General features: G+C 71.1%; 48 protein-coding genes and 1 pseudogene (2 of these 49 running past the window's edge). 20 read left to right on the top strand and 29 right to left on the bottom strand.

Going from position 1 to position 57,059, the window contains the following annotated elements:
* The 4 genes from ACSYGN_RS38065 to ACSYGN_RS38050 all read right to left on the bottom strand — a co-directional run.
* A protein-coding gene (locus tag ACSYGN_RS38065) for an MBL fold metallo-hydrolase (protein ID WP_460404855.1) crosses the window boundary here: on the bottom strand, nt 1-660 show its start. The gene continues 720 nt to the left of window position 1, outside the view; only the first 660 of its 1,380 coding nucleotides appear in the window; it begins with the start codon at nt 658-660; its stop codon lies beyond the left edge, outside the window.
* A gap of 111 nt (nt 661-771) precedes the next feature.
* Nucleotides 772-1,098 carry a rhodanese-like domain-containing protein gene (locus tag ACSYGN_RS38060; RefSeq protein ID WP_460404853.1) on the bottom strand — a complete coding sequence of 109 codons (327 nt, stop codon included), beginning with the start codon at nt 1,096-1,098 and terminating at the stop codon, nt 772-774.
* Between the two features lie 224 nt (nt 1,099-1,322).
* A complete protein-coding gene (locus ACSYGN_RS38055; protein WP_460404851.1) occupies nt 1,323-1,817 on the bottom strand; it encodes a PaaI family thioesterase in 495 nt (164 codons plus the stop codon).
* Between the two features lie 93 nt (nt 1,818-1,910).
* Nucleotides 1,911-2,876: an expansin EXLX1 family cellulose-binding protein gene (locus tag ACSYGN_RS38050; protein WP_460404849.1), complete on the bottom strand. Its 966-nt coding sequence runs from the start codon at nt 2,874-2,876 to the stop codon at nt 1,911-1,913.
* 171 nt (nt 2,877-3,047) lie between these two features.
* Here ACSYGN_RS38050 and ACSYGN_RS38045 point away from each other — a divergent pair, with 171 nt between their 5' ends.
* The gene (locus ACSYGN_RS38045) at nt 3,048-3,782 is read left to right on the top strand and encodes an HAD family hydrolase (RefSeq protein ID WP_460404847.1); all 735 of its coding nucleotides are present in this window, start codon (nt 3,048-3,050) and stop codon (nt 3,780-3,782) included.
* Nucleotides 3,783-3,824: 42 nt separating this feature from the next.
* On the opposite strand, the gene ACSYGN_RS38040 is transcribed toward ACSYGN_RS38045, so the two are convergent.
* A complete protein-coding gene (locus ACSYGN_RS38040) occupies nt 3,825-5,258 on the bottom strand; it encodes a hypothetical protein (protein WP_460404845.1) in 1,434 nt (477 codons plus the stop codon).
* A 196-nt stretch (nt 5,259-5,454) separates the two neighbouring features.
* Between ACSYGN_RS38040 and ACSYGN_RS38035 the strand changes: the two genes are divergently transcribed.
* Nucleotides 5,455-5,871, top strand: a complete 417-nt coding sequence (locus ACSYGN_RS38035; RefSeq protein ID WP_460404843.1) for an ATP-binding protein — start codon at nt 5,455-5,457, stop codon at nt 5,869-5,871.
* Nucleotides 5,872-6,108: 237 nt separating this feature from the next.
* On the opposite strand, the gene ACSYGN_RS38030 is transcribed toward ACSYGN_RS38035, so the two are convergent.
* The 4 genes from ACSYGN_RS38030 to ACSYGN_RS38015 form a co-directional block, all read right to left on the bottom strand.
* A complete protein-coding gene (locus ACSYGN_RS38030; protein ID WP_460404841.1) occupies nt 6,109-7,470 on the bottom strand; it encodes a hypothetical protein in 1,362 nt (453 codons plus the stop codon).
* 342 nt (nt 7,471-7,812) lie between these two features.
* A complete protein-coding gene (locus ACSYGN_RS38025; protein WP_460404839.1) occupies nt 7,813-8,226 on the bottom strand; it encodes a hypothetical protein in 414 nt (137 codons plus the stop codon).
* Nucleotides 8,227-8,553: 327 nt separating this feature from the next.
* Nucleotides 8,554-9,048 (bottom strand): hypothetical protein, encoded by a 495-nt coding sequence (locus tag ACSYGN_RS38020; protein WP_460404837.1) that lies wholly within the window; start codon nt 9,046-9,048, stop codon nt 8,554-8,556.
* 517 nt (nt 9,049-9,565) lie between these two features.
* Nucleotides 9,566-13,372: a family 78 glycoside hydrolase catalytic domain gene (locus tag ACSYGN_RS38015; protein ID WP_460404835.1), complete on the bottom strand. Its 3,807-nt coding sequence runs from the start codon at nt 13,370-13,372 to the stop codon at nt 9,566-9,568.
* Nucleotides 13,373-13,645: 273 nt separating this feature from the next.
* Between ACSYGN_RS38015 and ACSYGN_RS38010 the strand changes: the two genes are divergently transcribed.
* A complete protein-coding gene (locus ACSYGN_RS38010; protein WP_460404833.1) occupies nt 13,646-14,443 on the top strand; it encodes an SAM-dependent methyltransferase in 798 nt (265 codons plus the stop codon).
* Between the two features lie 22 nt (nt 14,444-14,465).
* Here the strand turns inward: ACSYGN_RS38010 and ACSYGN_RS38005 are convergent, their stop codons facing one another.
* Nucleotides 14,466-14,927 carry a cupredoxin domain-containing protein gene (locus tag ACSYGN_RS38005; RefSeq protein WP_460404831.1) on the bottom strand — a complete coding sequence of 154 codons (462 nt, stop codon included), beginning with the start codon at nt 14,925-14,927 and terminating at the stop codon, nt 14,466-14,468.
* A 122-nt stretch (nt 14,928-15,049) separates the two neighbouring features.
* Nucleotides 15,050-15,592 (bottom strand): heme-binding beta-barrel domain-containing protein, encoded by a 543-nt coding sequence (locus ACSYGN_RS38000; RefSeq protein WP_460404829.1) that lies wholly within the window; start codon nt 15,590-15,592, stop codon nt 15,050-15,052.
* A gap of 235 nt (nt 15,593-15,827) precedes the next feature.
* Here ACSYGN_RS38000 and ACSYGN_RS37995 point away from each other — a divergent pair.
* Nucleotides 15,828-16,819, top strand: a pseudogene (locus tag ACSYGN_RS37995) (IS5 family transposase).
* Nucleotides 16,820-16,912: 93 nt separating this feature from the next.
* On the opposite strand, the gene ACSYGN_RS37990 reads toward ACSYGN_RS37995, so the two are convergent.
* The 4 genes from ACSYGN_RS37990 to ACSYGN_RS37975 all read right to left on the bottom strand — a co-directional run bounded on the left by ACSYGN_RS37990 (nt 16,913) and on the right by ACSYGN_RS37975 (nt 21,897).
* Nucleotides 16,913-18,139, bottom strand: coding sequence for a serine hydrolase domain-containing protein (locus tag ACSYGN_RS37990; protein WP_460404827.1), 1,227 nt, complete (start codon nt 18,137-18,139; stop codon nt 16,913-16,915).
* A gap of 112 nt (nt 18,140-18,251) precedes the next feature.
* Entirely contained in the window at nt 18,252-18,677 is a 426-nt protein-coding gene (locus ACSYGN_RS37985) for an SsgA family sporulation/cell division regulator (RefSeq protein WP_460404825.1), read from the bottom strand.
* Nucleotides 18,678-18,940: 263 nt separating this feature from the next.
* Nucleotides 18,941-20,971, bottom strand: a complete 2,031-nt coding sequence (locus tag ACSYGN_RS37980) for an ATP-binding protein (protein WP_460404823.1) — start codon at nt 20,969-20,971, stop codon at nt 18,941-18,943.
* Between the two features lie 383 nt (nt 20,972-21,354).
* Nucleotides 21,355-21,897 (bottom strand): GNAT family N-acetyltransferase, encoded by a 543-nt coding sequence (locus ACSYGN_RS37975; protein ID WP_460404821.1) that lies wholly within the window; start codon nt 21,895-21,897, stop codon nt 21,355-21,357.
* Between ACSYGN_RS37975 and ACSYGN_RS37970 the strand changes: the two genes are divergently transcribed.
* The 8 genes from ACSYGN_RS37970 to ACSYGN_RS37935 all read left to right on the top strand — a co-directional run bounded on the left by ACSYGN_RS37970 (nt 21,896) and on the right by ACSYGN_RS37935 (nt 32,840).
* Nucleotides 21,896-22,498 carry a helix-turn-helix domain-containing protein gene (locus tag ACSYGN_RS37970; protein WP_460404819.1) on the top strand — a complete coding sequence of 201 codons (603 nt, stop codon included), beginning with the start codon at nt 21,896-21,898 and terminating at the stop codon, nt 22,496-22,498. The two genes, ACSYGN_RS37975 and ACSYGN_RS37970, sit on opposite strands and share 2 nt — an antisense overlap.
* On the top strand, nt 22,495-23,700 hold the full coding sequence (locus ACSYGN_RS37965; RefSeq protein WP_460404817.1) for an MFS transporter: 1,206 nt from the start codon (nt 22,495-22,497) through the stop codon (nt 23,698-23,700). Before ACSYGN_RS37970 ends, ACSYGN_RS37965 begins: the two co-directional genes overlap by 4 nt.
* A gap of 157 nt (nt 23,701-23,857) precedes the next feature.
* Nucleotides 23,858-25,033, top strand: coding sequence for an acyl-CoA dehydrogenase family protein (locus ACSYGN_RS37960; RefSeq protein WP_460404815.1), 1,176 nt, complete (start codon nt 23,858-23,860; stop codon nt 25,031-25,033).
* A 253-nt stretch (nt 25,034-25,286) separates the two neighbouring features.
* Nucleotides 25,287-25,805, top strand: coding sequence for a three-helix bundle dimerization domain-containing protein (locus tag ACSYGN_RS37955; protein ID WP_460404813.1), 519 nt, complete (start codon nt 25,287-25,289; stop codon nt 25,803-25,805).
* 22 nt (nt 25,806-25,827) lie between these two features.
* On the top strand, nt 25,828-26,781 hold the full coding sequence (locus ACSYGN_RS37950) for a polyphosphate kinase 2 family protein (RefSeq protein ID WP_460404811.1): 954 nt from the start codon (nt 25,828-25,830) through the stop codon (nt 26,779-26,781).
* Nucleotides 26,782-26,860: 79 nt separating this feature from the next.
* On the top strand, nt 26,861-29,599 hold the full coding sequence (locus ACSYGN_RS37945; protein ID WP_460404809.1) for a cation-translocating P-type ATPase: 2,739 nt from the start codon (nt 26,861-26,863) through the stop codon (nt 29,597-29,599).
* A gap of 182 nt (nt 29,600-29,781) precedes the next feature.
* Nucleotides 29,782-31,038 carry a serine hydrolase domain-containing protein gene (locus tag ACSYGN_RS37940; protein ID WP_460404807.1) on the top strand — a complete coding sequence of 419 codons (1,257 nt, stop codon included), beginning with the start codon at nt 29,782-29,784 and terminating at the stop codon, nt 31,036-31,038.
* 47 nt (nt 31,039-31,085) lie between these two features.
* Complete coding sequence (locus ACSYGN_RS37935) at nt 31,086-32,840, top strand: FAD-dependent monooxygenase (RefSeq protein WP_460404805.1); 1,755 nt, start codon at nt 31,086-31,088, stop codon at nt 32,838-32,840.
* A gap of 22 nt (nt 32,841-32,862) precedes the next feature.
* On the opposite strand, the gene ACSYGN_RS37930 is transcribed toward ACSYGN_RS37935, so the two are convergent.
* Complete coding sequence (locus ACSYGN_RS37930; RefSeq protein WP_460404803.1) at nt 32,863-33,642, bottom strand: SDR family NAD(P)-dependent oxidoreductase; 780 nt, start codon at nt 33,640-33,642, stop codon at nt 32,863-32,865.
* Between the two features lie 384 nt (nt 33,643-34,026).
* Between ACSYGN_RS37930 and ACSYGN_RS37925 the strand changes: the two genes are divergently transcribed.
* Nucleotides 34,027-34,989 (top strand): LysR family transcriptional regulator, encoded by a 963-nt coding sequence (locus tag ACSYGN_RS37925; RefSeq protein WP_460404801.1) that lies wholly within the window; start codon nt 34,027-34,029, stop codon nt 34,987-34,989.
* Nucleotides 34,990-35,237: 248 nt separating this feature from the next.
* Here the strand turns inward: ACSYGN_RS37925 and ACSYGN_RS37920 are convergent, their stop codons facing one another.
* From ACSYGN_RS37920 to ACSYGN_RS37890, 7 genes are all read right to left on the bottom strand, one after another.
* A complete protein-coding gene (locus tag ACSYGN_RS37920) occupies nt 35,238-36,455 on the bottom strand; it encodes a vWA domain-containing protein (protein WP_460404799.1) in 1,218 nt (405 codons plus the stop codon).
* Nucleotides 36,452-37,192 carry an SRPBCC family protein gene (locus ACSYGN_RS37915; RefSeq protein WP_460404797.1) on the bottom strand — a complete coding sequence of 247 codons (741 nt, stop codon included), beginning with the start codon at nt 37,190-37,192 and terminating at the stop codon, nt 36,452-36,454. Before ACSYGN_RS37915 ends, ACSYGN_RS37920 begins: the two co-directional genes overlap by 4 nt.
* Entirely contained in the window at nt 37,189-38,082 is an 894-nt protein-coding gene (locus ACSYGN_RS37910; protein WP_460404795.1) for an AAA family ATPase, read from the bottom strand. Before ACSYGN_RS37910 ends, ACSYGN_RS37915 begins: the two co-directional genes overlap by 4 nt.
* Complete coding sequence (locus ACSYGN_RS37905; protein ID WP_460404793.1) at nt 38,079-38,969, bottom strand: XdhC family protein; 891 nt, start codon at nt 38,967-38,969, stop codon at nt 38,079-38,081. The genes ACSYGN_RS37910 and ACSYGN_RS37905 overlap by 4 nt, the downstream gene beginning before the upstream one ends.
* Before the next feature lie 62 nt (nt 38,970-39,031).
* A complete protein-coding gene (locus tag ACSYGN_RS37900; RefSeq protein ID WP_460404791.1) occupies nt 39,032-41,428 on the bottom strand; it encodes an aerobic carbon-monoxide dehydrogenase large subunit in 2,397 nt (798 codons plus the stop codon).
* Nucleotides 41,425-41,976, bottom strand: coding sequence for a (2Fe-2S)-binding protein (locus ACSYGN_RS37895; RefSeq protein WP_460404789.1), 552 nt, complete (start codon nt 41,974-41,976; stop codon nt 41,425-41,427). The genes ACSYGN_RS37900 and ACSYGN_RS37895 overlap by 4 nt, the downstream gene beginning before the upstream one ends.
* Nucleotides 41,977-41,978: 2 nt before the next feature.
* The gene (locus ACSYGN_RS37890; protein WP_460404788.1) at nt 41,979-42,860 is read right to left on the bottom strand and encodes an FAD binding domain-containing protein; all 882 of its coding nucleotides are present in this window, start codon (nt 42,858-42,860) and stop codon (nt 41,979-41,981) included.
* A 259-nt stretch (nt 42,861-43,119) separates the two neighbouring features.
* Here ACSYGN_RS37890 and htpG point away from each other — a divergent pair, with 259 nt between their 5' ends.
* The 4 genes from htpG to ACSYGN_RS37870 all read left to right on the top strand — a co-directional run bounded on the left by htpG (nt 43,120) and on the right by ACSYGN_RS37870 (nt 48,276).
* Nucleotides 43,120-45,057, top strand: a complete 1,938-nt coding sequence (htpG, locus tag ACSYGN_RS37885; RefSeq protein WP_460404786.1) for a molecular chaperone HtpG — start codon at nt 43,120-43,122, stop codon at nt 45,055-45,057.
* A gap of 391 nt (nt 45,058-45,448) precedes the next feature.
* Nucleotides 45,449-45,835, top strand: a complete 387-nt coding sequence (locus ACSYGN_RS37880; protein WP_460404785.1) for a hypothetical protein — start codon at nt 45,449-45,451, stop codon at nt 45,833-45,835.
* 1 nt (nt 45,836) lies between these two features.
* Nucleotides 45,837-46,811, top strand: coding sequence for a tyrosinase family protein (locus ACSYGN_RS37875; RefSeq protein WP_460404784.1), 975 nt, complete (start codon nt 45,837-45,839; stop codon nt 46,809-46,811).
* Nucleotides 46,812-47,019: 208 nt separating this feature from the next.
* Nucleotides 47,020-48,276 carry an MFS transporter gene (locus ACSYGN_RS37870; protein ID WP_460404782.1) on the top strand — a complete coding sequence of 419 codons (1,257 nt, stop codon included), beginning with the start codon at nt 47,020-47,022 and terminating at the stop codon, nt 48,274-48,276.
* A gap of 30 nt (nt 48,277-48,306) precedes the next feature.
* Here ACSYGN_RS37870 and ACSYGN_RS37865 read toward each other — a convergent pair whose 3' ends face one another.
* Entirely contained in the window at nt 48,307-50,304 is a 1,998-nt protein-coding gene (locus ACSYGN_RS37865) for a heavy metal translocating P-type ATPase (protein ID WP_460404780.1), read from the bottom strand.
* Nucleotides 50,305-50,502: 198 nt separating this feature from the next.
* Between ACSYGN_RS37865 and ACSYGN_RS37860 the strand changes: the two genes are divergently transcribed.
* Nucleotides 50,503-50,883: an ArsR/SmtB family transcription factor gene (locus ACSYGN_RS37860; protein WP_460404778.1), complete on the top strand. Its 381-nt coding sequence runs from the start codon at nt 50,503-50,505 to the stop codon at nt 50,881-50,883.
* Nucleotides 50,884-51,145: 262 nt separating this feature from the next.
* Here ACSYGN_RS37860 and ACSYGN_RS37855 read toward each other — a convergent pair whose 3' ends face one another.
* The 3 genes from ACSYGN_RS37855 to ACSYGN_RS37845 are packed head-to-tail and all read right to left on the bottom strand — an operon-like array spanning nt 51,146 to nt 52,893.
* Complete coding sequence (locus ACSYGN_RS37855) at nt 51,146-51,928, bottom strand: Fpg/Nei family DNA glycosylase (protein WP_460404776.1); 783 nt, start codon at nt 51,926-51,928, stop codon at nt 51,146-51,148.
* Nucleotides 51,929-51,930: 2 nt separating this feature from the next.
* Complete coding sequence (locus tag ACSYGN_RS37850) at nt 51,931-52,671, bottom strand: UdgX family uracil-DNA binding protein (RefSeq protein WP_460404774.1); 741 nt, start codon at nt 52,669-52,671, stop codon at nt 51,931-51,933.
* A gap of 6 nt (nt 52,672-52,677) precedes the next feature.
* On the bottom strand, nt 52,678-52,893 hold the full coding sequence (locus tag ACSYGN_RS37845) for a CBS domain-containing protein (RefSeq protein ID WP_460404772.1): 216 nt from the start codon (nt 52,891-52,893) through the stop codon (nt 52,678-52,680).
* Nucleotides 52,894-53,206: 313 nt separating this feature from the next.
* On the opposite strand from ACSYGN_RS37845, the gene ACSYGN_RS37840 reads away from it, so the two are divergent.
* Entirely contained in the window at nt 53,207-54,235 is a 1,029-nt protein-coding gene (locus tag ACSYGN_RS37840; protein WP_460404770.1) for a cation diffusion facilitator family transporter, read from the top strand.
* Nucleotides 54,236-54,590: 355 nt separating this feature from the next.
* Here the strand turns inward: ACSYGN_RS37840 and ACSYGN_RS37835 are convergent, their stop codons facing one another.
* Nucleotides 54,591-55,022 (bottom strand): MarR family winged helix-turn-helix transcriptional regulator, encoded by a 432-nt coding sequence (locus tag ACSYGN_RS37835; protein ID WP_460404768.1) that lies wholly within the window; start codon nt 55,020-55,022, stop codon nt 54,591-54,593.
* Nucleotides 55,023-55,240: 218 nt separating this feature from the next.
* Between ACSYGN_RS37835 and ACSYGN_RS37830 the strand changes: the two genes are divergently transcribed.
* Nucleotides 55,241-56,659 carry a DHA2 family efflux MFS transporter permease subunit gene (locus tag ACSYGN_RS37830; protein ID WP_460404766.1) on the top strand — a complete coding sequence of 473 codons (1,419 nt, stop codon included), beginning with the start codon at nt 55,241-55,243 and terminating at the stop codon, nt 56,657-56,659.
* A gap of 93 nt (nt 56,660-56,752) precedes the next feature.
* Here ACSYGN_RS37830 and ACSYGN_RS37825 read toward each other — a convergent pair whose 3' ends face one another.
* On the bottom strand, nt 56,753-57,059 hold the final stretch of the coding sequence (locus ACSYGN_RS37825) for a hypothetical protein (RefSeq protein WP_460404764.1). It continues 449 nt past the right edge of the window; the window shows 307 of its 756 coding nt (coding positions 450-756); the start codon falls outside the window, past its right edge; the stop codon is at nt 56,753-56,755.

The following is a 57,059-nucleotide window of genomic DNA, read 5'->3' as shown; positions in this document are numbered from 1 at the left end:
CTCCTCCTCGCCCATCGGCCGGCAGGCGTAGTTGGTGGCGCGCTGTTCGCCGATGGTGGACTGCCGCCGGGTGGAGAGGTTCTTGCCGCAGGCCGAGCCCGCGCCGTGCGCAGGGAAGACCCGGACCGCGTCGGGCAGGCCCATCAGCTTGTGCTGGACGGTGTCGTGGAGCATCCGGCCGAGCTCGTCGGCCGTGACGCCTATAGAGGCGAGCAGATCGGGGCGGCCCACGTCGCCGATGAACAGGGCGTCACCGGTCAGCACGCCGTAGGGCAGGGTGTCGTCGGCGTGCTCGTACACCACGACGCTGATCGACTCCGGGGTGTGGCCCGGCGTCTCCAGGATCTCCAGCTGTACGTCACCGAGGCTGAAGCGCTCGCCGTCGGCCAGCTTGCGGATGGGGTACTCGGCCTCGGCCCGGCGGCCGTAGCCGATCCAGGCGCCGGTGCGGCTCGCCATCTCCAGATGACCGGCGAGGAAGTCGGCGTGGAAGTGGGTGTTGAGCACGGCCTCGATGGTGAAACCGTGCGCCTCGGCGTCCCCGAGGTACTCGGAGACATCACGACGCGGGTCCACCACGACGGCCCTGCCGGTGGTCTCGTCGGCGATCAGGTACGACGCCTGCGAGAGGCAGTCGAGGTAGTACTGGGCGAAGTACATCGGGGCGGGTCCTCCGCGTCTGGTGTGCGGGTGCGGGTGCGGGTGCGGGTGCGGGTGCGGGTGCGGGGGTGGGGGTCGTGCACGCCGTCGGGCAGGACGGACGGCTGGGGCTCAGGCCGCGCTCTCGTGCGCACCGGCGGCGGTCGGACGGCCGCCCGGGATCCAGCCGAGGGTGCCGCCCCTGACGGAGTAGGCGTCGATCCCACGGGAGCCGAGCCAGTCGGTGGCGGCCTTGCTGCGGTTGCCGCCGGCGCAGATCACATAGACCGGCCGGTCGGTGGGCAGTTCACCGGCGCGCGCGAGCACGGAGCGCAGCGGCATCAGCCGGGCGCCGGGCACATGCCCCGCGACGTACTCGTCCGCCTCCCGGACATCGACCACCGGAGCGCCGTCGGCCCAGGCGGCCGCGAACGCCTCCAGTCCCACTTCACGAGCCATGAGGTTGCCTCTCTTGTGTACCCCCGTATACCCCGGGGGGTTTCTGTCTAGCGAGAGTACGGCGGTGCCGCGGGCAGGGTCAAATACCCCAGGGGGTATTTGACCGAGGGGCAAGAGGGCGGCGTACATGGCGCAGATGGCGGACATGGCGGACATGGCGGACAAGACGAGGGCAACGTGCGAACGGAGCCCCCGTGATGTGAAGGCGAAGGTGAAGGTGAAGATCAGGGTGAGAGTTCAACGGTCCCGGCATCGGCCGCGGATGGCGTGCGCCGCACGCTCCACTCGAAGGAGCCCCGGCACACCACCGTGCCCGCAGCGTCGGTGATCTCGGCGAGCGTGACTAGCCGGGCGCGGTCGCTCTCGCCCGCCCACAGCGGCCGCAGCGCCTGGCGGGCCTCGTCGGACAGCTCGCACACGGCCGTCAGCCGCCCCCGTGCCGGGGCGAGGAACTCCACGGACGCGGCCGAGCCCAGCGGTACGACGCCGTCGAGGTCGGCGGTGCGGGGCGCGTCGGAGACGAGAGCGCCGAGCCCGGCCGCGTCGAGTAGGGCGACGAGCCCGCTGGAGTGCAGCGACCCGATGACGTTGGTCAGCTCCGGCGGGGTGTCCGCGGTGAGCTCGGCGCGACCGTCGGCGGCCCGCCGCACCGTGACCCCGGCGGTGCGATGGGCCGGGATCGGTTCGAGCAGGGCGCGGGCCAGGGCCGTCATGTCCATCGCCTCAGCGTCGCACGGTCGGCTTGCGGCCGAGTGGCCCGCGGGGGACGGCACGGACAACGCCGGGGGCGGGGCGGCACCCGGTCGCGCCGTTCAGTGCCGGGCGAACTGGACGCCGGTGGCTTGTACGACGTTCGGGCGCACCGCGATCGCGCCGACGGTGAGGCGTTCGCCGTAGATATCGGTGATCCGCACCGAACCGCCGCAGCCGCCGCCGTCCTCGGCGAGGAAGTAGTTGTAGTCGGCGCGAGGCAGCACTCGCCAACCCCCACTGCTGGTAAGGAGTTCGAGCCGGGCCACCGGATTGCGGTGCCCGATCACCTGGAGCCCGCACCAGTAGCGGCTGGAGCCGGTCTTGTACCGAAGCGAGACGGTCTGCGAGGTGTCGGGGCTCAGCAGCCGCCAGGTGATCGGGATACGCCCGGCCGACGGGGCGGCGAGCTTCGCGAACGCCTGTGCGCTGAGATCGATCTGGCCGGGGGCGCAGTCACCCGGGCACTCATTGGTGATGCGCACGGTGATGGACGCCCCGTTCGCCGCGCGGACGAGCACATACGCCCCGCACGCCTTGGAGGACTCGTAGTCGGCGGTGTTCATCGCGCCGGTCATGACATCGCTGCTCGCGTCATAGAGACAGGCACCGGTGCCGTCGGTGCCGTAGAAGGTGGCGACGCCCGAGTAGGTGGTGCCGGGCCGGATGCGTCCCGCCAGCGGGGCGGATCCGGAAGCGGCGCGCGAGGTGCCTCCGCCCGCCGTGCGGGCCGAGGCCTTGGAGGCGGTGTGGGGCGGGGTCGGGGAAGGCGACTTTGCCGGCTTCTTCTTGGAGCCGACGGTCGGGGTGGGGGAGGCCGTCGCGCTCGGGGTGCCGCTGGCGGCGGCCGAGGGAGTGCCCGGGGCGCCCTCGACCGCCGTGGCCGCGGTGTACCCGGCGTCGTCCTTGTGGCCGCCGCCCGGCAGCAACGCCACCACCAGGCAGGCGAGCACGCCCGTGGCCACCATAGCCAGGGCGGCCGCCAGCCCGCGCCTCGGTCTGCGTGCTGCCCGTCTCGCTGCGCTCATGCGTCGGTTCCGTTCGGGTGAGGTCGAGTCGATGATGCACCAAGGCAGTTGCCGCCGGAGGCGAAAACGTTGCCGCAGATTCGCGCACCGGGAGGGCGGCGGCGCATCATGATCGGCTGCCGTCCCGTAGTGCCTCTGTGCGCTCCAGTTGGTGACCACTACCCTGACCCCATGGCCTACGACCTGGATGCGCCCGCCGCCGACCACGCACCGGCCCTTGTCCTCTGGGACGTTGACCACACCCTCGTGAGTATCGGGGGCGGTGTGAGCCGCACCATCTATGCCCAGGCCTTCGAGCGCGTAACTGGTCGGCCGCTGGGTTCACTCGCCGATATGAACGGCCGCACCGAGCAAGCCATCATGGTGGAGACGCTTCGGCTCAACGGGGTCGAGCAGCCGGAAGCGCTGTACGACCACTTCTACGCGGCCCTCGCCGAAGCTGCCCACGAGCTTGCCGGGCGTATGCGCGAGGTCGGCGAAGACCTGCCCGGCGCACGTGAAGCCATCCAGGCATTCGCAAAACGGGGCGTCGTGCAGTCGGCCGTCACTGGCAACATCCGTACCATCGCTGAGACCAAGCTGGCCGCACTCGACCTGGCCGAGCATCTGGACTTTGCAGTAGGCGGCTACGGCGATGACGGCAGTGACCGGGCCGACCTCGTACGTCAAGCACGTGCTCGGGCGACCGCTAAGTACGGCCACCCCTTCCCGGACGGGCACGTCATCGTGATCGGGGACACGCCGCACGATATTCGTGGCGCGCATGACGCCGATGCTGTGGCGGTGGGCGTGGCTACGGGGCGCAGCTCTGCCGAGGAACTGGCGGGTGCCGGGGCGGACATCGTGCTCCGTTCGCTCACGGAGTACAGCGCCATAGATCGGCTGCTAGCCCATGTCGGAGCCTAGTTCTCCCTGCTCCTGCGTACCGTCATATCGAATGCCTGCTCTTCAGCTGCGTATACCGGCAGCTACGGTCCCCTCGGCCGTCACCAGGCGGTACAGCTCCCGGAACTCCTGGACATAGGGCAACCGGCGGAACGGGCTCAGCGCGTCGTTCAGCTCGCCGAGGCGGTCGGTAATGCGCGCGGAGCCAATCGTCTGGCTGAGCGCCAGGGCGTCGTGTCCGACTTGGCAGGCCCGCTCGACTTCACCGTCAAGCAGGTGGCATTTGGCCAGGCGTGACATGTAATGCACCCGGTCACGGGCACGGTTCGGGGCGTTGGTGCCCAGCAGGGCGAGCGCCTCGGTCAGTGCGCCCGTTGCTTCCTCCGTCATCCCCATGTCGAGGTAGCAGGCTCCACGTTGGGCGGCGACCTCCACAGCGTCGACGTACGACACGTACAGCGGTTCTTGCTCCTGGCCTGCCCGCGCGAAGTCCGCTTCCATGGCCTCCAGGACGCGCAAGCATTCTTCGTCGCCGAATTTGGCGTGAGCTCGGGCCAGCCGCGCCCCCGTAGCGGCACGGGTGAGCGGCGTCAGTTGGTCAGAGGTTGCGGCGAAGGCCATCTGCGCCAGCGAGCGAGCCGGGACGGATCGACCGCGGTACGTTTCCTGCAAGCTCATGTAGCCGAGCGCACTGGCGACCAACCCGGCGTCGGCGACCTCGTGCCCGATCTCAACGGCCGTTGCCAGAAAGCGCTTGGCGTGAGCGTGCTTGTTGGCGTCGAGGGCCAGCCAGCCGACCATCTGGTTGAGCTGCCCGAAGGCCGCCAGGCCGTCCCGAGGGTTCGCGCGGACGCTGACCGCCATGCGGGCCACGTATTTGGTGAGCGGTAGGTACAGACTGTCGCCGCCAAGCTCGTCGTCCAGGTGCAGGAAGGTGCGCAGCAGATGTTCGCCGCTTTCCTGCAAACTCATGCCATTGAAACCGGAGACGCCGTACTCCGGTGCGTCATTGGAGAGCGGCAGCCAATTGCCACCAGGCGCGACCATGTCGAGGAGGACCTTGCGTGCGGGCCGTTCTTCGGCTGCATGCGGCTCAGGAATGCTCGGCCGGCGGTGCAACCGAAACCACAGTAGGGGTTCGGGGATCGCCAGGGTATGCGCCCAACTCATAAGCTTGGCGAGGTCTTGCGGCGGATTTCCGTTCTCGATGCGACTCAGTTGGGCCTGGGCCAACCCCAGCCAGCCAGCGAGGGTTTCTTGGGAGACAGGCTGTTGGTGCCATGGGTGCGTCCGGTAGGCGTAGAACACGTGGCCCATGTGCCAGGCGTCTAATGCCTCGCGCATCCGTTCGGCTTCCCAAAACTCTTGCGGGACGTGCGGCGGGTTGGCGACGGCCGCCACGGCCGCTTTCCGCTGGCATGTGGCACAGCGTTCGCCGTGGTTGTCTCGTGCCAGCCGTGTGCCACAGGCGCAGTAACGCACCTGATGCTGTGCCATATGCCGTACTCCGTAAGGCTGCCGCCGGTATACAAGGCCAAGCTTACGGACTTTGGGCTGCCTACGGGGCCTTGTGTCTATGCGTGCCATACATACCCGGTTATGCCGCCCCGCCATGCACACCAGGGGCTGCCAGCCCACAGGCTCTTATCCGAGCTGGCGTCGCCCCCGGACGCCGCCCGGTAGAGGAGCCACCATGCCGAACGAGCGGATCACAAGCCGCCTCGAACTGGCCGCCCAAGCCGATGCCGTGCGTTGGGCACGGCGACACACCCGCGACGTGCTGAGCGCCTGGCGTGTCAATCAAGAGCAGATCGACAATGCGCAATTGGCGGTTTCCGAACTCGTCACCAATGCGGTCCGGCACAGCGCCGACCAGTCGCTCGAAACGCTGCCGACCCGGCTGACGCTGACATTGCAGCGTGAAGAAACCCGCATCCTCGTCCTGGTCGCCGACCCGAATAACCAGCCCCCGGTCCGGAGCGGCCTTCCGGATCTCGGTGCCGAAAACGGCCGTGGATTGCTCCTCGTGCAAACGCTCGCGAAAGAGTGGAGCTATTACTTCCTGCCGACCGGCGGCAAAGTCGTCTGGTGCAGCATCGAGCTTACCTGAGCGCGCCTGCGTCGGCCGTGGTATTCCCTCACCCTTCCATTGTCAGCTGCACGCTGCGGCCTGCGTCGCCGATCGCCTCGGGACCGGTGCTCTGGGCCGTCAGTCTCTGCCGTGATTGTGGAGGAAGGGTGCCAGAAGGGCTCGTTCTCCTTCCTACAGAACCTTCCACGCCGTAGGGAACCGCATCCCGGACTGCGTGAACGCCGCCCGCCTGGCCTATCCGCCCGGTGTCCTTGGTTACCGCCTCAAGACGGAGCTGAAGGGCGCGTCAGGGGCCTTCGTGAAGACGGCGAAGGCCTCGCGCGCGCGGCCTTGCCGGATGAGGAGGTCGCCCAGCTCGTACGCCTCCAGACTCTCGGTTGAGGCGGCTAGGACCGCTATGGCCTCATCGGGGCGACCTTGGTCTTCCAAGACGCCTGCCAGCATCTCCCGGCGGAGGTAGAACTCGTCGTCGGTGAGGCCCTCGAGTACGGCGATGGCTTCGTCGGCCCGTCCGGTTTCGGAGAGCAGCCATATCCGGAGGCGGGCCAGCTTTTCTTCCCATTCCGCCAGGTACATGCGGCCGTCCTCGTCGTCGGTGACTCGAGGCGCCAGGGAAGCGAGTTCAGCGAGGAGGTCGTAGGCGGTGTCGGGGTGGCCATGTTCGACCAGCTTCATCAGCAGGCCCTGTTCGTAGCAGCCGCAATCCCGGTCGGCCAGTAGAGCGCGGGCGGCTTCCAGGACTTCGCCGGGCCGTCCGTGGCGCACCAGCAGGTCGGCGAGATGGGCCGGCCCGTGCATGGGGTGGTCCGTCGCGGCACGGCGAGCTGCGGCGAAGGCGGCGTCGGTGCGGCCGAGTTCCTCCAGCTTGCCTATCAGCGCCCCGACCGCGTATCGGCCGTAGGAGCGCGTGGTGAGTTCCTCCAGTTCCTGGAGCCGTTCGTGGCGGGCGAGTAGTTGGGCGAGCTCCTCGACGACGTTCACGCTGACGGAGTTGCCGTTATCGAGGTTTCGTTGCAGCGCCTGGACGGCCTCGTCCAGGCGGCCTTGCCGCTCCAGAACCTGCGCCAGCATGACCGTGGCCAGGAGGGGATGGCCGGTCTGCAATTCCTGCTCCACAAACGGAGCCATCAGGTCCACCACTTGTTCATCGCAGCCCGCGCCCTTGGTGGCATCCACGAGGCCCTGGAGGTAGTACCAGTCCTCCAGGTGCGGGCGCAGGAGGTCTACCCCCTCCTGGACTCTGCCAAGGACGACCAGGAGCCGGGCTTCGACCGGTGCGGCCAGCCTGTCTTGGCCCTCCTGAGTACGGACGAGTGCAAGTGCCTCCTCTGCACGGCCCCAGCTCTCCAGCAGTTCCGCCGCGGTCTCCACGGCCGCCCAATTGTGGGGCTGGGCATAGGGGACAAGGATCTGCCAGGCGGCATCCTGCTCCCCCCTGCGGCTCAGTTCTCTGGCTGCTCCTTCCGCGCAGTTCCATGCCCCCGGGCCTCCAGTGTGGATCGTCCCGGCGGCCTCGATGAGAAGGTCCAAGTGGCCGTGTTTGACGAGCACGGCGACGGTGCGCGCGCAGACATCGGCGAGAGCAGAGTCCGGCCGGGCAAGATCATCAAAGTTCATGACCGAAACCCTAAGGACCACCACTGACAACAGCGGGTGACGAGACCGATTGCGGGTCGTTCTCGCCAGGTTGAAACGCTACTCGCTCTGACACGAGGTGTGGACACAGGCGGCGGGCACACCCACTGTGCCCACCAACACGCCACTCAACATCTCCCCAGGTTAGGGGTATCCCTTGAGAAGAGCCGCACCCAACCACGTTGCAGGGACTCCCAGTGCCAGCGAGGGGGCGCAGGCGTGACCGGCAGGCTGGTGGGCTCACATGTTGCGGTGCCGCGTATTCTCTGCCGCCGAGAGCTCGGTCTCACCTTGAGTAGCGTGAGACCGAGCTGCGGGCGGCTCCTACTCCTCGTCGAGGAGGATTTTCGCGAGTTCTTCCACCTTCTCGGTGATGACCTGGAGCTTCTCAGCGTCCCGCGAGGTGTTCATTCGGCGAAGTGCAACCTCGGCCGCCTTGCTGCTGCCGTCGCGAAACACGGCGTCGACGACTGCGGCAGCAGGAGTGCCGCGCTTGTAGAGAGTGATGATGGCGTACTGCTCACCGGGGATATCGGCGGGCAGGTGGGCGAGTCCGAGACCGTCGAGGCGGCGACTGATGCTGGCACGGACATGAACGCCGAGGCGGCCGGCCTGCTCCAGGTCACGCAGAAGCCACATGACGACGCGAAGAACGCCGCCGGACTCTTCGACGGCATGCCGCAGCTCCTCCCAGCTCTCGACCTGGCCGCCAGCGTCGCCTGCGGTGAGGTCGAACACAGGTGTAGCCATAAGGATCCCCCCAATTTGAAGCCCAAGAAAAATTCTGACTTCAAATTATCCTTGCGGATTAGTTTCGTCCAGAGGCTCGTGCCGACCGGTCGATTGTTGGTGGTCGCCGGGGGCGTATCGGCTCCAGGTTCCTCCGGCTTCGGTGACCAGCCGTGTAGCGGTCTTAACGCGATAGCCGAGGGCCTTCGCGTGACGGGGGCCGGGGCCTGGAAGACGAGTTGCCGGATCGCAGAGGTCCTGAAGCGTGTCACCCGCTCGCTGATCGCGGTTGACCACTGACGGCATCCGGCGGACCGCAGGCAGGCTCACGCCGAGTCAGAGGACCTCGGTCTGCTGTGGGGTCACGCAGTGGGAGAACTCGCCAACCTGCACGATGTAGCCCTTTGGCGGCTCCAAAGACGTCGTCCACCAGATCCCGGCCACCTCCCCGACAGCCTCCGTCGGCGCGCCCGGTGTATCCGCCTCCAAGCGGATTCGGACGCGGGTTCCTTCGGGCAGGTCGCTGCGATAGCGGGGCGGCATGTCGGGATGAAGTCCTCCCCGGGAGACCAGGAACTCCGGCCGCAGCCTCCAGGGGCTGCCGTCCTCGGTCTCCACCGCGTAGAGCGGTCCGATGTGGCCATCACGCTCGTCCTGCTCGATGACACACGCGACGATCACACCGCGGCTGCCCACGATCTCCGGCCCAAGCCAGCCCAGTTTCGGAATCGGTGGGTGTGGCGTCGCCAGTTCCACTATCTCGCCGTAGACCAGCGTGGCCTGTTCAGGCCAGGGAGTCTCGTCCAACAGCCACCGATGCTTGACAGTCATGAGCCCCTCCTGTTCATGGCCTTGGCAGACCACCACACCATAACGACGAGGCGTCCGGACGGAGCGGCCTGGCCAGTTCTCCAACCGCACGCTCAGGGACTCCGGCCGGCCGGGCGGCGACCACCGTCACATCGGATCTACTCGTCTAGGGTGTTGGCTCCCGGCCTCGGGCCTCAGCAGAGCCCATGGTTCCGATGGTTACGCCATCCGACGGGGCATGTGAGGCGCCGGAAGACGGGCGCTGACCTGCCGCGAAGCCCTCCAAGATCAACGCGCTATTACAGCGTGATCACTGGCAAACGACGCCTGCTTCCGACGGCATCCGCCTGCAGAGTCCCCCGGCAGGATCGAATCTGCGCACACGGCTCCGGAGGCCCTGTGCTGGGCGTCCTCCACCCGCCTGGGCCACCATGGGGGTGGTGGTGTGGGCCGCCGTCCGGGGAGGGACTCCGTCGGCTTTTCGGCGGGGCTCCCGCCGTGCGGCCGGTCCCGGACCAGCCGCACGGCGGGATCGGTGTCAACTCGCCGCGGTGAAGATGTACTTGCCCGCGGGCACGAAGTACGTCGCCCTACCGCCCGGGACCGCCTGGGCCGGGGCGGTGACCGACTGTGGCCGTGAGGTCGGGACCATGACCGTGGCGTGGGTGCCTGCGGGTACGGTGATGTGCAGGGTCAACTGGCCGTCGGCGATGCTCCATTCGCTGCTCGCGGTGCCGTACGGCGTCTCGTAGGTGCTCCCGGCCGACGTGAGGCCGCCGCCGGGGCGGGGTGCGATGCGCAGGGCGGCGTAGCCGGGGCTCGCCGCGCCCAGTCCGCCGATGTAGCGGTACAGGAAGTCGCCGACCGAGCCGAGGCCGTAGTGGTTGAAGGAGTTCATGCCAGGGTCGTTGAACGAGCCGTCGGTGCGGATGCCGTCCCACCGCTCCCAGATCGTGGTGGCACCCTTCTCGATCATGTATCCCCAACCGGGGAAGCCGCGTTGCAGCAGGATGCGGTACGCGGTGTCCACATGCCCGTGCTCGGCCAGCACCGGCAGCAGGTTCTCCACGCCGAGGAAGCCGACGCTCAGATGCCCGTCCGCTGCGGCGACCTTAGCGGCTAGCTTGTCCGCCGCCGGCTGGACCAGTGAGTCCGGCAGCAACTCGAAGGCCAGGGCGAGGACATAGCCGGTCTGGGTGTTGCCGCTCACCGTGCCGTCGGGCGCGATGAAACGGGCCGTGAAGGCCGCCGCGACCCGGTCGGCCAGATCCCCGTAGGATGCGGCCTCGGCCGTCCGGCCAGTGGCCGCCGCCATTCGCGCGACGAGCCGGGCGGAACGGGCGAAGAACGCCGTGCAGACGATGTTCTGCGCGGTGTTGTCGTTGACGTTGAGCCAGTCGCCGTACGTTGTCCGGTCGCGGATCAGGTCGGTGCCCGCGGTGGACCGCAGATAGCCGACCCAACTCGCCATCGCCGCGAAGTGCCGGTCCACGACGCCCACGTCGCCGTAGCGCTGCCACAGGGTGTACGGGACGATCGTGCCCGCGTCGCCCCAGCCCGCCGTGCCGGAGCCACCGATGACGGCGGGCGCTACATCCGTGAACGCGCCGTCGGACTGCTGGGCGTCGGTCAGGTCGTCGGCGAACTTGGCGAGGAACGCGTGGGTGTCGAGATTGAAGGTCGACGTGGCGCAGAACGCGGCGATGTCACCGGTCCAGCCCAGCCGTTCGTCCCGCTGGGGGCAGTCGGTCGGGATCGAGAGCATGTTGCTGCGCTCGCCCCACACGATGTTGTGCTGGAGCTGCCGGAGTAGAGGGTCGGAGGCGGTGAACTTGCCGGGCCGTGCCGCGTTCGTCCACACCGCGCGGCCGGTGACCGTGCTCGTGTCGGGGGTGAAACCGTCCGGCAGACCGGTGAGTTCGACATAGCGGTAGCCGTGCACGGTGAACGTGGGCTCGTACGTCTCGGTGCCGCCGGTGCCGGCGAGGGTGAAGCGGTCGGTGGCCTGGGCGGCGCGCAGATTCGTTGTGTAGAGCGTGCCGTCGGGGTTCAGGACCTCGCCGTGCCGGACGGTCACCGTCGTACCGGCGGGCCCGCGGACCGCGAGACGGTTCCAGCCGGTGAAGTTCTGCCCCAGGTCGAAGATCCAGACGCCGGGCTGGGGTTGGGTCACGGCCACGGGCCGGAACTCGTCCTGGACGGTGACACCGTTGTCAACCTGCGCGACGAGGCGGGGCGTGCTCGCACTGGACACGGCCGCGGCGTCCCATCCGCTGTCGTCGAAGCCGATGGAGTCCCAGCCGCTCATGTCCAGCCGCGCGTCGAAGGTCTCTCCGTTGTAGAGGTCGTCCGCCCTGATCCCGCCGTTGGCCACCTTCCAGGTGCCGTCCGTTGCGACGAGCTGGGTGCTGCCGTCCGTGAACGTGACCACCAGATACGCCGAGTACCAGGGCTGGGTGCCGTAGTGCTGGCTCCCGGCGAAGCCGAGGCTGCCGGAGTACCAGCCGTTGCCCAGCCGGGCGGCGAGCACATTGGCCCCCTGCCGGAGACGGTCGGTGACGTCGAAGACCTTGTACTGGAGACGCTTGGCGTAGTCGGTCCAGCCGGGCGCCAGCACGTCCGCGCCGACCTTGGCGCCGTTGAGCCGTGTCTCATGGAGCCCCAGCGCGGTGGCGAGCAGCCGGGCGGAGGCCACCTGGCCGCGTACGGTGAACCCCTTGCGCAGTAGCGGCCCGGGCTTCACCACCCGTACTTGGGACCCCCACGGTCCGCCGCCGTACGACGCGATCGCGCGGGCCGCGGGCCAGGCGCTGTCGTCGAACCCGCCGCTCTGCCAGCCCGGTTGCTCGTCCTGGCCCGCCTTCCACGATGTGTCGGTCACGAGGGTCGGGCCGCCGGTCGTCACCAGCCTGGCGATCACGGAGGCCGGGGACTGAGTGGTGTTTCGGCAGGTGATCGCGATCGTGTTGGTGCCTGTGGTGAGGCGGTCCGTGACATCGACGAGCGCTGCGCTCTTCCATGAGTCGGTCACCCGCGGCGACGTGCTCACCAGTACCCCGTTGACCCATACGTCCGCGGTGTCGTCCCCGGTGACCACCAGGTTCGCGGCGGAGGGCGAAGTGGTGAGCGTGAACGTCCGCCGGAAGTATCGGGTTCCGACCGGCACCCCCGAGGCCGGATCACCCTCCGGGTACCAGATCCACGACGCTCCCGTCAGATCCGGAGCCGCGGGCTGGCCGATGAACGCGCCCCGCCACTCCTCGTCGGCAGCCAACAGCCCGGTCTCGAACCATCGCGGCGCGCTCCACGCACTTGCCCGCCCCTGGGTGTCCCACACCCGCACTCGCCAGAAGTACCTCGTGAGACTGCGCAGTTGCCGTCCGCCGTACTCGACACCGAGTTGCCGCCCCGACGCGATCCGCCCGCTGTCCCACACCTCGCCGCCACCCGCACGGGAGGCGGAGACCCGGACCTGGTACGCACCCTGCTGCTGCCCTTGCGCCGAGGCCGAGGCCGAAGCCGACGATGTCGCCGATGCCGCGGAGTCGAGCCGCCAGCCGAACCGCGGCCGTGCCGCGTCCACACCGAGTGGCTCGGCACGCTGCTCGACCGTGCAACCGGTCACCCTCAGCGGCGCCTTGGCGCCGAGATCGGGGGCGGCGACCCGCGTGAACCAGGGCGCGATGCCGTAGGCGCCCAGCTCCCGGGCCGCGGACCAGCCGCCGGTGTCGAAAGCCGGCCGCTCCCACCCCTCGACCGCGTCCTTACCCGCCGACCAACTGCCGTCGGTGACCAGGTCGGTCGTCCCGCCGGCGCTGCGCACCCGCAGCCGCCCGATGACACCGGCGTGCCCGCCACCGCTGCGGCACGCCACGGCAAGGGCGTTGGTGCCGGGCCGTAGCGCGGAGCGCAGGTCGACGTACAGGGCCCGGCGCCAGGAACCGGCGGTTCTCGGTGACCCGGCCAGCGGCTGCCCGTTGAGCCACACGTCGACCGTCTCGTCACCGGTGACGACGAACTGAGCTTCCGTCACCTCTCCCTCGGCGACGGTGAAACTCCGGCGGAAGTACCGGTGTCCGGCGGGGGCATCACGGCCCGCGTCCGACTCCGGGTACCAGATCCAGCGGGCCCGGGACAGGGTGACGGGCTCGGCGGACGCGGTGGACCGGGCGTGGGCGACTCCAGGGAACGCGCCGACGGCTCCCGCGGCCAGCGTCCCGGCGGCGAGCGCGGAGGTGATGCCCAAGACGTGACGTCGGCTCAGCGGGCCTTGGTGGTCGGCGGGTTCGGGCTCCACGGGGCTGGAAGAGGAGCTGGGCTCGGGGGGCGGTGTCTGACTTGCCACGGATGTACTCCCTCACACGGTGCGGATGGAGCAGAGCGACTCGTACAGTGCGCAGCGACGGATGTGATTGAAACGTTTCAAATCGTCGGTGCGAGGGAAACGTACGAGAGCTGCGCGGGGCCGTCAAGAGGTGCGGCACATGGTTCAGGACGACACGCGCGGGACGGCTGTCCGTCGAGCAACCCCGTGTGATCGTAAGCAAGTTGAGGTAAGAAACAGGTCTGGCCACCCATGGGCAGGACTGCGGGCGCGGTCTGTCGAGAGGAGCGCAGTGTGACCCAGGACGGCTTCCAGGCCGAGGAGATCGACACCAGCAGGCCGCATCCCGCCCGGATCTACGACTACTTGCTCGGCGGCAAGGACAACTACGAGGTCGACCGCGCGGCCGGTGACGCGCTCGCCGCCGCGGCGCCCGAGGTGCGGATCAGCGTGCGCGCCAACCGTGCGTTCATGCGGCGCGCCGTCCGTCATGTCGTCGGCGGCGGGATCCGCCAGATCCTTGACCTCGGCACCGGGCTGCCCACCTCGCCGAACGTGCACGAGATAGCCCAGGAGGCCGCGCCCGATGTGTGCGTCGCCTACATCGACAACGATCCGATCGTCTACACGCACGGCAGCGCGCTGCTCGGCTCCCACGGATCCACCAGCATCGTCCTCGGCGACGTGCGAGACCCCCGGGGGATCCTGGACCACCCCGACGTCCTCAAGGTCATCGACTTCGATCAGCCGGTCGCCCTGCTCCTCGTCGCCCTCCTCCACTTCCTCACCGATGCGGAGAACCCCGGCCGGGTCGTCGCCACCCTGCGCGATGCGCTTCCGGCCGGCAGTTGTCTCGTCCTGTCCCACGCCACCGGCGACTTCGCCGACCGCACAGAGGCCCAGGCCGTCTACAACAACGCCACCGCCACCATGAACCTCCGCACTCGCGCCGAGGTCGAGGCGTACTTCGACGGCTTCGAACTGATCGAACCCGGAGTGACCCAGGTTCCGTTCTGGCGCCCGGAGGGCACGCCGCCGCCCCGGTCGGAGGAGATCGGCTTCTATGGCGGAGTGGCCTTCAAGGCCACCTGAGCCCGCCCGGCGCGCCCGCGCGTCAGGTGACCTGGATGGTCTGCATCATTCCCAGCTGCTTGTGCCCGTCGACGGGGCAGTACATCTTGTAGCTGCCCTTCTTGAACGTGACCGTCAGTGTGCCCGTCTGGCCGGCCTGGAGGTTGTTGGTCCTGACGTCCTCGACGCCGGGCCCGTCGAGTTCCAGGGCATGGGTGGCCGTGCCGGCGTTGTGGGCGGTGAAGGTGTACGTGCCCGGCGTGAAGGCGGACCGGGACAGCTTGAGGTGGTATTCGGTCTCGGTGACCGTCACCTGCGTTCCCGCGCCCGCCTTGGCCGTGGTGGGGCTGCTGCTGGCGTGGCTGCCGCCCCCACCCCCGCCGCCGCAGGCCGCCAGGGCGAGGGCGCCGGTGAAGGCCAGCGCCGAGATGCTGATGGCGGCGCGTCGTGAGCGCGCCATGGGGGCCGTGCGGGCCGTGTGGATCATGCCGTTCATGCGCTTCATGCGGTTCATCCCCTTCTCGGCCCGTTCGAGGGCCGCCGGGCTTGTACCTGTGTCGTACGAAAGGTCCTCTTCGGGGGATACGTGAAGGACAGCCGCATCGTTCAAGGCGCGCGACCGGTGCCCTACGCCGCGCGCCGCAGCCGTGCCGTCAGGTGCCGGTGGAGCGGGTGGCCGACCGCCGCCATGTCGTGGATGTACGTCAAGGTGTCGTCGTCCTCGAGGGTGTAGCGGCGGTGGTAGGCGTCGACTTCCTTGGCGGTGGGCGTGCGGACCACGTGGCCGGCCGTGAGCTCGACCGAGCCGTCCGCCGCGCGGCCGACGGCCAGTTCCGCGATGCCGGTGGGCTGGGTGATCAGCGCCTCGATGTGGCCGCCGGGCTGGAGCCGCCACCAGCCGCTTTCGCGGGCCGAGGGCCGCAGCGGGGTGCCGTCGGTGTCGAGCAGCCAGGCGCGGGCCTCGTAGCGGAGGAAGGGGCGGCCGTCGTGACTGAAGACGATCTCCTGCGCGTACGTGAAATCGCTCTCGACCGTCGGGTAGCCGCCCTGGCCCGTGCCGCGCCAGATGCCCAGCAGACCGAGCACGGGTGCGAGCAGCGCGTGCGGCGCGGGAGCCTCGCCGGGGCGGTGGCCGTCGGGGAAGGGGTTCTCCAGTACGGGCTCGGACACGGTGCGGCTCCTGGGGTCGGTGGGGTGCCGGGGGCGGGCCCGGGCCGCTGCCCCCGGCGCGGCGGTGTTAGGGCCTGTCTGGAGTTGTGATCTGGATCAGGGAGCGGGGCGTGGTGCGTGCGATCGCAAGGCGCCGGAAGGTCCTCGTAGCGGAGCTACTAGGGTGCGTATCGAGTCGTGATCAATCTGCGGGATGTGCCTTCGGGGCACGGCTCGGTCCGATAGACCGTCTGACGTGACACGAGTGCAACTGACCGACGCGGACTGGGAATTCATCGAGCCGTACCTGCCGATCGGCGAGTACGGCCCGTACCCCGAGCGGCTGCGGCAGCAGTTCGAGGGCGTGATCTGGCGGTTCAAGACGGGCGGGCAGTGGCGGGAGATGCCGACGGAGTTCGGCGCCTGGTCGACCGTCCACAACCGCTTCCGGCAGTGGCGTGACGCCGGGGTCTTCGAGGCCCTGTTGGAGGGTCTGATCGCGGAGGCCGCCAAGCGTGGTGAGGTGGACCTGTCCCTGGTCAGCATCGACTCCACCACCGCCCGGGCCCACCACGACGCAGCCGGGATGCACCTCGACGAGGACACCGTAACCGCCCTGGAGAAGGCCGCCGCAGAGGAAGAGAAGGCCAGGTCAAAGGGGGCGGCCTCGAAGAACAAAGCGGTCAAGATCCCGCGCGGGAAGAACGAAGACGCATCCGACGACGGCACAAACTCCGGCTGAAGGCCGCCCTCCTCGGACGCTCCAGAGGCGGGCAGACCAGCAAGGTCCACCTCGCTGCCGACCGCAAGTGCCGCCCACTGGCGTTCATCCTGACCGCGGGCCAGGCCGCGGACAGCCCGCAGTTCATCCCCGTACTGAACAAGGTGCGGGTGCGCGGGCCCGTCGGCCGTCCCCGCACCCGGCCGGACGCGGTCGCCGGAGACAAGGCGTATTCGTCCCGCGGCAACCGCGCCCACCTGCGCAAACGCCGTATCAAAGCGGTCATCCCGGAGAAGAAGGACCAGGCCGCCAACCGGAAGAAGAAGGGCTCCAGAGGCGGTCGGCCCGTCAGCCATGACGCCGACCTCTACAAGGACCGGAACACCGTCGAACGCCTGATCAACAGGCTCAAGGCATGGCGAGGCATCGCCACCCGATACGACAAGACCCCCGGCAGCTACCTCGCCAGCCTCCAACTGCGCGCCTCGATGATCTGGGTCAAAGACCTCACTCGGACTACCCAGTGATCACGACTCAATACGCGCCCTAGGGCCTTTCGGCAACGCGGCGAGCGTGCGTGCCACGCCCCGCGAGCCCAGATCACAACTCCAGACAGGCCCTTAGTCCGCGAGCGGGTGGTCGGGGTCCAGGAGGGCGGCGATGCGCTCGGTGATGGTCTGCGCGGTGTTGCCCGCTGGGGCGTTCGGGCCGACCGTCGTCGACACCGCGATGGACAGCCGGCTGTGCGGCTCGTAGGCCATGACGGCGGCGTAGCCGAAGAACGACGGGTTCTGCACCACCCAGCCGTTCTTGACGACGATACCGACGCCGAAGTGGAACTGCTCGGTCATGGGCAGACAGATGGTGGCCGGACAGGCGTCGGTGGGGTGGCCGAGGCCGACCGTACCGGGGTTGAGCTGGGTGCGGAAGGCGGCGGGCGAGAGCAGTTCGCCGCTGCCGATGGCCTGTCCGGAGCGGGCCAGGTCGCAGATGTCGGTGGTGAGTACGGCGCCGGGGGCGGTGGTCCACGACGGGTTGAAGTACGTGGACTCCTCGTAGAGGCCGCGCTCGGCGTCGTAGGCGTGCAGTACGGGCTGCGGGATCAGGGCCGTGTCGTTGTTCTGGGTGTTGCGCAGCCGCAGCGGTCCCATGATCCGCTGCTGCAGCAGCCGGTCGAGCGGGGTGCGCGTGATCTCCTCCAGGGCGCGGCCCAGGAGAACGAAGTTGGCGTGCGAGTAGCTCCAGTTGGTGCCGGGCTCGTACCACAGCGGGTGGCTCAGCGAGATCCCGACCAGTTCCTCCGGGGTCCAGTGCTGCCAGGGGTCGGCGTAGAGCTTCTTGATGAACACCGGGTCGGTGACATAGTCGTGCAGACCCGAGGTGGAGTCGCCGAGCATCCGCAGGGTGATCTGGTCGCCGTGCGGCAGATCGGGCAGCCAGCGGGAGACGGGGTCGTCCAGGCCGACCTTGTGCTCCTCCACCAACTGGAGCAGGACGGTGCCCATGTAGGCGATGGCGACGGAACCGGCGCGGAAGTGCATGGCGGGCGTCGCGGGCACATCGGTGAGGGATTCGCCGTCCGCCGTCGTGACCAGCTCGCGGCCGCCGACCGTGACCTTCACCAGGGCGGCCTTGAGATCCAGTTCCTTCCGGGCCTCGCGGACCAGGTCGATCACCTGACGGGCCTCGCCGCGCGGGCGGGCGGTGGCGGTGCAGGGCCGCCCGGGGCGGTCGGCGGCCGTGGCGCCGACCCCGGCGCTGCCCGTGGTCGCGGAGGCGGCGCCGGTCTGGATCGTGGTGCCGAGGAGGGCGACGGCGCACAGCAGCGCCGCGGTCGTACGCGTCATGCGTGCACTATGGGATGCCCGCCGTCGCCCGGCGGGGGACAACACTCCGGGTGCCGCCGCCGGGGACCCGTACGGCGGAGCCCGGAGCGCAGGTCCCTCAGTGCCTGTCCGCTCAGGCCGCGAGGATCTCGTCGAGCGCCTCGTCGATCCGGGCCGTGAAGTCCGAGTAATGGTGTTCCAGCCCCAGGGGCACCAGGGCGTGTGTGCGGTCCAGGAACGCCATGAGCGGGGCCGTGGCACACACGAACAGTGCGGCGGCGCCCCCCACCTGAAGCCTGATCAGTACGTCGTCGAAGCACCCCGGGCTCGCCGGGGCGATGTGCACGTCCCCCTCGCCGCACGGCTGCTGCACCCCTCCGACGAGCAGATCGCGGGCGAACCGCCAGGTCACGGAGGTCTCGTCGCCCGGGTTGAAGGTGATGTGCACGGCGAGCGGATCGCCGAGGTCGAAGCGCAGCTCCACGGGGACCCGGAGGGAGTCGTGGTCGGAGACCAGATAGGCCATGTCCATGATCGCGCACACGGAGTCGGGTCTCATCGGCTGGCTCCGCTGTGATGGAGGCGTACGCCGAGACAGGGGCGGGCAGGGCGGGAGAGGCGGGAGGCGGGCGCGTCGGCCGTGCGGACCGCGGCGGACGGCTGCCGGAGGACGCCGTGCTCCGGGGCCGTCTGTGGGCACAGAAGATTCACATCTTCTTCAACGATTATCCTCCCGCCGCGTCACGCTCAGAAGGACCAACTTCCCCAGGAAGAAGCGGAGTTCCCGGCTCCGCGTCAGTCAGGATCCACCCGCACGGTCCGTCAGAGGTCTTCCTGCGGAAGAGGCCCCAGCAGTTCCGCCAGCACCGCGTCGGGCTCCCGCAGCCGGGTCTGTGCGACCACGTCGTCGTAGCCCTCCTCACCGAGCAGAGTACGGGCGGTGTGCTCGTACCGGGCGCGTACCGGGCCGATTTCCGGAGTACCGCGCTGTGGGTGGCCGACCGCGCCCCAATAGCTCTCGCCGGCGGTGAACGCGGCGACCGCGCGTTCACCGGCACCCTCCGCCGCGAGCGCCGACGCCAGTACGTCGAGACCGAGGGCCACACCGAAGCTGTCGCCGATACGTCGCTTGCCCTCCAGCATGGACACGGCGTGCGCGGTCGCCCGCGCCGCACGGTCCTCGAACAGGGCGATGAGGGCGAGCTGGTAGTCGGCGGAGGAACGGGTCCACCACTCGCCGCGCGCCGCACTGCGCCGCCGCAGTTCCTCGGCCTCCAGCCGCGCCTGCTCCAGCAGGCCCTGCGCGGTGAGGGCGAACACCCGCACCAGACGGCACAGCACATGGGCCGCCGTCTCCTGCGGTGCGCTCTCGCCCTGCTGCAGACCGAGATCCACCACATGCTTGGCGGCCATGGGGCGCCAGCCGAGCAGATGGATCAGCCCGAGCAGGTACGACGAGCGCAGGACACCGTCGAGATCGCCCCGGCTCTCGGCCTCCTGACGGCACAGATCGGCGAGGGCGCGCCCCGTCGCGTGCTCGCCCCGCAGCACCCGGACCACGCCGAGCGCCCACAGCCCCCGGACACGGCCGGGACCGGGCTCGGCGGACGAGCCGAGGGCGTCCTCGAGATACTGCGTGGCCTCCGGCAGATGACCGCAGCAGCTCCAGAAGAAGCCGAGGACGGCGCTCAACTCCACAGCGTCGTACGGCCGTACGTCAAGAAGGTGGTCCAGCGCCGCGCACAGGTCGGCGTGCACCGCGTTGATCCACCGGTACCAGCGGGTCTGGTCGGGACCCAGCCAGCCCTCGTCGGCGCGGCGCGCCATCTCCAGGTAGTAACGGGCGTGCCGGCCCGCGAGTTCGGCGCTCTCGCCGAGCTCGGCGAGCCGGGTACGGCCGTACTCCCGGACGGTGTCGAGCATGTGGTAGAGGTCGCCGCGGCGGGTCAGCACCGACTTGCGCTCCAGCCCGGCGAGCGCCGACATGACGTCCTCGGGGGCCAGCGGCCCGCCGGCGCACACCGCCCGTACCGTGTAGGTGTCCACGACGCCGCGGAACACGGACAGCCGCGCCCACAGCAACCGCTCCTCGGGCAGGCACAGTTCATGGCTCCAGCCGATGGCGGTGTGCAGCGCCCTGTGCCGCGGCGCGCCGCCGCGCGGGTCGGCGGCGGCTAGGTCGAGCCGGGAGGCGAGGTCCTGGTCGATCCGGTCGAGGGTACGGTCGGGAAGCTGTCCGGCGATCAGTTCCACGGCGAGGGGGATGCCGTCGAGCCGCCGGCACAGCCGGGTCGCGACGATCATGTCCGGGGTGCCGGTGAGCGGTCGGCCGATCGCGGCGGCGAGCCGGCCGAGCAGATGCACGGCGTCTGTGCTGGCGGGCAACGGCTCGACGTCCACGCGGTGTTCGTCCGGCAGCCCGAGCGGCTCCCGGCTGGTCACCAGAACGGTCAGCTCGGGGCAGTGCCCCAGGAGATGCCCCACCAGGGCACGGCAACTGGGCAGCAGATGCTCGCCGGAGTCCAGCACGAGCAGCAGCCGCCGGTCGGACAGCCACTCGGTGAGCGCGTCCAGGGCCGCGCCCGGTGTGTGGTCGGCGAAGTCGAGCGCGTCGGCGACGGTGGCGACGAGCGTGCGGTCGTCGGCCGGTTTCCACAGATCCGCCCAGCGCACGGTCAGCCCGCTCGTCCTGCGCTCCGCGTCCGCGCAGTGCAGCGCGAGCCGTGTCTTGCCGACCCCGCCCGGCCCCGTCAGGGTGACCAGACGGTGCAGACGCAACATCCTGGAGACGTGGGCGACTTCGCCCAGGCGACCGATGAAATCGGCAGGGATCGCGGGCAGGTTGCTCAACACAGGGGGAGTCTCGCGTGTCCGATGCCTGCGCGTGCCCCGATTTGACTCTTACGTGTTCGTGTGAAGGGGAGCGTGGCGACATCGCGGGGCACGGGGCACGACGGGGTGAGCCGTGCGCCGGGTGGCGTACACCGTGGCCGCCCTCGACGGCTGACCTTCCGCGAACGGGCCGCCCACCACTCACCGGCCCGCCAGGCTGCGAAGCCGGAGCCTGCCTACCGCCCGTCGGCCACCCCCGGCCCGTCGGTCGCCCCCGGCCTGGCGGACACCACCCCCGGCCCGACGGACGCCGTGGCCCCGCACGGCACCGCCGCGGCCCGCCCGGCCACGGTCACGCACCCGCCCGGACGACCTCGGAGCCGTACCGGCGGTGGCGACTGCGCTCACGCACCGCCGTCCGACCCGTCCAGCGCCAGCCGCAGCAGCGTCAGATCCAGCCAGCGGCCGAACTTCACCCCGACCTCCCGCACCGTCCCCACCTGCTCGAACCCGAACCGCTCGTGCAGCCGGACCGACGCGCTGTTGCCGGCCTCGATGCCCGCGATCATCACATGGTGCCCGGCGTCACGGGCCGCGCCGACGATCGTGCCCAGCAGTGCCGTGCCCACCCCGAGCCCGTGCCGGTCCTCGCGGACGTAGACCGAGTTCTCCACGGTGTGGCGGTAGCCGTCGAGCTGACGCCAGGGGCCGTAGGCCGCGAAACCGGCGACCTCGCCCGGCGCGCCGGGCAGCTCCGCCACGAACGCCGAGCCGCGCGCGAGGTGATCGGCGAGCCAGGCGGCGCCGTCGGCGGGGGACAGCGGGGTGTCCGTCCACAGCGCCGTCGAGTGCTTGATGGCGTGGTTGCGTATGGCGCGGACGGCCTCCGCGTCACCGGCGTGCGCGGGCCGCACCACCACCCGCTGCTTCTCGTATAGTGGATACATGTCCAACATAGTAGATCCTCTGGTCGGGCAGATCGCCGCCCGCGTGCGCACCGAACGCGAACGCCGCAGGTGGACCCTGGCGCAGCTTGCGGAGGCCTCCGGGGTCTCCCAGGCCATGATCAGCAGGATCGAGCGCGGCGAGAGCAGCCCCACCGCCGTCGTCCTCGGCAAACTGTCCGCCGCGTTCCGGCTCAGCGTGGCCTCCCTGCTCGCGCTGGCCGAGGGGACACCCGACGGGGATGACGGGGATCCGGCCGCCACCGCGGACGTAAGGCGCGGAGCCGGAGCCGCCGAGTGGACCGACCCCGCCACCGGCTACCGGCGCCGCCAGATCACCCGTCCCGGCTTCCCCGCGGAGATCGCCGAGATCCGCCTGCCCGCCGGGGCCCGGGTGCCGTATCCGGCCGCTGCCTTCGCCTTCGTACGGCAGATCGTGTGGGTGCTGGAGGGACGGCTCACCTTCCACGACGGCGTCACCGTGCACGAACTCGACGCGGGCGACACCATCGAACTCGGCGAACCCGCGCCCCGCACCTTCGCCAACACCGGTGACACGGAATGCCGTTACGCCGTCGTCCTGACCCGGGACCGGCGGCCGTGACCCCGCCGCCGGAACGCAGCCGTACCCTCCTGCTCGCCGTCGTCGCTGCCGTGGCGATCGCCAACAACTACGCGATCCAGCCCGCGCTCACCGAGGTCGCCTACGGGCTGCACGTCCGGACCTCCGTGATCGGCCTGGTGCCGACCGCCGCGCTCACCGGCTGCACCGCCGGATTCGCCCTGCTGCTCCCGCTCGTCGACCGGCTGCCCCCGCACCGGCTGGTCACCGGACAGCTCGCCGTCCTGGCCGCCGCCCTCGTCCTCGCTGCCAGTGCACCCCAGGTCGGAGTCCTGCTGGCCGCCTATCTGGCCGTCGGCGCGACCGCCGGAGTCGCCGCCCAGGCCAGCAGCATTGCGGGCCGCCATGCCCCGCCCGGCCGCCGCGCCACCGCCGTCGCCACCGTGGCCGCCGGTCTGTCCGCCGGGATCCTGCTCGGCCGGCTCGCCGGGGGAGCCCTCGCCGACGCCCTCGGCTGGCGGCGGATGCTGCTCGTCTTCGCCGCGCTCGTCCTGCTGTGCGCCCTCGCCGCCGTACGGCTCCTGCCCCGGCAGCGGCCGTCGTACCGGGGCGGCTATCTGGCCACCGTCGCCTCGCTGCCCCGGCTGCTGCGGCAGCACGTGGCACTGCGCCGGGCGGTGACGTGCGGGGGCCTGTGGTACTTCGCCTTCAACCTCGTCTGGGTGGCCCTCACCCTCGCCCTCGGCCGCCCGCCCCACTCCCTCTCTCCCGCCGCCATCGGCCTCTACGGCCTCGCGGGCCTCCTCGGCTTCGCCGCGCTCCCGCTCACCGGACGCCTCACCGACCGCCTCGCCCCCGGCACCGTCATCGCCGCGACCATGCTGACCGCCGCCGCGGGCACCGCCCTGCTCGCCACCGGGCTCGGCTCCCCACCCGTCACCGCGCTCGGGCTCGCCCTGTTCGACGCGGGCTGTTTCGCCGCCCAGGCCGCCAACCAGAGCCGTGTCATCGGCATCGACCCGGCCCGCGGCGGCAGCCTCAGCGGGGTCTATCTGGTGCTCTACTTCGTCGTCGGCGCCCTCGGCACCGCGGCCGCCGCGCCCCTTCTCGACCGGACCGGCTGGCAGGGCACCGCCCTCGTCGCCACCGCGGCCCTGCTCGCCGCCGGGTTCCTCGGCCGCGCCGGAGGGACCGTCACTGACGGTGCGCCCGCCGCGCACAAAGATGCGCCGGTACGTCGTTGACCGATGATCCGCCGCCGGGCCAGGGTGAGGGGGCCGCGCCGGACCAGGGCCGACCGGCGCCGAGCACCCCTGCCGCCTGCCCACACCCGACCCGGACCCGGACGGACCCGGCCCCCCCCGCAGCCCAGCCCCCCGCCGCCCACCCTCAGGAGCCCCGATGAGCCGCCCGCCCATGAAGGACCCCCTCGACCTGCTCGACCTCGCCGCCACCCTCTCCGACGAGGAACGCGCGATCCAGGCAACCGTCGCCAAGTTCCTCGCCGAACGGGTGCGCCCGCACCTCGGCGAGTGGTTCGAGAACGCCCACTTCGCCCGCGAACTCGCCCCGGAACTCGGCAAACTGGGCGTCCTCGGCATGCATCTGGAGGGCTACGGCTGTGCGGGCACCAACGCGGTCTCCTACGGCCTCGCCTGCCTGGAACTGGAGGCCGCAGACTCCGGCTTCCGCAGCTTCGTCTCCGTCCAGGGCTCCCTGTCCATGTACTCCATCTGGAAATGGGGCTCGGAGGAGCAGAAGCGCGAGTGGCTGCCCCGGCTGGCAGCGGGCGACGCCATCGGCTGCTTCGGCCTCACCGAACCCGACTTCGGCAGCAACCCCGGCGGGATGCGCACCCGGGCCGTCCGCGACGGCGGCGACTGGATCCTCGACGGCACCAAGATGTGGATCACCAACGGCGGCATCGCCGACGTGGCCACCGTCTGGGCGCAGACCGACGACGGCGTCCGCGGCTTCCTCGTCCCGCGCGGCACCCCCGGCTTCACCACCCGGGACATCGAGCGCAAGATGTCGCTGCGCGCCTCCGTCACCTCGGAACTGCACCTCGACGGCGTCCGCCTCCCCGACTCCGCGCGGCTCCCGCTCGCCGAGGGCCTGCGCGGACCGCTCTCCTGCCTCAACGAGGCCCGCTTCGGCATCCTGTTCGGCGCGGTCGGCGCCGCCCGCGACTCGCTCCAGGCGGCCGTCGACTACGCCGACGCACGCGTCCAGTTCGACAGGCCGATCAGCGCCTTCCAGCTCACCCAGAAGAAGCTCGCCGACATGGCCGTCTCGCTAGGCACCTCGGCGCTGCTCGCCGTCCATCTGGGCCGCCTCAAGGACCAGCACCGGCTGCGCCCCGAACAGATCAGCGTCGGCAAGCTCAACAACGTCCGCGAGGCCATCGCCATCGCCCGGGAGTGCCGTACGATCCTGGGCGCGAACGGCGTCTCCCTGGAGTACTCGCCGCTGCGCCACGCCAACAACCTGGAGTCCGTGCTGACCTACGAGGGCACGGCTGAAATGCACACCCTCGTCATCGGCCAGGCGATCACCGGGCACGCGGCGTTCCGCTGACGTCCGGGGCAGGCGTGGGCTCCTCGGGCGACGGCGCCCGAGGCAGCCTCCCGCATCCCGCGAACCACCGCACGCACGGCGGGCGAGATCCGGACGGACCGGGCGCGGCCCGACCGGAGCCTCCCTCAGGCCGTCGGGGACCACCCCGGTTCCCCGAAGAGCGATCTTGCCGGGGCGGCCGGACAATGGGCCTCATATGGCCCACGCCGGGTGACGAACCGCGCCGGGTGCCCAGGTCGGGAGGTCGTGCGGCATGCTTTCCGTGACGTTCCGCAATGTACTGCCGGTCCGCGCCGCCGAGGGACTCGCGCGCGCCGCACCCGGCTCCGGCAAGCCGGGCGGCGCGGCTCCCACCGGTGGTGGCCAAGGCAAGCCGGGCCGCGCGGTCCCTACCGACGACGGCTCCGGCAAACCGGGCGGCGCAGCTCCTACTGGTGGCGGCCCCGGACTGAGTCTCGAAGAACGGCCGCGGTCTCGGAGCGGCGGCGCCCGCTCCGCGGGCCGGCCGGGCGGGACGCACGCGATCGTGCCGCGGCGTGACGAGGACGACGCCGTGGAGGAGGTGCTCGGACGCCTCAGCCGTGCCTACGACTCGCTCGACGGCGCTACCGTCGAAGTCGCCGTCAAGGACGCCTGCCAGGCCTTCCGTCAGGCCAGGATCCGGGCCTTCGTACCGATCCTTGTCGAACGCCGCGCCCGCGCCGCCCTCGACGCCGCGGTCCGCAGGCGCAGCTCGGCACCGGAGGAGGGCAATCCGCTGTCCGCACCGTGAGCGCAGAGAGGGACTGGCCGGTATGGCACCACCCAGCAGAGCCGAACGGATCGCGGAGCTCATCGAGCCGCTGCGCGTGCGACCGGGCTCCCGTGTGGACCTGGACGAGGACTTCGACCCCCGCTACAAGGGGCAGGTCAGGAAGAAGCACAGCGCCGAACTCCTCAAAGTCGGCGTGTCGCTGCTCGCCGAGTACCAGGAGCGGCTGGCCGCGCAGGACACCTACGGCGTGCTGCTCTGCCTCCAGGGCCTCGACGCGGGCGGCAAGGACGGCACCATCCGGCATGTGATGAGCGGGGTGAACCCACAGGGCGTGAAGGTCAGCAGCTTCAAGGTGCCCTCCGCCGAGGAACTCGACCACGACTACCTGTGGCGCTACGCCCGGCGGCTGCCGGGCCGCGGCGAGATAGGGATCTTCAACCGTTCGCACTACGAGGAGGTCCTCGTCGTACGGGTGCACCCCGAGGTCCTGGAGCGGCAGAAGCTGCCGGCCAGCGCCCGCACCGAGAAGATCTGGGAGCGCCGCTACCGGCAGATCAACGACTGGGAGCGGTATCTGAGCGAGAACGGCTTCCGGATCGTGAAGATCTTCCTGAACCTTTCCAAGGAGGAGCAGCGCACCCGCTTCATGAAGCGCCTCGATGTGCCGGAGAAGAACTGGAAGTTCTCCGCCGCCGACATCCATGAGCGCCGCTACTGGGACGACTACCGGGTGGCCTTCTCCGAGATGCTGTCCGCCACCAGCACCCGCTGGGCGCCCTGGTACGTCGTACCGGCGGACCGGAAGTGGTTCGCGCGGCTGTGCACGGCGGCGGTGCTCGCCCACACGCTGATGGACATCGACCCCCAGTACCCCACGGTCCCGGAGGAGGCGTTGAAGGACCTGCTCGCCGCCAAGGCGGGCCTGGAGGCCGAGGCACCGGAGGGGGAACCCGGCGATCCGTACGCGGCCCGGCACCGGGTGCCCGGCGGCTGACGGCCGTCCCGGCCCGCACGGCACGGGATTTCGCGTGGGAGGAACGACCGATCCCGATCGGAGAATCGGAGACACGACCATGGCGGCGTTGCAGCCGAGCCCGGCAGGACCACGGCCGAAACCCCGGACGGACTGGTACGCGCGCCCCGCCGCGGATGTGACCGCGTACCTCGCGGTGGACCCCGCGACCGGGCTGACAGCGGCGAAGGCGGCCGAACTGCTGGCCGCCAACGGCCCGAACGCGCTGCCCGAGGAGAAACCGCGGCCGATGTTGCTGCGTTTCCTCGACCAGTACCGCAGCTATATGCAGCTCGTGCTGCTGGGCGCCACCGTCGTCTCCCTGGCGATCGCCGAGTGGAGCACGGCGATCCTGCTGTTCCTGCTGACCCTGTTGAACGCGGTGGGCGGGCTGCGGCAGGAGGGCAAGGCGGAGAGCGCGATGAACGCGCTGAAGTCGATGATGAAGGCCACCGCCCGGGTGCGCAGGGACGGCACCGAGTCGGAGATACCGGCCGAGGAACTCGTGGTCGGCGACATCGTGCTGCTCGCGGCGGGTGACCAGGTGCCCGCCGACGGACGGATCATCGAGGCCAGCTCCCTCCAGATCGACGAGTCCGCGCTCACCGGGGAGAGCGTCCCCGCCGCCAAGGACACGGAGGTGCCGGAGGCGGTGTCCTCCGGCGGCGCCCTCGGTCCCGGCGACCAGACGGACATGGCGTTCATGAACACCCCGGTGACGCACGGCAGCGGACTGCTCGTCGTCACCGGCACCGGCTCGGACACGGAACTCGGCAGGATCGCCGGGATGCTGTCCGCCACCGCGCGCGAGGTGCCGCCGCTGACCCGGCAGCTCAACACCCTCACGGTGTGGATCACGGCGGCGGCCGGACTGACCATGGTCGTGATGTTCGCCATGGGACGCGCCCGCGGCCAGGCCTGGGACACGCTGTTCGTCAGCGCGGTCTCCCTGGCCATCGCCGCCATCCCCGAGGCACTGCCGACCGTGACCCAGGCGATCCTCTCGGTCGGCAGCGTCAACCTCGCGCGACGCAACGCCATCGTCAAGGAACTGCCCTCGGTCGAGACCCTCGCCTTCACCTCGGCGATCAACTCGGACAAGACCGGCACCCTCACGATGAACCAGATGACCGTCGTGGAGGTGCTCAGCGCCACCGACCGCTTCACCGTCTCGGGCACGGGCTACGACCTCACGGGCAAGGTCCACCACGCGGCCGGACGCTCGGCGGGCATCGAGGAGGCGATCCTGCCCTACGTCGTCGCGAGCGACGCACGGCTGGTGGACGGCGAGGTGGTGGGCGACCCCACCGAGGGCGCGTTCCTCGTCCTCGGGCACAAGGCGGGCCTGGACGCCGAGGCCACCCAGGACCGCCTCCCACGCCTCGCCACCCTGCCGTTCGACCCGACCTACAAGCTGATGGCGACCTTCAACTCCGCCGTCGACGACTCGGGCCGTCCCGTCGTGCGGTGCTTCGTCAAGGGGGCCGGTCCCGCCGTGACGGCGCGGGTGAGCGGCGCGCTCGCCGAGGGCGGGACCGTGCCGTGGGACGCCGCCCTCAGCGGGCGTCTGGAGGCGGAGACCGACCGGATGGGCCGCGAGGGGCACCGGGTGATGGCCGCCGCCGTACGCGACCTCGACCCGGCCGGCTTCGACCCCGACGGCGATCTGCTCGCCCTGGTCACCGGCCTCACCCTGACCAGCCTGGTCGCCATGGTGGACCCGCCGCGTGAGGAGTCCAAGGCGGCGGTGGCGAACGCGCAGGCCGCGCACATCACGGTCCGCATGGTGACCGGGGACGACGTCACCACCGGCGCCGCCATCGCCCGCCGCCTCGGCATCCCCGGCGAGGCCGTCCTCGGCGCCGAGTTCGCGGCGCTGCCGGAGACGGACCAGCTCGACCGGATCGACGCGATCGGCGTCGTCGGACGGGTCGCCCCGGAGCACAAGGTGCTGCTGGCCCAGCTGCTCAAGAAGAAGGACAACGTCGTCGCGATGACGGGCGACGGCGTCAACGACGCCCCGGCCATCAAGGCCGCCGACATCGGCATCGCCATGGGCAGCGGCACCGACGTCGCCAAGAACGCCGGACGCATGATCCTCTCCGACGACAACTTCGCCACCATCGTCTACGCCGTGGAGCAGGGCCGGAAGATCTACGACAACCTCAGCAAGTACATCCGGTTCGTGCTCCTGCTGCTGGTGACCTTCGTGCTGACCTTCCTCGGGGCGACCCTCTTCAACATCGCGGGCGGGGAGCCGTTCACCCCGGCGCAGGTGCTGTGGATCCACTTCGTGGTCAACGCCTCGTTCGGCTTCGCGCTCGGCTTCGACCAGGAGAGCCCGGGACTGATGCGGCGCCAGCCGCGCCCCCGGGGTGAGTCGGTGCTCACCCGGTCCGTGATCACGACGACAGGCCTCGGCGGACTGGCCCTCACCGTGATCTTGCTCGCGCTGATCAAACTGGGCGAGGCCCGCTACGACAGCACCGCCGTCGGCAACTCGATGGCATTCACGGCGTTCGCGCTCTGTCTGGTGGTGGCCGCGTTCGAGTGCCGAAGCGAGACCGACTCGGTCCTGACCCCGGCCACCTTCGACAGCAAGCAGATGAACAGGGTGGCCGTGGTCCAGATCGTCCTTGCCGCCTTCGCGACCCAGGTCGACGGGTTCCGGCGCATGCTCCACACCACGCAGATCGATGGGCGGCAGTTCGGCTGGGCCCTGCTGTCTGCGGTCGTCCTGCTCGGCCTGTGGGAGCTGGGCAAGCTCCTGGCCCGCCGGCCGGCGGGCACGGCGACGTGACAGCGCGGTGGCATGGCGGCATGGGGGAGAGGGGGCAGAGGGGCTGGCGGGAGAAGGGTGACGCCCGTCAACAGGCGGGACAGCTGAGGCGCTTCTATGCTGGCGGTGATGGGCCGCACGCGGCCCGCCCTCTGGTGCGGCTGTGGTCTGCGGCATGGATCCCCTCACCCGGGAGCAAGCCCATGACACACCCGTCCATACGACTGCGCAGGGGGACCGTCGCGATCGCGGCGGTGGGGGTGCTGGTGGTGTCGGCCGCGGGCGGGACCGCGGTGGCACTGCCGTCCACCGCCCCGTCCACGGCCCCCGCAGCCGCCGCGCCCACCCCGTCACCGGTCGGCGGCGATGCCGTCCGCGACCTCACCCCGGCCGTACAGCGGGCACTCGACGCGGCCGTCCGACGGATCATGGGGCAGGCCGGAGTTCCCGGTGTGACCGTCGGCATCTGGACCGCGGACAAGGGCACGTACGTCAAATCCTTCGGCGTCGCCGACAAGAACACCGGCCGCGCGATGCAACCGGACCTCTACATGCGCATCGGCAGCGAGACCAAGACGTTCACCGTCACCGCGCTGCTGCAACTCGTCGACCAGGGCAGGATCGGCCTCGACGACACCATCGGCAAGTACATCAGCGGTGTGCCGAACGGCAACAAGATCACGCTGCGTCAACTGGCAGGGATGCGCAGCGGGTTGTTCAACTACTCGATGGACGACGACTTCTTCAAGGCGCTCACCGCGAACCCGAACCGGCCGTTCACCCCGCAGCAACTGCTCGGCTACGCCTTCAAGCACCCCGTGCTGTTCCCGCCCGGCGCGCAGTTCAACTACTGCAACACCAACCTGATCCTCCTCGGCCTGGTCGTCGAGAAGATCAGCGGCCAGTCCCTCGCGGGCTACATCCAGCAGCACGTCCTCGACCCGGCCGGTCTGAACCACACGTCCTTCCCGACCAGCAACGCGTTCCCTGACCCCCACGCGCAGGGCTACACCGACCAGACGGCCAGCGGCAAGGTCGAGGACTCGGCCAACTGGGACCCCTCCTGGGCCTGGGCCGCGGGCGCCATGATCTCCCAGCTCCAGGACATGCGGGTGTGGGCACGCACCGTGGCCACCGGCCAACTGCCCGACGGGAACCGGATGATCAGCACCGGCTTGCAGCGGCAGCGGCTGATCACACCCGCCACGCCCATCCCCAACACCGGCTATGGCCTTGGCATCTTCAATGTGCAGGGCTGGATCGGCCACAACGGCTCCCTGCCGGGCTACGAGTCCCTGACGGTCTACATGCCTGAGGCCCGGGCCACCCTCGTCGTCCTGCTCAACACCGACATCAACTACAAGGGCCAGGAGCCCAGCACCCTGTTCGGAAGCGCGATCACGCGGATCATCTCACCGGACCACGTCTTTGCGCTGCCCGCCCAACCCGCGGGCAGATGAGGCGTCTTGAGCCCACGACGTGCTGAACGGGGGCACCGGGAGGAACCGTGCCGCACACCCGAACGACCGACGTCCTGATCGTGGGTGCCGGCCCGGTCGGCCTCAGCGCGGCCGCCGGACTGCGCCGCCGCGGCGTGTCCTGCAGGCTGATCGACCGGCTGCCCGCCCGCCTGCCCTACGCCAAGGCCGTCGGCATCCAGCCGCGCACCCTGGAACTCTGGGACCGCATGGGCCTGGTGCGCGACGTCCTGGAGGCGGCCGTGCAACTGCGCGGACAGCTCGTCTACGTCAACGGCCGGGAACAGGCGCGCATCGACCTTCGGCTGCCGCCCGAAGTGCCGTACCGCTTCGCCGCGCTGCCGCAGTACGAGACCGAACGCCTCCTGGAGGAGTACGTCGCCCACCTGGGCACGGCCATAGAACGCGGCACCGAACTGCTGTCCTTCACCCAGGACCCGGACGGTGTCACCGCCCGGCTGCGCACCGCCTCCGGCACCGAGGAGGAACTGCGCACCGGCTATCTGGTCGGCTGCGACGGAGCGCACAGCACCGTCCGCAAGGGCCTCGGACTCCGCTACGAGGGAGCGGCGTTCGCCGATGAGTACATGCTCGGCGACGTCGAGGCCGACTGGGACCTGCCGCACGCGTACAGCGTGCGCTCCAGCCACCTCGCCGCCGACGGCTCCGTCGACGACATCCTGGTCTGCATCCCGCTGCCCGGCGACGGAGGCGGCCGGTACCGCATGTCGACGCTCGTCCCGCCCGAACTCTCCACCAGGGCGCATGCCGGGCAGCCCGTCCCGGCCGACGACGTGGCGCACGGCCTGGAGGGTGAGCGCACCCCGGAGCTGTCCCACCTCCAGGCCGTCCTCGACCGCCTGGCCCCCAGGCCCGCCGCGCTCTCCGGACTGCGCTGGTCCTCCGTGTTCCGGATCAGCCACCGAATCGTCGACCGCTACGCCGAGGGCCGTGTCTTCGTCGCGGGCGACGCCGCCCACATCCATCCCCCGACCGGCGCCCAGGGCATGAACACCGGCGTCCAGGACGCCTGCAACCTGGCTTGGAAACTCGCCCTCGTCGTACGCGGCGAGGCCGGTCCCGGACTGCTCGGCAGCTACGACGCCGAGCGCCGCCCCGTTGGTGAGGAGGTCGTGGGCCGTACCGTCCGGCACGCCACCCAGGGCATGGAGGCCGACCCCGAGACCCCGGACACCCTGATGCTCCGCGAGGCGCAACTCCTCGTCGACTACCGGGGCGGCCCGCTCGCACCCACCGGGACCGGCGCACCCGGCAGCACCGGGACGGCCGGCAGCGCCGGGAGGGATGACAGTGCCGGGAGGGAGGACAGCGTAGTGAGGGTCGACGCGCCCCGGCCCGGCGACCGGGCACCCGACTGCGCCGGGCTGACCAACCCGCCCGCCGCCTACCCACTGCGGCTCCTCGACGTGCTGCGCCATCGCACCGGGCACGTGGTGCTCCTGTACGGGACGGACCTCGCCGGCCTGACCGGGGCCGCGGAGGCGGTGGGGCGCGCACAGGCACCGCCGGCCGCCGACGGCCGTCCCCGCCCGCGTCTCCCCCTGGAGACCGTCGCCGTGCTCGCCCGGGACGCCGCTCCGGTCGGCGCCGACGCCCTGCCCGTGCCCGGATACCGCGACTCCGGCGGGGAGTTCGCCCGCCTCTACCGCCCCGACGGCCCGACCGGCTTCGTCGTACGCCCGGACGGCCACCTCGGGCCACGTTTCCCCCTCGCCGCCACCGCGACGGCCCTCGCGGACCACCTGGCGCGGCTGTGGCCGTGAGGCCGCGGCGGACCGCCTGAAGTCAGTGCACGGACAGGCCGCCGTCGACGAACACCGACTGCCCGGTGACATAGCCGGAGGACCGCCCGGCCAGGAACACGGCCGCACCGGCGAAGTCTTCCGCCAGGCCGTTGCGCCCGACCATGGTGCGCGCGGCCAGCGCCGACACCCGCTCCGGATCGGACGACAGCCGCGCGTTCAGCGGCGTCATGACGAACCCCGGCACCAGCGTGTTGCAGGTGACGCCGTACGGCGACCACGCCTCCGCCTGCGAGCGGGCCAGCGACTCCAGCGCCCCCTTGGAGACCCCGTAGGCCCCGCTCTGGACGAAGGCCCGGTGTGCCTGCTGGGAGCTGATGTGGATGATCCGCCCGAAGCCCCGGTCGGCCATCCCCGGCCCGAAACGGCGGCCCAGCAGATACGGCGCCTCCAGATTCACCGCCATCGTCGCGTCCCACACGTCCTCGCCCAGCTCGCCCATCGGCGGGCGCAGATTGATCCCGGCGCTGTTGACGAGGATGTCCGGCTCGCCGTACACCCCGGCCGCCCGCTCCGCCGCCTCGCGCACCGCCTCCCGGGTGCCCAGATCGGCGCTCACCCAGGCCGCCCGGCAGCCCTCGGCCGTCAGCTCCTCCACCGCGGCGGCCAGCTCGGCCTCCCGGCGTGCCACGATCACCACGCTCGCCCCCGCCCGCGCCAGCGCCCCGGCGACGGCCCGGCCGATACCGGAACTGCCCCCGGTCACGATCGCGGTCAGGCCGTCGAGGGAGAACAGTCCGGAGAGATAACCGCGCGAGTCCATGCCCGAACCCTAGGGCCTGCTTCCGCGGGCGTCGGGGACTGGACGACCGTGCGGGCCGCCGTCGGCGGGGCCCGGCGGCATCCGGGCTGGTGGCCGGGGTGTGGTGGCCCCGGGGTGGGGGCGGTAACCGGCCACGGCCCTGATGCTCGGTCGCGCAGAGGCTGCACGGCGGCTGTTGCTGTGGCACGGTGGAGGTGGGCCGGGTCCCGTCACTCTCCCCCGTCGTGACGGGCCCGGTCTCCTGCCGTGCACGGGGTGCCGGGCGTGCCGCCGGGACGGCGGACGGGACCGTCACGCGCTGTGGCCCCTGGGGAACCGATGAGCTAACTTGGCTTGCAGGTCACTGGTGATTTGGACACCCGTGGTGAGCGCGGGAGGTTCCGTTTGACCCCGGCACAGCTGCGAGCCTTCTCCGCGACCGTCCGGCTCGGATCCGTCAAGGCCGCCGCGGCCGATCTCGAGGTGAGCGAGGCAGCCGTCTCGACGCACATCGCCCATCTCCGCAGAGAGCTGGGCGACCGGCTGTTCACCAGGACCGCGAACGGACTCGCGTTCACCCCCGGAGGACTGCGGCTCGCCAGCCGCGCCGCGGAGCTGCTGGGCCTCCAGGACCGCACCATCCTCGAGGTCCGGGAAGCCGGAGCGGGCCGCCGGCTGCTGCGGATCGCCGGGACCACCCTGTTCGCCGAGCACGCCGCGCCCGGCCTCATCGAACTGTTCGCGGGCCGCGCCGACGACCTCGATGTCGAGCTGAGCGTGCACGAACCGCGGGACTTCGGCGCGCTGCTGCTCAGCCGGACCGTCGACGTGGCCATCGGACCCCGGCCCGCCGTTGTGGACGACGCGCTCTCCTGCACCCCCTTCCTCAACTACCAGGTGATCGCGGTCGTCGGCCGCGACCACCCGCTCGCGGCGGGCGGCGTCACCGCCGCCGAACTGCGCGACCAGACCTGGCTGCTGGGTCCCTCCGCGGTCGGCAGGACCGGCATGATCCCCTCCGTGCTGCGGCGCCTGGACGTCCCCGAGCACAACCAGCGCATCTTCCAGAGCCATGCCGCCGCCGTCGACGAGGCCAAGCACGGCAAGGGTGTGGCCCTGGCTGTGGCGTTCGCCGTCGCGAACGACCTCGGGGCGGGGGATCTGTGCAGGATCGCCGGGCCCTCGCTGCCGCTGCGCGGCTCCTGGAACCTGCTGGCCCTCAGGGACCGCGACATGTCGCCTGTCGCCGCTGAGCTTCGCCGCTTCGTCACTACGCCGCGGGCGATTCAGGCGATGCTGCGGGGCGCGGGCGTGACCGCTGGCCGCTTCAGGCCGGCGATTCATGTGACGCTGTGGAGTGGCACGTAGCCCTTGGCGGGCGGCGGGTGCGGTCTTTCGCCGTGGGCGGGTGCGGGTGCGTTGTGGTTGGTCGCGCAGTTCCCCGCGCTCCTGGGGGGTGTGGCTTGGGTCGGCTGGATGGTTGGCCCGCCTTGCCGGGTGCGTGCCCGGTTCCGCCGTGGGCGGGTGCGGGTGCGTTGTGGCTCGTCGCGCAGTTCCCCGCGCCCCTAGGGGAGTGTCGCTTGCGTCGGCTGGATAGGTCGAGCTGCCTTGCTGTCTCACCTTCGCGCGCTGCGCGCGATCTCGGCCGGTACCCGTAGCAGCGCGCCGAAGGTGTCCGCCGGTAGGTGTAGGTCCACGTACGGCAGTGCTGCGGCCAGGGTTGAGGTGCGGGGCTCGAAGTCGGGGGCGGCGGCTCTGGGGTTGAGCCAGATCACGCGGTGTGCGCGGAGCCGTAGCCGGGCCATTGCCGTGGCGAGTTGTTGTGGCGGGTCGCCGTCCCAGCCGTCGGAGCAGATCAGGACCACCGCGCCGCGCAGGGAGCCGCCGTGGTGCGAGGTGAGTAGCGTGCTCAGACAGTGCGCTATCCGGGTGCCGCCGAACCTGTCGGTGACCCGTTCCGTCGCCAGGTCCACCGCCGCCTCGGCGGAGCGGTGCGTGAGCACCGCGGTGAGCCGGGTCAGCGTCGTCGCGAACGCGAAGACCTCCGCGTCCGCCGTACGGGCGAGGGCGCGCATCAGATGCAGATACGCCACCGCGTGCGCCTGCATCGAGCGGCTGACGTCGCACAGCACGACGACCCTGCGCGGCCGGCGCTCGGGCCCGGCCCGCACCAGCCGCACCGGCTCCCAGCCCGTGCGCCGGGAGCGTGTCGTCGTCTCCCGGACGGCGATGCGCGGACCGCCCGTGCGCACGGCGTAGCGGCGGGTCCGGCGCGTCGGCCAGTCCCGCAATGCTGTCTCCAGCCAGCGGCCGATCAACTCCACGTCACGCGGGTCGAGTTGCGGGAACGGTGTCTCCACTTCGGCGGCGAGCACACTCGGCAGCCGCTGCGGCACGGTCAGCGGCTGTGCCTCCTCGCGCTCGGTGGCGGCTGCGGGCGGCAGGGTCACCCAGGGTAGCGCCGTCGCCTCGTCGGGGGCCGCGTGGTCGTGGGGGTCGGCGGGTGGCCGGTGACCTGCGGCGTCCTCGTCGGGGGAGACAGCGCCGGGTCCGGTGCGCCGGGCGTTCGGGTCCAGGGCGAGCACGGTGTCGCCGAAGAGGGAGTCGAAGACCCGGTCGAAGACCGCCAGGTCCGGCTGATCACGCACGAGGGTGACCCGGGCCGTCCAGTACAGGGCGGTGCGGGTGGCGGGCGCGGTGCGGGCAAGCGCCCGCGCGAAGTCCTGGGTGGCCGTGAGACCGGCGGGCAGACCGCACTCCCTGAGCCGTTCGGTGAGCGCCACGGCGAACGCGGCGCGGTCGACGGCGGGCAGCAGCGGGCCGCCGGATGTCATCGGACCAGCAGCCAGACGACCACGGCGACGACCATGGCGGCGACGACCGCCCCGACGGCCACCGGGATCACCCGCCTGGTGACGGACGCCCCGGCCAGCTTCATCAGGTCCAGCGGCTCGTCGTCGGCGGCGGGCCGAGGCCCAGGTACGGGCACGGACACGGGCACGGGCGTCGCGGTCTGCGGGGCCGCGGCGGCGGGTGCGGTGGCAGGGGCGACGGCGCCGGACGCTGCGGCGGCGGCCTCGGCGGGCACCACCGCGGCTTCCGACTCCGCCTCCGCCTCGCTCGTCGGCGCCGCCAGCAACCGCGTCTCCACGTTCGCCACGAACTGGGCGAACAGCTTCTCCGACACCTCCTTGATCATCCCGCTGCCGAACTGCGCCAGCCGCCCGCTGATGCTGAGGTCGGTGCTGACCGTCACCACGGTGCCCTCGCCCCGCTCCGTCAGCCGGGCGCGGACGGTCGCGGAGGCGTTGCCCGCGCCGCGGGTGTCCTTGCCGGTGGCCCTGATCACGGCGGTGCGGTTCGCCTCGTCCTTCTCCACGAACCGTGCGACACCGGTGAACTGGCTGACGACCGGGCCGACCTTGACCCGCACCCGGCCCTTGTAGTCCTCGCCCTCCACTCCCGTGAGCTGCGCCCCCGGCATACAGGGGGCCAGGGACTCCAGGTCGGTGAGGGCCTCCCAGGCCCGTTCGACGGGTACGGAAACGCCGAACTCGTGGTCGATCTTCAAGGCTTCCTCGCTTGTCCGGGGTATCCGAGTTCCTCCAGGGACTCGGTGATGGCGGTGCGGTCGTCGGGGCTCTTGGCGACCGCGCTGAGGGTTCTGACGATGTCGTCGCGGGCCAGCCGGGTCACCCGCAGGGCGGCGAGCGCGGAGAGCCAGTCGATGGCCTCCGCCATGCCGGGCGCCTTGTCGAGGTCGAGCCCGCGGACCGTGCCGATGAAGGCGGCGGCGGACGCGATCAGCGGCTCGCCCGCGGCCGGGACCGAGCGGCGCAGGATGAGGGCGGCGCGCTCGGGCGAGGGGAAGTCGATCCAGTGGTACAGGCAGCGGCGCCGCAGCGCGTCATGCAGTTCGCGGCTGCGGTTGGAGGTGAGGATCACGACCGGCGGACGCAGCGCGGCGAACGTGCCCAGTTCCGGGATGGTGATGGCGGACTCGCCGAGGAACTCGAAGAGCAGCGCCTCGAATTCGTCGTCGGCCCGGTCGATCTCGTCGATGAGCAGCACGGGCGGCAGCGGGCCGCGATGGCGCACCGCCCGCAGCAGCGGCCGGTCGAGCAGGAACTCCTCGGTGAACAGATCGGCGTCGGACAGATGGCTGCCGCGCGCCTCGGTGAGCCGTACGGCGAGCAGTTGGCGCTGGTAGTTCCACTCGTACAGCGCCTCGCCCGCCGACAGGCCCTCGTAGCACTGGAGCCGGATCAGCGGGGTGTCGAGTGCGGCGGCGAGCGCCTTCGCCGCGCTGGTCTTGCCCACCCCGGGCTCACCCTCCAGCAGCAGCGGGCGGCCCAGGACCGTGGCGAGGAAGAGGGCGGTGGCGGTGCCCTCGTCCACCAAGTAGCCCACTGTGTCCAGGCGTTGCCGTATCTCGTCGGCGTCCGTGAACAGCTCGCTCACCCTGCGGCCGCCGCTTCCCGGGCCATCCGGTCCCGGCAGCCCGGGCCGCAGAACCAGAACTCGCCGTCGGCGGTGGTGAGATGAGGAGTGTCCGGGCCCACGGTCACCGTCATCCCGCACACCGGGTCCACCACCTCCGCCGGCCGTTCGGCCATGGGCAGCGGCGGGCGTCCGGCCGTGCGTACGGCTTCGACGACCTCCGCCAGGATCGACAGGGCGACCTCCGGTGCCGTGCGCGCCTTGATGTCGAGCCCGGCGGGGGAGTGGATCCGGGCGCGCTCCGCCTCGTCCAGGCCGAGTTCGTCGAAGAGGGCAGCGCCGCGGCGGCGGCTGGCGACCAGTGCGATGTGCGGGACCCGGGCGTCCAGTGCGGCGCGCAGCGCGTCGCCGTCGCCGCGGCCCTGCCCGGCCACGATCACCGCGGCGGTCTGCTCGGCGGGCGGTCCGTCCGGCAGTGAGCGGGCGGTGGCGTAGCCGAGCACCTCGGCGAGCGCGACGAACGCCTCCGCGATCGGGGTCTGCCCGACCACCTCGATCAGCGGTGGCGGCAGCACGGGTTCGAGGAAGATCTCCAATGCGCCCCCCGACAGACACGGGTTGACGACGACCTGGGCGCCGGGCGTGTCCGGGAAGGCGGCGCCGTCCCCGGGCAGGACACGCAGCAGCAGCGGCCCGCCCTCGTGCAGCGCGCCGAGCGCCGCCGTACGTACCGAACTTTCCGCACACATCCCGCCGACGAAGCCGTCGATCGTGCCGTCGCCGTAGACGATGGCCTCGTCGCCCGGGTGCGCGGAGGCGGGCGCCTGGGCGCGCACCACCCGGGCGTGCACGAACGGCACCCGTCTCCGGGTGAGTTCCAGCGCCCGGGCGCTGACCGTGCCGGTCATCCTCGCCGCCTCCTCGTCGCCTCCTCGACATCCACACCCCCTGCCGCCGTGCGCGCCGCCGCTCAGATCGGCGGCGTCGGCCTGCCCTGCATCGCCTCCCACACCCGCGACGGGGTGAGCGGCATGTCCGCGTGCCGGATGCCGAACGGCTCCAGGGCGTCGACCACCGCGTTGACGATGGCCGGCGGGGAGCCGACGGTCGCCGACTCGCCGACGCCCTTGGCGCCGATCGGGTGGTGCGGCGAGGGGGTGACCGTGTGGCCGGTCTCCCAGTCGGGGACCTCCAGGGCGGTGGGGAGCAGGTAGTCCATCAGCGAGCCGCTGAGGCAGTTGCCGTCCTCGTCGAAGGAGATCATCTCCATCAGCGCCATGCCGACCCCGTCGGTGAGCCCGCCGTGCACCTGGCCCTCGATGATCATGGGGTTGATCCGGGTGCCGCAGTCGTCCACCGCCACGAACCGCCGCACCGTCACCTTCGCGGTGCCCGGGTCGATGTCGACCACGCAGATGTACGCGCCGTGCGGGTACGTGAGGTTCTCCGGGTTGTAACAGATCTGCGCGTCCAGGCCGCCCTCCACGCCCTCGGGCAGATCACCGGCGCCGTGCGCGCGCAATGCCACGTCCTGGATGGTCACCGATGCCGAGGGGTCGCCCGCGACATGGAAGGAGCCCTTCTCCCACACCACGTCGGCGACCGACACCTCCAGCATCCCCGAGGCGATCAGCCGGGCCTTGTCCCGCACCTTGCGCGCCACCAGCGCCGCCGCGGCTCCCGACACCGGGGTCGAGCGGCTGCCGTAGGTGCCGAGCCCGAACGGTGTCTGGTCGGTGTCGCCGTGCACCACGTCGATGTCCTGCGGCGGGATGCCCAGTTCCTCGGCGACGATCTGTGCGAACGTCGTCTCGTGGCCCTGCCCCTGGGACTGCACCGAGAGCCGTACGACCGCCTTGCCCGTCGGATGCACCCGCAGTTCGCAGCCGTCGGCCATGCCGAGGCCGAGGATGTCCATGTCCTTGCGCGGGCCCGCGCCGACCGCCTCGGTGAAGAACGACACCCCGATGCCCATGATCTCGCCCCGGGCCCGTTTCTCGGCCTGCTCGGCGCGCAGCGCGTCGTAGCCCGCGATGCGCTTGGCCAGTTCCATGGTGGGCGCGTAGTTGCCGGAGTCGTAGACCCAGCCGGTCTTGGTGCGGTAGGGGAACTGCTCGGGCCGGATGAAGTTCTTCATCCGCAACTCGACCGGATCCGTGCGCAGTTCGTGCGCCAGACAGTTCACCAGCCGCTCGACGAGATACACCGCCTCGGTGATGCGGAAGGAGCAGGCGTACGCCACCCCGCCGGGCGCCTTGTTGGTGTAGACGGCCGTCATGCTGCAGTAGGCGGCCTGAAGGTCGTAGCTGCCGGTGAAGACGCCGAAGAAGCCCGCCGGGTACTTCACGGGTGCGGCCGTTCCGTTGAACGCGCCGTGGTCGGCGAGGACATGGGTGCGGATGGCGAGGATCTTCCCCTCGCGGGTCGCCGCGATCTCGCCGCGCATCACATAGTCGCGCGCGAAGCCGGTGCTGAGGAGGTTCTCCGAACGGTCCTCCACCCACTTCACCGGCTTCCCGGTGAGCAGGGAGCCGACGATCGCGCACACATAACCCGGGTAGATCGGCACCTTGTTGCCGAAGCCGCCGCCGATGTCGGGGGAGATGACCCGGATCTTGTGCTCGGGCAGCCCGGCGACGATCGCGTAGAGGGTGCGGTGCGCGTGCGGGGCCTGGGTGGTGGACCACAGGGTGAGCTTGCCGTCGACGGCGTCGTAGTCCGCGACCGCGCCGCACGTCTCCATGGGCGCCGGGTGTACCCGCGGGTACACGATGTCCTGGCTGACCACCACATCGGCGCGGGCGAACACCTCCTCGGTCTCGGCGGCGTCGCCGGTCTCCCAGTCGAAGCAGTGGTTGTCCTGCTTGCCCTCCAGGTCGTCGCGGATGACCGGAGCGTCCGGCGACAGCGCGGTGCGCACGTCGACCACCGGGTCCAGCGGCTCGTACTCGACGTCGATCAGCTCCAGCGCGTCCCGGGCCGAATAGCGGTCCTCGGCGACGACGAAGGCGACCTCCTGGCCCTGGAAGCGGACCTTGTCGGTGGCGAGGACCGCCTGCACGTCGTTGGACAGCGTCGGCATCCACGCCAGGCCCTTCTCAGCGAGCATCGCCCCGGTGACCACCAGCCGGACCTTGGGGTGCGCCTCGGCCAGCGAGGTGTCGACGGAGACGAGCCGCGCGTGCGCCAGGGGCGAGCGCAGGACCGCCAGATGCAGCATGCCCGGCAGTTGTACGTCGTCGACGTAGCGGCCCTTGCCGCGTACGAAGCGCGGGTCCTCCTTGCGCAGCATGCGCCCGTGCCCGCAGGGCTTGGTGTCGTTGTCGACGAACGCGGTGCGGTGGCCGTTCCCGGCGACGGTGGTCATGACGTGCTCCCCTGGGCCGAAGCGGCGGCCGGTTCGGCGGACTCGGCAGCGGATTCTGCGGGACCGTCGGCGGCCGTGGTGCGGGTGCCCGCCTCCTCGGCGGCCGCCCAGCGGACCGAGCGGACGATGGTCGCGTACCCGGTGCACCTGCAGATCTGCCCGGAGATCGCCTCACGGATCTCCTGCTCACCCGGGTCCGGATCGCGGTCCAGCAGGCCGCGGGCGGTCATCATCATGCCGGGGGTGCAGAACCCGCACTGGAGCCCGTGGCACTCCATGAACCCGCGCTGCACGGCGTCGAGCGCGCCGTCCTGCTCCAGGCCCTCTACGGTGCGCACCTCGTGCCCGCCCGCCATCGCCGCGAGCACCGTGCACGACTTGACCGGCTCGCCGTCCATCAGCACCACGCAGGTACCGCAGTTGCTGGTGTCGCACCCCCAGTGGGTGCCGGTGAGACCTAGGTGGTCGCGCAGGAAGTGGACCAGCAGCAGTCGGCCCTCTATCTCCCGGGTGACCTCTTCACCGTTGACCGTCATCGTCACCTGCATGATCACACCTCCTCCCCGCGCGCCCGGGCCACGGCCCTGCGCAGGGTGCGCCGGGTCAGCTCTCGGGCCAGATGACGCTTGTACCCGGCGCTGCCCCGGTGGTCGGAGACCGGGGAGCATGCCTCGGCGGCGATGTCACCGGCCGAGGCGTACGCGTCCTCGCCCGGCGGCCGCCCGCGCAGGGCATCGGCGATCCAGGCGATGCCCGTCGTGTTCGGGCCCACGGCGGCCAGGCCCACCCGGACGTTGTCGAACAGCCCGGCGCCGTCCAGCCACACCGCGGCGCCCGCCGAGACCACCGCCCAGTCCCCGGCGCGGCGCTCCACCTTCTCGTAGGCGCTCGAACCGCCCGGCCGCACGGGGAAACGGACCTCGGTCAGCATCTCCGCGTCGCCGACCGCCGTCTCGTAGGGGCCGCGGTGGAAGTCGTCCATCGACACCACGCGCTCACCGGTGCGGCCCTCGATCACACAGCTCGCGTCGAGCGTGGTGCACACGGCGGACAGGTCCTCGGACGGGTCCGCCTGGCACAGCGAACCGCCCAGCGTGCCCCGGTTGCGGACCGCGGGGTCGGCGATGACGCGCTCGGCGTCACGGAAGATCGGCAGCGCGGCGGCCAGCTCGTCCGACTCCAGCAGCTCCCGGTGGCGCGTCATCGCGCCGATCCGGATCTCGCCGGGCAGCACACGGATGTAGCCCAGCTCGCCGTGCAGCTCGTTGATGTCGATCAGGTACTCGAAGTTGGCCAGCCGCAGCTTCATCATCGGCAGCAGGCTGTGCCCCCCCGCCACCAGCCGCGCCGTCTCGCCGTACCTGTCCAGCATAGTGATCGCCTCTGCGACACTCGCGGCTCTCTCGTATTCGAACGGTGCCGGGACCTGCATGCCGCCTTCCCCTCTCTCGCCCGGCCGCACTGCCGGGACGCTTGCCTGGATGCTCGGGGTGTTCGGGGCGTCGTCTTGGTCCAGGGGGCCATTGGGCGGCAGAGACGGGTGAGTGTCAACGACCGGTTAACCGTTCACTTAAGTCACCCGCCCTTCACTCGCTCCGGTGGTCCGGCCCACGGAAGGTCACGGTGCTGTCTAGAGTGGCGGTGACCTGCCAACGGCGACTGCTCAGGCATCTGTGAGGGACACGCGAACTATGCCGACCGAAACGTTTGAGTTCCAGGTAGAGGCCCGTCAGCTGCTCCAGCTGATGATCCACTCGGTCTACTCGAACAAGGACGTCTTCCTGAGGGAACTCGTCTCCAACGCCTCGGACGCGCTCGACAAGCTGCGTCTGGCCGCGCTGCGCGACGACGGCCTCGGCGCCGACACGTCCGACCTGCACATCGAGATCGAGCTCGACCCGGAAGCCCGCACCCTGACCGTACGGGACAACGGCATCGGCATGTCCCACGACGAGGTCGGCAAGCTGATCGGGACCATCGCCAACTCGGGCACCGCGGAGTTCCTCCGGGACCTCAAGGAGGCCGAGGACTCCGCGGGCGCCGAGCAGCTGATCGGGCAGTTCGGTGTCGGCTTCTACTCCGGCTTCATGGTCGCCGACGAGATGACCCTGGTGACCCGGAAGGCCGGGGAGAGCGGCGGCACCCGCTGGTCCTCGCAGGGCGAGGGCACATACACCCTGGAGCCCGTCGGCGACGCCCCGCAGGGCACCACCGTCACCCTCCACCTCAAGCCGGCCGACCCCGAGAACCAGCTCCACGACTACACCTCCGTGTGGACCGTCAAGGAGATCGTCAAGCGGTACTCGGACTTCATCACCTGGCCCATCCGTCTCGTCCCGTCAGCGGCGAGCGGCACGGACGGCACGGACGGCACGGACGACGGTGACGGCTCGGACGCCGCGGCTGCGCCCGAGACGCTGAACTCGATGAAGGCCCTGTGGGCGCGGCCCCGCGACGAGGTGTCCGACGACGAGTACCACGAGCTGTACAAGCACGTCAGCCACGACTGGCGCGACCCGCTGGAGACCATCCGCCTCCAGGCCGAGGGCACCTTCGAGTACCAGGCCCTCCTCTTCCTGCCCGCGCACGCCCCGCACGACCTCTACACCCGCGACCACCGGCGCGGCCTCCAGCTCTACGTCAAGCGCGTACTGATCATGGACGACTGCGAGGCACTGCTGCCGACGCACCTGCGCTTCGTCAAGGGTGTCGTCGACGCCGCGGATCTCTCGCTCAACGTCTCCCGCGAGATCCTCCAGCAGGACCGGCACATCCGGATGATCCAGCGGCGGCTGACCAAGAAGGTGCTGTCCTCCGTCAAGGAGATGATGGCGAACGAGCCCGACAAGTACCGTGACTTCTGGCGGGAGTTCGGCGCCGTCCTCAAGGAGGGCCTGCTCGGCGGGGCCGACGACCGCGACGCCCTGCTGGCCGTGGCGTCCTTCGCGAGCACCCACTCCGACGACGAACAGACCACGTTCCAGCAGTACATGGAGCGGATGAAGGACGGCCAGGAGGACATCTACTACATCACCGGCGAGTCCCGGCAGAGCATCGAGAACTCCCCTCACATGGAGGCGTTCCGTGCCCGCGGCCTCGAAGTGCTGCTGCTCACCGACCCGGTGGACGAGGTGTGGGCCGACGTCGTGGGCGAGGTGCAGGGCAAGCGGCTCAGGTCCGTCGCCAAGGGCGAGATCGAGCTCGACACGCCGGACGGCGAACAGGCGGGCGAGGAGCGGGAGAAGCAGACCGAGGAGTACGCGGGCCTGCTCGGCTGGATGAAGGAACAGCTCGCCGACGACGTGAAGGACGTACGCCTGTCCACCCGTCTGACCGTCTCCCCGGCCTGTGTCGTCTCCGACGCGAACGAGCTCACCCCGGCGCTGGAGAACATGTACCGGGCGATGGGCCAGGAGGTCCCGACGGCCAAGCGGATCCTAGAACTCAACCCCGGCCACCCGCTGGTGACCGGCCTCAACCAGGCCTACCAGGAACGCGAGGACCGCACCGGGCTCGTCGAGACGGCCGAACTGCTGCACGGTCTCGCGATCCTCGCGGAGGGCGGCCGCCCGAACGAGCCCGCACGGTTCGTGCAACTGGTGGCGGAACGGCTGGGGCGGACCGTCTAGCGGGCCATCGGTTCCTCCGGACTGGGTTCCTCCGGTCGGCGGGCCGCGGGCCCGGCACACGACGTGAGGCAGCCGCCCGCGGACCGGCCGACCGTCGTTTTCTGGCGGCCGGTCCGTCCGTCCCGTCCGACGTCGGGCCGGGCCCGGTCACCCGTGTGTCCCGTCGTGGCCAGGCCCCTTGGCCACGACGCCCCCGGGCCCGCGGAAGGGCAGTGCGGGGGGTGGGACAGCCGACAGGACCGAAGGCCCCTGGGGGGCACCCCCGACTCCTCTCCGTGAGCCCGGCCACCCGCTCGCCCCCCTCGGCATGCGCCACCCCTCGTCTCCTCGCAGACTGCGATCAGGAACCCTCCTTCGGACCCCGGCGCTGGATGCGCGGGAAGGGGATCTTGTGACTCCCGAGGAACTGGCTGCCGCCGCCGAGCCCGCGCTGCTCGGCGACTATCTGGCGGGGCTGCCCCAGCAGATGCATCACCACGGCCCCCTGACGAGCGTCCGGGAGGACGAATTCCAGGGGCACCGCATCGTCGTCAGAACGACCTACGAGGTCACGGTGGACGGTGCACGGCTCGAGGCACCCCTCTCGGTGTCGAACGACGGTCGTGTGCACTGCCACGCCCTGCCCACCTACGAGTTCGAGTCGGCCACCGACACCGTCCGGTCGCTGATCGAGAACTTCCCCGACGACTTCCCGGCCGGGGGCGCTCAGGGCGGGGACGACGACGAAGGGCACATGGGCCACCACACCGGCGGGGGCCATCACGAGGGGAATCACTGACGTGGCTGTCGTACGCAGGAACATCGTCACCAGCCCCGCCGCCCGGGACGCCTACATCGAGGGTGTCAGACGGCTCAAGCGCGAGGACTCGACGCTCAAGACCACCGCCTTCGGCATCCCCGGCCCGTCCGCGCCCGTGCGGACGTACGACCTCTTCGTCATCTGGCACTTCAAGGCCATGATGACGCCCGTACCCCCGAACGGCGACGTCAGCGTCCGCAACGCGGCGCACCGGGGCCCGGTCTTCCTGCCCTGGCACCGGTTCATGCTGAACCTGCTGGAGGCGCATCTCCAGCGTGTCCTCGGCGACTCCGGGTTCGGACTCCCGTACTGGGACTGGTCGATCGACGGATCGCTCCCCGCGCCCGAGACCGCGCTGATCTGGAAGCCCGACTTCATGGGCGGCCAGGGCAACCCGGTCTCCGACGGGCCGTTCGCCTTCGACTCCGCCGACCCGGACAGTTTCCGGATCCGGGTGGAGGCCGGGCCCAGCGTCAATCTGCGTCAGGCGAACCGGGGCTTGCGGCGTGCGTTCGCACGGGACGTGCCCACTCTCCCGAACGCCCTGGACGTCGGAGCCGCCTTCAACACGATGCCCCCGCCGTTCGGCGACCCGGACCTCGCCACCTACGACTTCGCTCCCTGGCTGGCCAACTCCCGTGGTTTCCGCAGCAGACTGGAGGGCTTCACCGGGACCGGGCTGCACAACCAGGTGCACCGGTGGATCGGCGGGGACATGGCGCCTGCGTCGTCCCCGAACGACCCGGTCTTCTTTCTGCACCACGCCAACGTGGACCGGCTGTGGGAGGGGTGGATGAACCGCAACGGGCGGACCTATCTGCCGTCCATGGCCGAGTCGGCGGCACTGCTCGGCCACCGGATCGACGACCCGCTGATCTCGCCGCTCGGCGCGGGTGTCACCCCCCGGCAGACCCTCGACAACACCGCCCTGTTCACCTACGACATCGTGCCCTGAGAGCCCTGAGAGCCCTGAGAGCCCTGAGAGCCCTGAGAGCCCTGAGAGGGCGGTGGCCCGTGGTGGCCGTGGCCGGTGTTCGTGGCCACCACCAGGTTCGTCGTGCCGCGTGCCCGCGGCGGACCACGGCCGTGGTCCCGGTCGAACCCTGCTAGAATCCCCGCGTTGGCCTTCGGCGCCCCAAGTGGTGCGTCCGGAGGCTTTTTTCATGTCTCTTGCCTCCGATTCCTCCAATACCTCTGATTCCCCCGGGACATCCGTCCCCTCCTCCGCCCCGACCGGCTACCGAGCCCTCCTCGGCAACCGTGAATTCGCCGGTCTCTACACCGGTTTCACCCTCACCGTCGCCGCGAGCACCCTCTCCGGCTTCGCGCTCGGCTCCCTCGTAGACCGGCAGACACACTCCCCGTTCCTCACCGCCGTCAGCATGTACGGCGCCACCTTCGCCACCGTGCTCGGCGCGCTCACCCTCATGTCGGTCGCCGACGGCCACCGCCCGCGCCGGACCCTCGTATTGCTCCAGTGCGCGGCTCTCGTCGGCGTCGCCGCGCAGGCGGTGCCGGGGCTGCCGCTCGCCGCCCGGTTCGGGCTGCTCCTCGTGCTGGGGTTCTTCCAGTCCCTCGGGACCGGGACCCGTATGGGGCTGCTCGCCGAGATCGTGCCGGTGTCGGCGTACGCCCTGGCCCGGTCCCTGATGAACATCACCTCCGGGGGTATGGCCGTCATCGGGTACGCCGCCGGTGCCGTCCTGCTGCGGTGGCTGAGCCCTCGCGGGGTCTTCGGCGTCGCCACGGTGCTGACCGGCCTCGCACTGGCCGTGGTCGCGGTGACCGTACGGGAGCACTCGATCCGGCCGGCCCGCCGCCCCGGGCTGCGGCAGACCTGGGCGGTGAACGCCGCGCTCCTCGCCCACCCCGGCCGACGGGTGCTGCTGCTCAACCTGTGGGTCCCGGGCGGCCTCGTCGTCGGCTGCGAGGCGCTGTTCATCTCCTACGCCCCCGACGACGCCGGTGCTCTCCTCGCGGCCGGGTCCGCCGGGATGCTGCTCGGCGACCTGACCGTCGGACGGCTGCTGGACGCCGAGCGACGGCGCCGGTGCGCGTTCGGGCTGCGGCTGCTGCTCGCCGTACCGTATCTGCTGTTCGCCGCACATCCACCGGTGCCGGTGCTGGTCGCCGCCGTAGGAGTCGCCGGTGCGGGGTTCGCGGCCACCCTGCCGCTCCAGGAGCAGTTGCTCGCGCTGACCCCCGAGGCGGTGCGCGGGCAGGTACAGGGGGTGGAGTCTGCCGGGCGGATGAGCTGGCAGGGGATCGGGGCGGCCGTCGCCGGGGCCGTGGCCCAGTGGCTCGGTCCCGGTACGGCGATGACCTTGCTGGCCGCCGCGTCCGTCGCCGTCACCGTCGTGACCCGGTCGTCCGTGGCCAAGGCCCGGGCCCGCGGTTGCACCGGCGGCCGTACCTGCTGACCGACCGATACAGTCACCTCGGTGGCCGGGTCAGCCCCCGCCCTCCGTACGGGCCTTCACCCACGCCGCCTCCCGCAGCAGCCGCAGCCCGTTGAGGCCGACGATCACGGTCGACCCCTCGTGGCCGAGCACACCGAGCGGCAGCGGCAGCGTGCCGACCAGATCCCAGAGGACCAGGCCGGAGATGAACGTCCCGGCGACGACCAGGTTCTGAACCACCAGCCGGCGGGCCCGGCGGGAGAGGGCCACCACGGCGGGCACGGTGGCCAGTTCGTCCCGTACGACGACCGCGTCCGCGGTCTCCAGGGCCAGATCGGACCCGGCCCGCCCCATGGCGAGACCGGAATGGGCGGCGGCCAGCGCCGGAGCGTCGTTGACCCCGTCCCCGACGACCAGCACCTTACGGCCCGCCGCCTCCCGCTCCCGGATCGCGGCCACCTTGTCCTGCGGCAGCAGCCCGGCGCGGACGTCCGTGATGCCGACCTCGGTGGCGACGCGATCCGCGGTGCGCGGGTTGTCGCCGGTGAGCAGGACCGGTGCGGCGCCGGTGAGGGCGGTGAGGGAGGCGACCGTGGCGGCGGCGTCGGGCCGCAGACGGTCGGCGATTCCCAGCACACCGGCCGGGGCTCCGTCGACCGTCATCAGCACGGCGGTACGGCCGTCCGCCTCCAGCTCGCTCACGACCTCGGCGGCGGCGCGGGTGTCGCCGTGGCCGGACAGCAGCCGCGCGGGTGTGCCGACCGCGACCTTGCGGCCGTCGACAGTGGCGGTCACACCGACGCCCGGTGCGGACGTGAATTCCTCCGCCACGGAGAGGGCGAGGCCGCGGGTGCGGGCGGCGGACACCACGGCCCGGGCCAGCGGATGCTCGCTGGGGTGTTCGGCCGCCGCCGCGACCGCCAGCAGCTCCGCCTCGCCCAGCCCCGCGCCGGGCAGCGGGCGGATGTCGGTGACCTGCGGGGTGCCCTCGGTGAGGGTGCCGGTCTTGTCGAGGGCGACCGCGTCGACCTGGCCGAGGCGTTCCATCACCACGGCGGACTTCACCAGGACGCCGTGCCGGCCGGCGTTGGCGATCGCGGACAGCAGAGGCGGCATCGTCGCCAGCACCACCGCGCACGGCGAGGCCACGATCATGAACGTCATCGCCCGCAGCAGCGACCCCGTCAGCGCGGCGCCGAACGCGAGCGGCACCGCGAACACCGCGAGCGTGGCCACCACCATGCCGACGGAATAGCGCTGTTCGACCTTCTCGATGAACAACTGTGTCGGCGCCTTGGTCTCCGAGGCCTCCTCGACCATCTGGACGATCCGTGCGATCACCGAGTCGGAGGCGTCCCGCTCGACCCGGACGCGCAGCGCGCCCGCGCCGTTGAGGGTGCCCGCGAACACCTCGTCGCCCGGCTCCTTGAGGACGGGCAGCGGTTCGCCGGTGATCGTGGCCTGGTCCACCTCGCTCGCGCCGTCCAGCACCCGGCCGTCGGCACCGATCCGCTCCCCGGGCCGCACCAGGACGGTGTCGCCGACGTTCAGCTCGGCGGTGGCCACGGTCTCCTCGCCGCCCCCGTCGAGCAGCCGGGTCGCCGTGGCCGGGGCCTGGTCGAGCAGCCCGCGCACCGAGTCGGCGGTGCGGGCGGTGGCCAGGGCCTCCAGCGCTCCGGAGGTGGCGAAGATGACGATCAGCAGGGCGCCGTCCGTCAGCTGCCCGATGGCGGCCGCGCCGAGGGCGGCCACGATCATCAGCAGGTCCACGTCGAGGGTCTTCTCCCGCAGCGCCCGCAGACCGGCCAGCCCGGGTTCCCAGCCGCCGCAGGCGTAGGCGAGCGCGTACAGCGGTCCCCACGTCCAGGCGGGCGCGCCGGCGAGGTACAGCGGCAGCGCGAGCAGGAACAGCACCGTGGCCGCGGCGGCCCAGCGGGCCTCGGGCAGGGCGAACACCCGGGTACGGGTCCGCGGGCGTACGGCGGGCGCGGGCGATGCGGTCCCGGGTGGCGGCGGGGGAGCGGGACGGTCGGTGAGCGCGGAGGTCATACGGCGGACTTTCGGTCGGGGCGGGGCACTGCGGTGGTCGTGCTCTGCGGCACGGTGCGGTATGGCATGGCGGGTGCCGTGCTTAGGGCAGCCTAAGGACTCCTGCTGAGAGAGCCGGCCCACCGGCCGTGTGACCACGATACAGGTACACATGAAGACATGTTCAAGTGTCGCTGTGACGCTTGTATGATGACGGCCATGGGTCACGGAGCAGCTCCCCCGAAGTACGCGGTGCCGCCCGCGCGTCTTGACCCGGACAACGCCGTACGTGTGGCGGCCACCCTCCAGGCCCTCGCCACCCCGTCCCGGCTGCTGATCCTCGCCCGCCTGCGCGAGGGCCCCTGCGCCGCCACCGACCTCGCCGCCGAGGTGGGCATGGAACAGTCAGCGTGCTCCCACCAGTTGCGGCTGCTGCGCAACCTCGGCCTGGTCGTGGGGCGCCGCCGCGGACGTTCGGTGATCTACGCGCTCTACGACAACCATGTCGCCGAACTCCTCGACCAGGCCGTGTACCACATCGAACACCTGCGGCTGGGCCTCAGCGACGCGGACGGCCTGGACGCGGTGGGCGGCGCCTGACTGCCAGGTCGCGGCCGATCGTGCGGCGGCGACGCCCTGGGGAGGCGGCGTTCGAGAGGGATGTGGGTGTCCTCAACGGGCCGCTCGAAATGCCTCGGGCTCGGCGGGTGTCTCGTACCGGCCAGGAAGTGGGTGGTCATCGGGCGGCCCTCCGGTAGCGGATGAGGGCGGTGGCACCGATCTCCTCGGCGGCCAGGTGCATTCCAGGTCGGTGGCGGGGGCCAGCATGCCGCGCAACGCCGGGCTGGGCGCGGCACTGCGATCAGTGCTGGCAGTGCTCGCACCAGACGGTACGCCGACCCGCTACGCGGCGTGCCTTCAGCCCTCGGCCGCAGCGGGGGCAGGCCGGTTCTCCGTCGTCGCGATGACCGGTGAGCCAGGTTCGCCTTGGCGGTACACACCCGGCGCGGGTGGCAGTGGCGAGCACGCCGCGCATCGCCGTGAACACATGGCGCGCCTCGGTGCCATCGAGTGCCCTCGCTGGCCGCCGGGGCGCCACTCGGGCCCGCCAGAGGATCTCGTCGCTGAGCAGGTTGCCGAGGCCGGCGATGAGGGACTGGTCCATCAGCACGCCCTTGATCGCGCCCCGCCGCTCGGCGAGCAGGTCCAGGAAGTCCTCGCGGGTCATCTCCAGGGCGTCAGGACCGAGCCGGTCCAGCAGTCGCGCCAGCGCGCGCTCATCCGGGGCCAGCCGTATGCCCTGGAGTTTGCGCTGGTCGCGGTAGCGCAATTGGCGTTCGTCGTCGAGGGTCAGGACGATCCGGTCATGGGTGATCAGCGGTTCGTCCGCGCGTGCGCAGACCAGTTCGCCGGTCATGCCGAAGTGCCAGACGAGGGCGGGGCCGTCAGCGACCGGGACGACCAGCAACTTCCCGTGACACCACGGCCGGCCGAGCCGCCGCCCCTCCACCTCCCGGCGCAGGCGTCGGGCGCTGACCCCGCGTAGTACGCCTGTGTCGCGCACCTCGACCCGCTGGACGCACCGGCCACTGCCACATCCGTCCAGTACCTCACGGAAACCCTCGACATCCGGCAACTCAGGCATGTCTAACTCCTGGCACGGTCCTCGGCCCGCCGGTCGGCCCCGTCGCCGTCTCCCAGCAGGTCGGCCACGATGCGCAGATCGGCGACTAGACCGTCGTAGACGCGTGTGCGGTCGGAGTCGTCGGTGCGCAGCACGGCGGACGGGTGGATCGTCGCGACCAGCCCGCTGATTCCTTCCTCGGCACGGTCTGTACTGTCCTGGTCGCCGAGGCCGGGCCAGGGCAGCAGGGCGCCGCGCTGCTCGGTCACGCGGAATCCCGAGCCGAGCACGGCTTTGCCCGCCGTCCTGCCGAGCGTGACGACCACCTCTGGTTCCACGACCCTCACCTCGGCCACGAGCCAGGGTCGGCAGGCCGTCATCTCGCGGAGGGTCGGGGCCTTGTGGATACGGCGTTTGCGGCCCTCGGGGATCGTGAACTTGAAGTGCTTGACCGCGTTGGTGACATACACCCCGTCCGGATCGACGCCCGCGTCCGTGAGAGCGCGTCTCAGTACTCTGCCCGCGGGCCCGACGAACGGTCTGCCCTGGCGGTCCTCCTGGTCCCCGGGCTGCTCGCCGAGGAGCAGGACGCGCGCGTTCGTGTTGCCCTCGCCGAACACGGTCTGGGTCGCCTCCTGGTACAGCGGGCAGCCCCGGCAGTCCGCGGCCGCCTTACGCAGCCCGGGCAGCCTCGCGCGCCGTCCCGGGAGGAAGGGGGTCGCGTCATGCTCCTGGCCGTGCCCCCGGGCACCCGTTCCGGTCATGGCTCGTCACCTCTTCTCCCTCGGGCTGCGGCCCTGCGGGGCCGCTCCGGTTCCGGGCTCACGCATCCTCCGCGCGGCGTGGCTGATGTCTTCGTCCACGTGGACCGTGACCGGCTCCCGGGAGATGGCCTCGGCCACCGACACCCGCCGGCGGTCCGGGCGACCGCGCGCGTCCACGGCGCTCGGAGCGTCGGTCATGATCTCCCGCACATCCCTGACCATGTCGCGGCCCCCTTTCCAGGCCCTGGCCCGGCACTGTCATCGGGCCGGGTACCCAACCCCGCATGCTTCACCGCGTGCCCCTGGCGCTCACACGGGGGGCGCGCCGTCGCGCCCTCTGCGCACGCGGACCACCCCCTTGCCCTGCATGAATGCGGCCCACCGGGGCAGTCGGCGGTGGGAGGTGGACGTCGGGCCCTGCGGACCCGCCTCGGCCACTCACGGCGGAGCGGCGCCCGAAATCCGCGCTCGGCCACTGTCTGTCCGGGCGGCGAGCAGGCCGACGACATCCGCACGGCAGACTGGAGGGCTGCGGGTGACGGACACTGAGAGGCGTCGCGATCGGGACCCCACGGCCCGGGACGTACGGACCCGGATCACTGTTCTCGTCGCCCTCGCAGCCAATCTCGTGATCGCCGCGGCCAAAGCGGTCGCAGGGCTTCTGGCCGGGTCCCCCGCCCTGCTGTCGGAGGCGGCGCACTCGGTCGCGGACTGCCTGAACGAGGTGTTCCTGCTCATCGCCGTACGCCGCAGCAAGCGGCCCGCCGACGACCGTCATCCGTTCGGCTACGGCAAGGAACGCTACTTCTGGGCGCTGCTGGCCGCAGTGGGGATCTTCGTCATGGGCGGCTGCTTCTCGGTGTACCAGGGCGCTCACGCCCTGCGATCGGGCGGGCAGGAGTCGCGGGCGGGCTATGTGGCGGGGCTCGCGGTGCTCGGCGTCGCGCTGCTGGCCGACGGTGCCTCCCTGCTCCGCGCCCTGCACCAGGCGCGCAGGCAGCGGGACGGCGCGGCCGACCCGGCGCTGCGCACCGTGATCGCGGAGGACGCGACCGCCGTGACAGGCGTACTCGTCGCGGCGATCGGTATCACGCTGCACCTGGTGACCGGACAGGTCGCCTGGGAGGCGGGCGCGTCCGTGGCGATCGGACTGCTCCTGCTGTGCGTGGCCTATCGGCTGGCCCGGGAGGCACGTGACCGGCTGATCGGCGAGGCGGTCGACACGGAACTGCGCGACCGCATCGGTGACTTCCTCGGGTCCCAGGACGAGATCGACAAGGTCGCGGCGCTGTTGACCATGCGACTGGGGATGGACTCGGTGCTGGTCACCGCCCGCGTCGATCTGATGCCGGGGCTCGACAGCGAGGAGGTCGAACTGGTCTGTGTGCGGATCAAACGGCGGATCACCGCGATGTGGCCGCAGGCCACGCATGTGTTCCTGGACATCACCGAGGCACCCGGCCCCGAAAAAGGTCCGGTCTCCCCGGCTCTCAGCCGCCCCGCGAAAGGCAGCCGCTCCTCCCACCACCTCGGCCGCGGTGGCCGCCCCGGCCTCCGCCCCTGACAGCCGAGTACCATCCGGCTCCGTCCGTCAACGCGCCGATCCGGTGGATCCCCGGCCGACGGCCGGGCGAACATGGGATGTGGCGGCGTGCGTCCTGCCGACATCCTCAGCATCACCGGCCACCTCGACGCCGCCGCCGGTGAACTGCGAGCTCTCGGCACGATGAGGACGCGTGAGGAACTGTGCGAGGCCCTGGTCCGGCAAGGGAAGGCGGCGGAGGCGATCGCCGTTCACCCCACGGTGGCCGAGCAGCGGGCCGCCGAACCGAAGCCCGAGCCCGCCCCTCCGGGCGGAAACGGGTACTCCTCGGAGGCACTTTCTGCTGGTCTGACCCGTGCGGCGCGCCGCCCTCGCGTCAGAGGGTCGCCGCGCGGATCCTCCCCAGCAGCTCCCTCAACTGCTGCCGCTCCTCCGCGTCGAGACCCCCCGTGGCCTCCGCCAGGGCGACCCGGTCCACCTCCTCCGCCTCACGGTGGCACTGCACGCCCTTGTCGGTGAGGCGCAGCAGGAAGGCGCGGCGGTCGTCGGGGTGCCGTACGCGCTCCACGAGCCCGTCGCGTTCCAGGCTGTCGACGATGCTGGTCGTCGTCCGGGGCGCCACGCCCGTCATCTCGCTCAGGTCCCGCATCCGCAACGGCTGTTCGGCCCGCGCCAGCATCCGCAGTGCCCGGAGCCGGGCGACCGAGGCGCCCCCGTGGCGCAGCCGGGCCTCCACGAAGTGGCGAAGCTGGATCGTCGTCTCGTACAGCTCGTCGATCAGGACGTCGCTGCTGCCTTGTGCCGCCATGTCGCTCCCGTGCCGTGCCGTCCCTACAGCGGAGGTCCACTGTAAGAGCCGAAAACCGATTCTATGAGCACCCACATAGTGAGTATGCTCAGTATGTGCTGCTGCCGTTCCGACACCGTTCCCTGCTCTCCCGGTCGAGGCCCTCCCGGTCCACGGCCCCGTCCCCTCTCTCCCTGCGCCTGAGCCAGCGCCTGGTCGTCCCCGTCATGTGTGTCAGCGTGACATTCGTCGCGATCGTCGACGGGGCGATCACCACCGTGGCGCTTCCCTCGATCGCCCGTCAGTTCCGTCTGACGACGGCCGCCCTCGACGGCGTGGTCGTGGTGTACCCGGTGTGTCTGGCCATGGCGATCCCCGCCTCCGCGTGGCTGGTCGAGCGGTTCGGCGGCAAGCGGGTGCTGCTGACCGCGCTGGCTGCGTTCCTCGGCTCTTCGGTGCTGTGCGGTGCGGCCGCCGGGCTCGGTGAACTCGTCGCCTCCCGTGCGGTGCAGGGCCTGTCCGCCGGGGTGCTCTTCCCCGCGTCGGCGGCGCTGCTGTTCCACACCTTCAGTTCCTCGGAGCAGGTGCACATCTCCCGGTACATGATCATCCCGCAGCAGATCGCCCCGGCGGCGGCGCCGATCCTCGGCGGTGTGCTGGTCGATCACCTCTCCTGGCGCTGGGTGTTCTACGTCAACCTGCCGATCGGCCTCCCGGCCCTGCTCTTCGGGCTGCTGTTCCTCACCGAGCACCGCGGCGAGCGGCCCGGCCGCTTCGACCTGACGGGGCTGCTGCTGAGCGCCGCGGGTCTGGGCGCGGTGATGTTCGGGGTGTGCGAGGGCCCCAACCAGGGCTGGACATCCGCCGCCGTGATCACCGCCCTCGCGCTGGGTGCCGTGGTCCTTGCCGCCGCCGTCGCCTTCGAACTGCGCACCACCGAGCCGTTGCTGAAGCTCCGTCTGTTCGCCGACCGGCTCTTCCGGGACACCAACCTGATCAACCTGGTGGGCCTGGTGCCGATCCTCGGCGCCATGTATCTCGGCCCGCTCTTCCTCCAGCAGGCGCTCGGCCGCACCGCCCTGGAGTCCGGCACCAGCACCTTCCCGGAGGCGTTCGGTGTCCTGCTGACCGTCCAGGTCGTCGGGCTGCTCTACGGCCGCATCGGCCCCCGGGTGATAGTCGGCTGCGGTATGACCGGCGTGACCCTGGTCCTGCTGCTGTTCGCGACCTGCGACCAGAACACGAGCCTGTGGACCTTCCGCGGCTATATGTTCCTGCTCGGCATCGCCATGGGCGGGGTCTTCATGCCGACGACGGTGGCCTCGCTGGCCTCCATCGACCGGCCGGACCTGGCACAGGCGTCCACCCTGAACACCGTCGTACGGCAGACCGGCGGCGCCCTGGCCCCCGCGGTGGTGACGACGGCCCTGGTCCTGAACACCCCGGCCACCGCCGTGACCGACCCACCGGTGACGGCGTATCAGCAGGCCTACCTGGTCCTCGCGGCGATCGCGGCGGCGACGGCGGTCTTCGCCTTCACCCTCCCCGACGGCCCGGCCCGGGCCGCGGTGGCCGGCGAGATCCGAGCCAGAGGCCGAGCGTCGGTCCTCCGCCGCGGCGCCACGGCATTCCGCCGGGGCCGGGAGAAGGCCCACTGACGGCAGCCGACCGCGCCAGCGGTTGCACCCATCGGCCCGCACCGGTGCCAAGCTGTCGCGGCACGGGGAACCCCTACGGGCCGACGCGCCCGGTCAGGAGCAGTCGTACGGCACCCGGACCGACTCCGAGTGCCGTGCCGGGGACAGGATCCGGAGTTCCGCCCGCGCCTCGTAGCGGCCCTTGCCCTGGAAGGTCCACCGGAGATGCAGACGGGCGTGCCGCTTGCCCCGGGGGAGGGATTCACGCAGCACCGCCGAGGTCGTGCCGTCGCTGCGCAGCCAGCGGTAGGTCAGGGTGCCCGGGCGGCCGTTCGTGGTGACCAGGCCGACGATGTCCGCGGTGCCGTCGCATCCGACCGCCGTCGGACGGGATGTCACCGCCACCTCGCGCACCCCGACC

Source organism: Streptomyces sp. YIM S03343, assembly GCF_054729195.1.
Note: the sequence above shows the minus strand (reverse complement) of the source record. Positions and strands in the feature narration are given on the sequence as shown.

What these genes read in the sequence shown, in the direction of transcription:
- ACSYGN_RS38050 (WP_460404849.1), bottom strand. Translation starts at nt 2,876, where the DNA reads ATGAGCGCAGCGAGACGGGCAGCACGCAGACCGAGGCGCGGGCTGGCG.
- ACSYGN_RS38060 (WP_460404853.1), bottom strand. Translation starts at nt 1,098, where the DNA reads ATGGCTCGTGAAGTGGGACTGGAGGCGTTCGCGGCCGCCTGGGCCGAC.
- htpG (WP_460404786.1), top strand. Translation starts at nt 43,120, where the DNA reads ATGCCGACCGAAACGTTTGAGTTCCAGGTAGAGGCCCGTCAGCTGCTC.
- ACSYGN_RS37975 (WP_460404821.1), bottom strand. Translation starts at nt 21,897, where the DNA reads ATGTATCCACTATACGAGAAGCAGCGGGTGGTGGTGCGGCCCGCGCAC.
- ACSYGN_RS37990 (WP_460404827.1), bottom strand. Translation starts at nt 18,139, where the DNA reads ATGACGCGTACGACCGCGGCGCTGCTGTGCGCCGTCGCCCTCCTCGGC.
- ACSYGN_RS37900 (WP_460404791.1), bottom strand. Translation starts at nt 41,428, where the DNA reads ATGACCACCGTCGCCGGGAACGGCCACCGCACCGCGTTCGTCGACAAC.
- ACSYGN_RS37860 (WP_460404778.1), top strand. Translation starts at nt 50,503, where the DNA reads ATGGGTCACGGAGCAGCTCCCCCGAAGTACGCGGTGCCGCCCGCGCGT.
- ACSYGN_RS37905 (WP_460404793.1), bottom strand. Translation starts at nt 38,969, where the DNA reads ATGACCGGCACGGTCAGCGCCCGGGCGCTGGAACTCACCCGGAGACGG.
- ACSYGN_RS37930 (WP_460404803.1), bottom strand. Translation starts at nt 33,642, where the DNA reads ATGGACTCGCGCGGTTATCTCTCCGGACTGTTCTCCCTCGACGGCCTG.
- ACSYGN_RS38035 (WP_460404843.1), top strand. Translation starts at nt 5,455, where the DNA reads ATGCCGAACGAGCGGATCACAAGCCGCCTCGAACTGGCCGCCCAAGCC.
- ACSYGN_RS38005 (WP_460404831.1), bottom strand. Translation starts at nt 14,927, where the DNA reads ATGAAGCGCATGAACGGCATGATCCACACGGCCCGCACGGCCCCCATG.
- ACSYGN_RS37870 (WP_460404782.1), top strand. Translation starts at nt 47,020, where the DNA reads ATGTCTCTTGCCTCCGATTCCTCCAATACCTCTGATTCCCCCGGGACA.
- ACSYGN_RS37945 (WP_460404809.1), top strand. Translation starts at nt 26,861, where the DNA reads ATGGCGGCGTTGCAGCCGAGCCCGGCAGGACCACGGCCGAAACCCCGG.
- ACSYGN_RS38055 (WP_460404851.1), bottom strand. Translation starts at nt 1,817, where the DNA reads ATGGACATGACGGCCCTGGCCCGCGCCCTGCTCGAACCGATCCCGGCC.
- ACSYGN_RS37845 (WP_460404772.1), bottom strand. Translation starts at nt 52,893, where the DNA reads ATGGTCAGGGATGTGCGGGAGATCATGACCGACGCTCCGAGCGCCGTG.
- ACSYGN_RS37835 (WP_460404768.1), bottom strand. Translation starts at nt 55,022, where the DNA reads ATGGCGGCACAAGGCAGCAGCGACGTCCTGATCGACGAGCTGTACGAG.
- ACSYGN_RS37960 (WP_460404815.1), top strand. Translation starts at nt 23,858, where the DNA reads ATGAGCCGCCCGCCCATGAAGGACCCCCTCGACCTGCTCGACCTCGCC.
- ACSYGN_RS38020 (WP_460404837.1), bottom strand. Translation starts at nt 9,048, where the DNA reads ATGACTGTCAAGCATCGGTGGCTGTTGGACGAGACTCCCTGGCCTGAA.
- ACSYGN_RS38040 (WP_460404845.1), bottom strand. Translation starts at nt 5,258, where the DNA reads ATGGCACAGCATCAGGTGCGTTACTGCGCCTGTGGCACACGGCTGGCA.
- ACSYGN_RS37895 (WP_460404789.1), bottom strand. Translation starts at nt 41,976, where the DNA reads ATGCAGGTGACGATGACGGTCAACGGTGAAGAGGTCACCCGGGAGATA.
- ACSYGN_RS38045 (WP_460404847.1), top strand. Translation starts at nt 3,048, where the DNA reads ATGGCCTACGACCTGGATGCGCCCGCCGCCGACCACGCACCGGCCCTT.
- ACSYGN_RS37855 (WP_460404776.1), bottom strand. Translation starts at nt 51,928, where the DNA reads ATGCCTGAGTTGCCGGATGTCGAGGGTTTCCGTGAGGTACTGGACGGA.
- ACSYGN_RS37955 (WP_460404813.1), top strand. Translation starts at nt 25,287, where the DNA reads ATGCTTTCCGTGACGTTCCGCAATGTACTGCCGGTCCGCGCCGCCGAG.
- ACSYGN_RS37970 (WP_460404819.1), top strand. Translation starts at nt 21,896, where the DNA reads ATGTCCAACATAGTAGATCCTCTGGTCGGGCAGATCGCCGCCCGCGTG.
- ACSYGN_RS38030 (WP_460404841.1), bottom strand. Translation starts at nt 7,470, where the DNA reads ATGAACTTTGATGATCTTGCCCGGCCGGACTCTGCTCTCGCCGATGTC.
- ACSYGN_RS37920 (WP_460404799.1), bottom strand. Translation starts at nt 36,455, where the DNA reads ATGACATCCGGCGGCCCGCTGCTGCCCGCCGTCGACCGCGCCGCGTTC.
- ACSYGN_RS37950 (WP_460404811.1), top strand. Translation starts at nt 25,828, where the DNA reads ATGGCACCACCCAGCAGAGCCGAACGGATCGCGGAGCTCATCGAGCCG.
- ACSYGN_RS37985 (WP_460404825.1), bottom strand. Translation starts at nt 18,677, where the DNA reads ATGAGACCCGACTCCGTGTGCGCGATCATGGACATGGCCTATCTGGTC.
- ACSYGN_RS37940 (WP_460404807.1), top strand. Translation starts at nt 29,782, where the DNA reads ATGACACACCCGTCCATACGACTGCGCAGGGGGACCGTCGCGATCGCG.
- ACSYGN_RS37850 (WP_460404774.1), bottom strand. Translation starts at nt 52,671, where the DNA reads ATGACCGGAACGGGTGCCCGGGGGCACGGCCAGGAGCATGACGCGACC.
- ACSYGN_RS37890 (WP_460404788.1), bottom strand. Translation starts at nt 42,860, where the DNA reads ATGCAGGTCCCGGCACCGTTCGAATACGAGAGAGCCGCGAGTGTCGCA.
- ACSYGN_RS37865 (WP_460404780.1), bottom strand. Translation starts at nt 50,304, where the DNA reads ATGACCTCCGCGCTCACCGACCGTCCCGCTCCCCCGCCGCCACCCGGG.